The sequence below is a fragment of the Pseudomonas sp. AG1028 genome (genome assembly GCF_007993955.1).
GTDB lineage: Bacteria > Pseudomonadota > Gammaproteobacteria > Pseudomonadales > Pseudomonadaceae > Aquipseudomonas > Aquipseudomonas straminea.
Genome location: NZ_VIVP01000016.1, coordinates 1 through 48,811 on the forward strand (window position 1 = coordinate 1; position 48,811 = coordinate 48,811).

40 protein-coding genes, 1 other RNA gene and 1 pseudogene are annotated in these 48,811 nt (G+C 63.7%); 25 read left to right on the forward strand and 17 right to left on the reverse strand.

Annotation, left to right across the window (positions count from 1 at the left end; genetic code table 11):
- The coding region (locus FB481_RS22330; protein WP_147177907.1) for a TRAP transporter large permease subunit at positions 1-270 on the forward strand (270 nt) is incomplete at its 5' end.
- A 50-nt stretch (positions 271-320) separates the two neighbouring features.
- On the opposite strand, the gene FB481_RS22335 is transcribed toward FB481_RS22330, so the two are convergent.
- A complete protein-coding gene (locus FB481_RS22335; RefSeq protein ID WP_147177909.1) occupies positions 321-1,865 on the reverse strand; it encodes an EAL domain-containing protein in 1,545 nt (514 codons plus the stop codon).
- 213 nt (positions 1,866-2,078) lie between these two features.
- Here FB481_RS22335 and acs point away from each other — a divergent pair, with 213 nt between their 5' ends.
- The 6 genes from acs (at position 2,079) to argR (ending at position 8,519) form a co-directional block, all read left to right on the forward strand.
- On the forward strand, positions 2,079-4,040 hold the full coding sequence (gene acs, locus FB481_RS22340) for an acetate--CoA ligase (protein ID WP_093507631.1): 1,962 nt from the start codon (positions 2,079-2,081) through the stop codon (positions 4,038-4,040).
- A gap of 325 nt (positions 4,041-4,365) precedes the next feature.
- Positions 4,366-5,145, forward strand: coding sequence for an ABC transporter substrate-binding protein (locus FB481_RS22345; RefSeq protein ID WP_013791734.1), 780 nt, complete (start codon positions 4,366-4,368; stop codon positions 5,143-5,145).
- A gap of 147 nt (positions 5,146-5,292) precedes the next feature.
- Positions 5,293-5,982 (forward strand): ABC transporter permease, encoded by a 690-nt coding sequence (locus tag FB481_RS22350; protein WP_147177911.1) that lies wholly within the window; start codon positions 5,293-5,295, stop codon positions 5,980-5,982.
- Between the two features lie 10 nt (positions 5,983-5,992).
- Positions 5,993-6,691, forward strand: coding sequence for an ABC transporter permease (locus FB481_RS22355; protein WP_147177913.1), 699 nt, complete (start codon positions 5,993-5,995; stop codon positions 6,689-6,691).
- Positions 6,692-6,720: 29 nt separating this feature from the next.
- Positions 6,721-7,485, forward strand: coding sequence for an ABC transporter ATP-binding protein (locus tag FB481_RS22360; protein WP_147177915.1), 765 nt, complete (start codon positions 6,721-6,723; stop codon positions 7,483-7,485).
- 53 nt (positions 7,486-7,538) lie between these two features.
- Complete coding sequence (gene argR, locus FB481_RS22365) at positions 7,539-8,519, forward strand: transcriptional regulator ArgR (RefSeq protein ID WP_147177917.1); 981 nt, start codon at positions 7,539-7,541, stop codon at positions 8,517-8,519.
- A gap of 50 nt (positions 8,520-8,569) precedes the next feature.
- Here the strand turns inward: argR and FB481_RS22370 are convergent, their stop codons facing one another.
- From FB481_RS22370 to coxB, 3 genes are read right to left on the reverse strand one after another with little or no spacing between them, the layout of a single operon-like run.
- Positions 8,570-8,923: a hypothetical protein gene (locus tag FB481_RS22370; protein WP_093507643.1), complete on the reverse strand. Its 354-nt coding sequence runs from the start codon at positions 8,921-8,923 to the stop codon at positions 8,570-8,572.
- Positions 8,923-11,478, reverse strand: a complete 2,556-nt coding sequence (gene ctaD / locus FB481_RS22375; RefSeq protein WP_256662792.1) for a cytochrome c oxidase subunit I — start codon at positions 11,476-11,478, stop codon at positions 8,923-8,925. The genes FB481_RS22370 and ctaD overlap by 1 nt, the downstream gene beginning before the upstream one ends.
- Positions 11,475-12,365, reverse strand: coding sequence for a cytochrome c oxidase subunit II (coxB, locus tag FB481_RS22380; protein ID WP_147177919.1), 891 nt, complete (start codon positions 12,363-12,365; stop codon positions 11,475-11,477). The genes ctaD and coxB overlap by 4 nt, the downstream gene beginning before the upstream one ends.
- Positions 12,366-12,497: 132 nt before the next feature.
- On the opposite strand from coxB, the gene FB481_RS22385 reads away from it, so the two are divergent.
- The gene (locus FB481_RS22385) at positions 12,498-12,956 is read left to right on the forward strand and encodes a DUF2231 domain-containing protein (RefSeq protein ID WP_013791726.1); all 459 of its coding nucleotides are present in this window, start codon (positions 12,498-12,500) and stop codon (positions 12,954-12,956) included.
- Positions 12,957-13,000: 44 nt separating this feature from the next.
- On the opposite strand, the gene FB481_RS22390 is transcribed toward FB481_RS22385, so the two are convergent.
- On the reverse strand, positions 13,001-13,414 hold the full coding sequence (locus FB481_RS22390; RefSeq protein WP_147177921.1) for a CopD family protein: 414 nt from the start codon (positions 13,412-13,414) through the stop codon (positions 13,001-13,003).
- 375 nt (positions 13,415-13,789) lie between these two features.
- Between FB481_RS22390 and moaA the strand changes: the two genes are divergently transcribed.
- The 5 genes from moaA to FB481_RS22415 all read left to right on the forward strand — a co-directional run bounded on the left by moaA (position 13,790) and on the right by FB481_RS22415 (position 18,736).
- Complete coding sequence (gene moaA / locus FB481_RS22395; RefSeq protein ID WP_147177923.1) at positions 13,790-14,785, forward strand: GTP 3',8-cyclase MoaA; 996 nt, start codon at positions 13,790-13,792, stop codon at positions 14,783-14,785.
- 197 nt (positions 14,786-14,982) lie between these two features.
- Positions 14,983-15,432 (forward strand): PA2169 family four-helix-bundle protein, encoded by a 450-nt coding sequence (locus tag FB481_RS22400; protein WP_013791723.1) that lies wholly within the window; start codon positions 14,983-14,985, stop codon positions 15,430-15,432.
- Between the two features lie 301 nt (positions 15,433-15,733).
- Positions 15,734-16,879, forward strand: a complete 1,146-nt coding sequence (locus FB481_RS22405; RefSeq protein WP_147177925.1) for an ABC transporter substrate-binding protein — start codon at positions 15,734-15,736, stop codon at positions 16,877-16,879.
- On the forward strand, positions 16,872-17,957 hold the full coding sequence (locus tag FB481_RS22410) for an iron ABC transporter permease (protein WP_218571913.1): 1,086 nt from the start codon (positions 16,872-16,874) through the stop codon (positions 17,955-17,957). The genes FB481_RS22405 and FB481_RS22410 overlap by 8 nt, the downstream gene beginning before the upstream one ends.
- Entirely contained in the window at positions 17,954-18,736 is a 783-nt protein-coding gene (locus tag FB481_RS22415) for an ABC transporter ATP-binding protein (protein WP_147177927.1), read from the forward strand. The genes FB481_RS22410 and FB481_RS22415 overlap by 4 nt, the downstream gene beginning before the upstream one ends.
- A gap of 187 nt (positions 18,737-18,923) precedes the next feature.
- Here the strand turns inward: FB481_RS22415 and guaD are convergent, their stop codons facing one another.
- Complete coding sequence (guaD, locus tag FB481_RS22420; RefSeq protein ID WP_147177929.1) at positions 18,924-20,231, reverse strand: guanine deaminase; 1,308 nt, start codon at positions 20,229-20,231, stop codon at positions 18,924-18,926.
- Between the two features lie 160 nt (positions 20,232-20,391).
- The gene (locus FB481_RS22425) at positions 20,392-21,621 is read right to left on the reverse strand and encodes an MFS transporter (RefSeq protein WP_147177931.1); all 1,230 of its coding nucleotides are present in this window, start codon (positions 21,619-21,621) and stop codon (positions 20,392-20,394) included.
- Positions 21,622-21,872: 251 nt separating this feature from the next.
- Between FB481_RS22425 and smc the strand changes: the two genes are divergently transcribed.
- The 3 genes from smc (at position 21,873) to ligA (ending at position 28,880) form a co-directional block, all read left to right on the forward strand.
- Positions 21,873-25,361 (forward strand): chromosome segregation protein SMC, encoded by a 3,489-nt coding sequence (gene smc / locus FB481_RS22430; RefSeq protein WP_147177933.1) that lies wholly within the window; start codon positions 21,873-21,875, stop codon positions 25,359-25,361.
- A gap of 225 nt (positions 25,362-25,586) precedes the next feature.
- Positions 25,587-26,414 carry a cell division protein ZipA gene (zipA, locus tag FB481_RS22435; RefSeq protein ID WP_147177935.1) on the forward strand — a complete coding sequence of 276 codons (828 nt, stop codon included), beginning with the start codon at positions 25,587-25,589 and terminating at the stop codon, positions 26,412-26,414.
- Between the two features lie 99 nt (positions 26,415-26,513).
- On the forward strand, positions 26,514-28,880 hold the full coding sequence (gene ligA / locus FB481_RS22440) for an NAD-dependent DNA ligase LigA (protein ID WP_147177937.1): 2,367 nt from the start codon (positions 26,514-26,516) through the stop codon (positions 28,878-28,880).
- 174 nt (positions 28,881-29,054) lie between these two features.
- Here ligA and FB481_RS22445 read toward each other — a convergent pair whose 3' ends face one another.
- Both FB481_RS22445 and FB481_RS22450 read right to left on the reverse strand, forming a co-directional pair.
- Positions 29,055-30,767, reverse strand: a complete 1,713-nt coding sequence (locus tag FB481_RS22445; protein WP_147177939.1) for an OPT family oligopeptide transporter — start codon at positions 30,765-30,767, stop codon at positions 29,055-29,057.
- A gap of 123 nt (positions 30,768-30,890) precedes the next feature.
- Entirely contained in the window at positions 30,891-31,169 is a 279-nt protein-coding gene (locus FB481_RS22450; protein ID WP_013791713.1) for an HU family DNA-binding protein, read from the reverse strand.
- A gap of 286 nt (positions 31,170-31,455) precedes the next feature.
- Here FB481_RS22450 and FB481_RS23755 point away from each other — a divergent pair.
- From FB481_RS23755 to ffs, 3 genes and pseudogenes are all read left to right on the forward strand, one after another.
- Positions 31,456-32,232 (forward strand): annotated as a pseudogene (locus tag FB481_RS23755) (MCP four helix bundle domain-containing protein); the annotation flags it as partial.
- Positions 32,233-32,310: 78 nt separating this feature from the next.
- Positions 32,311-33,090, forward strand: a complete 780-nt coding sequence (locus FB481_RS23760) for a methyl-accepting chemotaxis protein (RefSeq protein WP_372239585.1) — start codon at positions 32,311-32,313, stop codon at positions 33,088-33,090.
- 101 nt (positions 33,091-33,191) lie between these two features.
- Positions 33,192-33,288: signal recognition particle sRNA small type (gene ffs, locus FB481_RS22460), an RNA gene on the forward strand.
- A 189-nt stretch (positions 33,289-33,477) separates the two neighbouring features.
- Here the strand turns inward: ffs and FB481_RS22465 are convergent.
- The 5 genes from FB481_RS22465 to FB481_RS22485 form a co-directional block, all read right to left on the reverse strand.
- Positions 33,478-34,683 carry an OprD family porin gene (locus tag FB481_RS22465; RefSeq protein WP_372239586.1) on the reverse strand — a complete coding sequence of 402 codons (1,206 nt, stop codon included), beginning with the start codon at positions 34,681-34,683 and terminating at the stop codon, positions 33,478-33,480.
- A 222-nt stretch (positions 34,684-34,905) separates the two neighbouring features.
- On the reverse strand, positions 34,906-35,907 hold the full coding sequence (locus tag FB481_RS22470; protein ID WP_093507671.1) for a tripartite tricarboxylate transporter substrate binding protein: 1,002 nt from the start codon (positions 35,905-35,907) through the stop codon (positions 34,906-34,908).
- 62 nt (positions 35,908-35,969) lie between these two features.
- Positions 35,970-37,484: a tripartite tricarboxylate transporter permease gene (locus FB481_RS22475; protein WP_147177944.1), complete on the reverse strand. Its 1,515-nt coding sequence runs from the start codon at positions 37,482-37,484 to the stop codon at positions 35,970-35,972.
- 12 nt (positions 37,485-37,496) lie between these two features.
- The gene (locus FB481_RS22480; protein WP_075935114.1) at positions 37,497-37,964 is read right to left on the reverse strand and encodes a tripartite tricarboxylate transporter TctB family protein; all 468 of its coding nucleotides are present in this window, start codon (positions 37,962-37,964) and stop codon (positions 37,497-37,499) included.
- A 45-nt stretch (positions 37,965-38,009) separates the two neighbouring features.
- Complete coding sequence (locus FB481_RS22485; protein ID WP_147177946.1) at positions 38,010-38,195, reverse strand: hypothetical protein; 186 nt, start codon at positions 38,193-38,195, stop codon at positions 38,010-38,012.
- Positions 38,196-38,509: 314 nt separating this feature from the next.
- On the opposite strand from FB481_RS22485, the gene FB481_RS22490 reads away from it, so the two are divergent.
- From FB481_RS22490 to FB481_RS22505, 4 genes are all read left to right on the forward strand, one after another.
- A complete protein-coding gene (locus FB481_RS22490; RefSeq protein WP_147177948.1) occupies positions 38,510-39,283 on the forward strand; it encodes an IclR family transcriptional regulator in 774 nt (257 codons plus the stop codon).
- Positions 39,284-39,404: 121 nt separating this feature from the next.
- Entirely contained in the window at positions 39,405-40,451 is a 1,047-nt protein-coding gene (locus FB481_RS22495) for a Gfo/Idh/MocA family protein (RefSeq protein WP_147177950.1), read from the forward strand.
- Positions 40,452-40,491: 40 nt separating this feature from the next.
- Positions 40,492-41,313, forward strand: coding sequence for a sugar phosphate isomerase/epimerase (locus FB481_RS22500; RefSeq protein WP_147177952.1), 822 nt, complete (start codon positions 40,492-40,494; stop codon positions 41,311-41,313).
- 84 nt (positions 41,314-41,397) lie between these two features.
- On the forward strand, positions 41,398-42,279 hold the full coding sequence (locus tag FB481_RS22505) for a DMT family transporter (protein WP_147177954.1): 882 nt from the start codon (positions 41,398-41,400) through the stop codon (positions 42,277-42,279).
- 64 nt (positions 42,280-42,343) lie between these two features.
- On the opposite strand, the gene FB481_RS22510 is transcribed toward FB481_RS22505, so the two are convergent.
- Positions 42,344-43,720, reverse strand: coding sequence for an MFS transporter (locus FB481_RS22510; RefSeq protein ID WP_093507681.1), 1,377 nt, complete (start codon positions 43,718-43,720; stop codon positions 42,344-42,346).
- 577 nt (positions 43,721-44,297) lie between these two features.
- Between FB481_RS22510 and quiC the strand changes: the two genes are divergently transcribed.
- Together quiC and FB481_RS22520 are read left to right on the forward strand one after the other, a co-directional pair.
- Positions 44,298-46,205, forward strand: a complete 1,908-nt coding sequence (quiC, locus tag FB481_RS22515) for a 3-dehydroshikimate dehydratase QuiC (RefSeq protein WP_147177956.1) — start codon at positions 44,298-44,300, stop codon at positions 46,203-46,205.
- Positions 46,206-46,276: 71 nt separating this feature from the next.
- Entirely contained in the window at positions 46,277-46,960 is a 684-nt protein-coding gene (locus tag FB481_RS22520) for a TetR/AcrR family transcriptional regulator (RefSeq protein WP_177345400.1), read from the forward strand.
- A gap of 53 nt (positions 46,961-47,013) precedes the next feature.
- Here the strand turns inward: FB481_RS22520 and FB481_RS22525 are convergent, their stop codons facing one another.
- Positions 47,014-47,868, reverse strand: coding sequence for a shikimate dehydrogenase (locus FB481_RS22525; protein ID WP_147177958.1), 855 nt, complete (start codon positions 47,866-47,868; stop codon positions 47,014-47,016).
- 7 nt (positions 47,869-47,875) lie between these two features.
- Positions 47,876-48,316, reverse strand: coding sequence for a type II 3-dehydroquinate dehydratase (gene aroQ / locus FB481_RS22530; protein ID WP_147177960.1), 441 nt, complete (start codon positions 48,314-48,316; stop codon positions 47,876-47,878).
- Positions 48,317-48,811 lie beyond the last annotated feature (495 nt).

Here is a 48,811-nt window from a genome sequence, read left to right on the forward strand (position 1 = left end):
CTGGCGCCGATCCTGTTCCCGATCGCCATGCAGCTGGGCATCGATCCGATCCACCTGGGTATCATCATGGTGGTGAACATGGAAATCGGCCTGATCACACCGCCGACCGGGCTCAACCTGTTCGTCACCTCGGCAGTTACCGGCATGCCGCTGACCCGCACGGTGCGCGCCGTATCGCCGTGGTTGCTGGTGATGCTGGCGTTCCTGATCCTGGTGACGTACGTGCCGTTCATTTCCCTGGCGCTGCCGAACTGGCTGGGTATGAACTGATAGTCGCCAGACGCTAGACGAAGCCCGGCCTAGAGCCGGGCTTCCTGGTTCTACACCGTCGGCGGCGTGCGTAGCGTATCGAACAGCGGCGCGGCGGGCATTGGTCGGGCGAAGTGGAAACCCTGCAGAAAGCGCACGCCGCGTTGTCTCAGGTACTGGACCTGCTCGGGGTTTTCCACGCCTTCAGCGACCAGGTCCAGCTGCAGGCGAGTGGCCAGGTCGAGGATGTTGTCCAGCAGATGGCGGGACAGCGAGTGTGAGTCGAGCATGGAAATGAAGCTGCGGTCGATCTTCAGAATGTCGATGCGAAATTCTCGCAGATAGGCCAGGCTCGAATGGCCAGTGCCGAAATCGTCGATGGCGATGCGCACGCCCAGTTCGCGCAGCTCGGTGAACAGCTGCGCAGTGATCGCGGTGGGTGGGATCATCTGCCGTTCGGTCAGCTCGAGCACCAGGGTGATTTGCCCCGGCCCGAAGGCCGCCAGAAACTCGCGGCATTCCTCGGCCAGCTGCAGGTCCTGGCAGTGCGCTGCGGTGATGTTGATGCCGACATGAAACCCCTTCGGCAACTGCTCAGCGCGACCCGCGAAGTCCTCGCGGATATGGCGCATCAGCGCGCGGGTCATTGGTACGATCAGGCCCAAACGCTCGGCCAGGGGGATGAATTGATTCGGCGGCACCAGGCCTTCGCCTGGATGTTGCCAGCGCATCAGGGTTTCGACCCCGTCCCAGGTGCCGGTTTCGGCGTCTATCACCGGCTGGTAATAGGGGATGAATTGGTCCGCCTCCAGAGCACGCTTGAGCGCAGTGCCAGGCGAGCTGGCGCGCAGGCTGAGGCGATAGGTGCCGATGCCTGCCAGTACGCCGAGAATGAGGAACAGCAGCCACTGCGGCTGATAGTGCGCCTGCATGTAGTGCAGGGTAACGCCCGGCGGATAGCCAGCAGTCACCTTGAACGGGTAGCGCGAGGAAGCGACCTCGGTGCTGTAGTCGCTGGTTGCCGGGGTTGGCGCGTTAGTCACATGGCCGTCAGCGGAAATCCAGTTCTGACCCACGGCGATCTGCAAGGAAACCTCTTGGCCATTGATCTGCAGCAGGTTGATCAGGTGCTGGCCGTCGATTCCGATCAGCACGCCATGCTGGTCGTCGGTCTGGCGATAGACCAGCACGGCGCGATCCGGAGTGACCACGTTGCCGGCCATCAGCCTGAGCTGCCCCTTGGCGTAGCTGGCGGTGTCCTCGGTTTTTTCATAGGCGCCGAGCAGTGAGGTGCAGTAGATCAGGCCGTCGGTGACCAGATTGACCGAGCGCGAAAAGGGGCTGATGGTCATCTGGCTGCGGAGTGTCTGGACTACGTTCTCGCAGGGTTGCCCGGCAATCGGCAGCACTACGTCGGCAACTCTAGCGGCATCGTCGAGCATGTGCTCAAGTTGCGTGCGGGTATCGGTAGCGCTCTTTTCGGCACGGTTCTGCAACAGCGTGGCAGCCTGCCAATACATCAGGGGAATACCAAGCAGCAAAGGCAGCGCCGCGACCGCCAGCGAGGTGCTCAGGCGCAGCGTACGTCCGCGCTTGCGCAGGGTGGAGAGGGGCATGGGAGGTAGAAGAATCCAGAGTGGCTTTGCAGAGTCTAGCGGAAGTCGTACAACAAGAATGCTCGCTGCTTCTCGCAATTGTCGCCGTGTGCAATTTCGCCTAGCGTGCTTGTGGCCTGGCTGCCGTTAAGACCATGGTCGAATGGTTGGCGGCGGGCGCGATGGTTACAAAGGTAGATATAGAAGAACAACATCAATAACCGAGGTGATTCAATGAGTGCTGCGTCCCTTTATCCCGTGCGCCCCGAGGTGGCGGCCAATTCGCTGACCGACGAAGCCACCTACAAAGCCATGTACCAGCAGTCCGTGATCAACCCGGATGGCTTCTGGCGCGAACAGGCGCAGCGCCTCGACTGGATCAAACCCTTTACCAAGGTCAAACAGACCTCCTTCGACGATCACCACGTCGACATCAAGTGGTTCGCCGACGGCACGCTCAATGTGTCCTACAACTGCCTGGATCGCCACCTGGCAGAGCGCGGCGACCAGGTCGCGATCATCTGGGAAGGCGACGATCCGTCCGAGCACAAGGAAATCACCTACCGCCAGCTGCACGAGCAGGTGTGCAAGTTCGCCAACGCCCTGCGTGGCCAGGACGTGCATCGCGGCGACGTGGTGACCATCTACATGCCGATGATTCCCGAAGCCGTGGTCGCCATGCTGGCCTGCGCGCGCATCGGCGCCATCCACTCCGTGGTATTCGGCGGCTTCTCGCCGGAAGCCCTGGCCGGGCGCATCATCGATTGCCAGTCCAAGGTGGTGATCACCGCGGACGAAGGCCTGCGCGGCGGCAAGAAGATTCCGCTCAAGGCCAACGTCGACGACGCCCTGACCAACCCCGAGACGCGCAGCATCCAGAAGGTCATCGTGGTGCAGCGCACCGGCTCCGAGATCAAGTGGAACCAGCACCGCGACATCTGGTTCGAGGACCTGATGAAGGTGGCCGGCAGCGTCTGCGCGCCGAAGGAAATGGGCGCCGAGGAAGCGCTGTTCATCCTCTACACCTCCGGCTCCACCGGCAAACCGAAAGGCGTGCTGCACACCACTGGCGGCTACCTGCTGTACGCCGCGTTGACCCATGAGCGGGTGTTCGACTACAAGCCGGGCGATGTCTACTGGTGCACCGCCGACGTGGGCTGGGTCACCGGCCACAGCTACATTGTCTACGGCCCGCTGGCCAACGGCGCGACCACGCTGCTGTTCGAAGGTATCCCCAATTACCCGGACGTGACCCGCGTGTCGAAGGTCATCGACAAGCACAAGGTCAACATCCTCTACACCGCGCCGACCGCCATCCGCGCCATGATGGCCCAGGGCGAAGCGGCCGTGGCCGGTGCCGATGGCTCCAGCCTGCGTCTGCTCGGCTCGGTCGGCGAGCCGATCAACCCGGAAGCCTGGGACTGGTACTACCGCAACGTCGGCAAGGAGCGTTGCCCGATCGTCGACACCTGGTGGCAGACCGAAACCGGCGGCATCCTGATCAGCCCGCTGCCGGGGGCCACGGCGCTCAAGCCGGGCTCGGCGACCCGTCCGTTCTTCGGCGTGGTGCCGGCGCTGGTCGATAACCTGGGTAACATTCTCGAGGGCGCCACCGAAGGCAACCTGGTGATCCTCGATTCCTGGCCGGGCCAGTCGCGCAGCCTGTACGGCGACCATGACCGCTTCGTCGACACCTATTTCAAGACCTTCAAGGGCATGTACTTCACCGGTGACGGCGCGCGCCGCGACGAAGATGGCTACTGGTGGATCACCGGCCGTGTCGATGACGTGCTTAACGTCTCTGGCCACCGCATGGGTACCGCCGAGGTGGAGAGCGCCATGGTCGCCCACCCGAAAGTCGCCGAGGCGGCGGTAGTGGGCGTGCCGCACGATATCAAGGGGCAGGGCATCTACGTCTACGTGACTCTGAACCAGGGCCAGGAGCCGTCCGAGCAATTGCGTCAGGAGCTCAAGGCCTGGGTACGCAAGGAGATCGGCCCGATCGCCACGCCGGACGTGATCCAGTGGGCGCCGGGCCTGCCGAAGACCCGCTCGGGCAAGATCATGCGCCGTATCCTGCGCAAGATCGCCACCTCCGAGTACGACAGCCTGGGTGACATTTCCACCCTGGCCGACCCGGGCGTGGTGCAGCACCTGATCGATACCCACAAGTCGATGCAGAGCGCCTGCGCCTAATCTGAGTTGCGCTACACCCCAGCGCCCCACGTCGGCTTGTCCGAGTGGGGCGTCTGCTTTTCTGCCCCTCGGATTGAACCAGTAAGTGAACTGGCTGGTCAGGATTGTCTGTTTTTTGTTCTGTCAAGATGCGTAGGCGGCCGGTCTCTGGGTTCTGTAATTAGTTGTCGCATCTTGGAAATATCGCCTGCCGCGCTATCGCTAGAATGCCGCACTCCCGTGCGCCGCCCGCAGCCTTGCATTACGCTGGCGACGTCATTTCTCCATGGCCCGGCTTACCCGCCCTGCGGCCAGTGAAACCCCATCCCAGTCAGGAGTTTCCCCAATGAAAAAGATCGCACTGCTCGGCGCGCTGGCACTATCCCTGCTGTCGCCGCTGACCATGGCCCAGGAAGCCAAGGCGCTGCGCATCGGTATCGAAGCGGCTTACCCGCCGTTCGCCTACAAAACTCCGGACGGCAACATCACCGGCTTCGACTACGACATCGGCGTGGCCCTGTGTGAAGAAATGAAGGTCGAGTGCAAGTGGATCGAGCAGGAGTTCGACGGCCTGATCCCAGCCCTGAAAGTACGCAAGTTCGACGCCGTGCTGTCGTCGATGTCGATCACCGAAGAGCGCAAGCGCGCCGTGGACTTCACCGGCAAGTACTACGCCACGCCTGCCAAGCTGGCGATGAAGAGCGGCGCGGTGATGAACGACGTGGCCACCGACCTCAAGGGCAAGAAGATCGGCGTACAACGCTCCTCCGTGTATGACCGCTACGCCACCGACGTCTTCGCGCCGGCCGGTGCCGAGATCGTGCGCTACAGCTCGCAGAACGAAGTGTTCCTGGACCTGAGCGCCGGCCGCCTGGACGGCACCATCGCCGACTCGGTGAATATCGAAGACGGCTTCCTGAAAACCGACGCCGGCAAGGGCTTCGCCTTCGTGGGCCCGGACTTCACCGAAGAGAAGTACTTCGGCGAAGGCCAGGGCATCGCCGTGCGCAAGGGCGACAAGGCGCTGGCTGACAAGATCAGCGCCGCGATCCTGGCGATCCGCGCCAACGGCAAGTACAAGGCCATTCAGGACAAGTACTTCAGCTTCGACGTCTACGGCAAGTAAGACACGACTGCTGAAGCGGGCCTGCGTTGTTCAAGCAGGCTCCAGCGATCGTGATTTCTTGCAGGAGGTGGCACACGCTGACGCTCGGCGTGTGCCACTTTTGCGTTGCATTTCCGGCGCCTGCGGGCGCACGCATGAGGTAAGCGGATGCTCAACGGCTACGGCTCGTCCATTATCGAGGGCGCCTGGCTCACCCTGATTCTGGCCTTGACCTCGATGGCGGTGGCGATCGTGCTCGGCCTGATCGGCGCGGCGTTTCGGTTGTCGCCGGTGCGCTGGCTGGCGGTGCTGGGGGAAACCTATTCGACGGTGATCCGCGGCATTCCCGACCTGGTACTGATCCTGCTGATCTTCTACGGCGGCCAGGACATGGTGAACCGGGTCGCGCCGATGCTCGGCTATGACGACTACATCGACATCAACCCCTTCATCGCCGGCGTGTTCACCATGGGCTTCATCTTCGGGGCCTATCTGTCCGAGACCTTTCGCGGTGCTTTCATGGCCATCCCCAAGGGCCAGGCGGAGGCGGGCGCAGCGTACGGCATGAGCGGCTTTCAGGTGTTCATGCGCATTCTGGTGCCGCAGATGATCCGCTTCGCCATTCCGGGCTTCACCAATAACTGGCTGGTGCTCACCAAGGCCACCGCGCTGATTTCGGTGGTCGGCCTGCAGGACATGATGTTCAAGGCCAAGAGTGCCGCCGACGCCACTCGCGAGCCCTTCACCTTCTACCTGGCGGTGGCCGGTCTGTACCTGCTGATCACCAGCGTCTCGCTGCTGGCCCTGCGTTATCTGGAAAAACGCTACTCGGTCGGCACCAAGGCTGCCGAACTGTGAGGGCCGCACGATGATTTTCGATTACACCGTCATCTGGGACAGCCTGCCGCTGTATTTCGGCGGCGTGCTGGTGACCCTCAAGCTGCTGGCCATCGCGCTGTTCTTCGGCTTGCTGTTGGCCATTCCGCTGGCGCTGATGCGCACCTCGCGTTCGCTCTGGATCAACGGGCCGGCCTGGCTGTACACCTACGTGATTCGCGGCACACCGATGCTGGTGCAGCTGTTTCTGGTCTATTACGGCCTGGCCCAGTTCGAGGCGGTGCGCGAGAGCGTGCTGTGGCCGTACCTGTCCAACGCCACCTTCTGCGCCTGCGTGGCGTTCGCCATCAATACCAGCGCCTACAGCGCCGAGATTCTTGCCGGCAGCCTGAAAGCCACGCCTCATGGCGAGATCGAGGCGGCCAAGGCCATGGGCATGTCGCGGACCAAGTTGTACCGCCGCATCCTCCTGCCGTCGGCGTTGCGCCGCGCACTGCCGCAATACAGCAACGAAGTGATCATGATGCTGCACACCACCAGCCTGGCGTCGATCGTCACCCTGATCGACATCACCGGCGCGGCGCGCACCGTCAGCTCCCAGTACTACCTGCCGTTCGAGGCGTTCATCACCGCCGGCCTGTTCTACCTGTGCCTGACCTTCATCCTGGTGCGCCTGTTCAAGCTGGCCGAGCGTCGCTGGCTGGCCTACCTGGCGCCGCGGCGTTCCTGAGCCCACGGACTTCTGAAAGAGTGAAAAGCATGTACAAGCTCGAAGTGACGGACCTGCACAAGCGCTATGGCAGCCACGAGGTGCTCAAGGGCGTGTCGCTGGCGGCCAAGGCCGGTGACGTGATCAGTATCATCGGCTCCAGTGGTTCGGGCAAGAGCACCTTCCTGCGCTGCATCAACCTGCTCGAGCAGCCCCACGCCGGGCAAATCCTGCTCAATGGCGAGGCGCTCAAGCTGGTGCCCGGCAAGGACGGCGCCCTGCGAGCCGCCGACGACAAGCAGCTGCAGCGCTTGCGCTCGCGGCTGTCCATGGTGTTTCAGCACTTCAACCTGTGGTCGCACATGAACGTGCTGGAAAACGTCATGGAGGCGCCGGTGCACGTGTTGGGCATGGGCAAGGCCGAGGCTCGCGACAAGGCCGAGCACTATTTGCACAAGGTCGGCGTGGCCCATCGCAAGACCGCTTACCCCGCCCATATGAGTGGCGGCGAGCAGCAGCGCGTGGCGATCGCCCGGGCCCTGGCCATGGAGCCGGAGGTGATGCTGTTCGACGAGCCGACGTCGGCGCTGGACCCCGAGCTGGTCGGCGACGTGCTCAAGGTGATGCGCGACCTGGCCGATGAAGGGCGTACCATGGTGGTGGTCACCCACGAGATGGGCTTTGCCCGCGAAGTGTCCAATCAGCTGCTGTTCCTGCATCAGGGTCTGGTGGAGGAGCGTGGCGATCCGCGCGAGGTGCTGGCCAATCCGCAGTCTCAACGGCTGCAACAGTTCCTCAGCGGCAGCCTCAAGTAGTTGGCGTTATCATCCCTGACCTATCACTGCCTTCAGAGCCCAACCTGCCCATCATGACTGCCCCCCGAATCGGCTTCCTGCTTTGGCCCTCCACCAAGCCCCTGACCCTGGCGCTGGCGGAAGAGGCACTGAGCGTCGCCCAGCGCGTCCATCCGGAGGTGGTCTACGAGGTGTCGTTCCTGCAGGCCGAGGAGCCCAGCGAAGGCGCCTGGCGCCTGCCGGGCAGCTCCTGGACGGCAGGCCTGGAAGGCTACCGCAAGCTGTTCCTGCTTGCCGATGAGCCACCGACCGCCGTGGCGCCGGCGCTGGCCACCGCACTCAAGCAGGTAGCGCGCAACGGCTGCTGCATTGGCGCGGTGTCGGCCGGTGTCTATCCGCTGGCGCAACTGGGGCTGCTCGATGGCTATCGGGCTTCCGTGCACTGGCGCTGGCAGGACGACTTCGCCGAGCGCTTCCCCAAGGTGATCGCCACCAGCCACCTGTTCGACTGGGATCGTGACCGCCTCACCGCCTGTGGCGGCATGGCGGTGATGGACATGCTGCTGGCCCTGCTGGCCCGCGACCACGGCGCCGAGCTGGCTGGGGCGGTGTCAGAAGAATTGGTGGTCGAGCGCATCCGTGAAGGTGGCGAGCGCCAGCGCATTCCGCTGCAGAATCGTCTTGGCTCCAGCCACCCCAAGCTGACCCAGGCGGTGCTGCTGATGGAGGCCAACATCGAGGAGCCGCTGACCACCGACGAGATCGCCCAGCACGTGTGCGTGTCGCGTCGCCAGCTGGAACGCATCTTCAAGCAATACCTGAACCGCGTGCCCAGCCAGTACTATCTGGAGCTGCGCCTTAACAAGGCCCGCCAACTGCTGATGCAGACCAGCAAATCGATTATCCAGATCGGCCTGTCCTGCGGTTTTTCCTCGGGGCCGCATTTCTCCAGCGCCTACCGCAACTTCTTCGGCGCCACGCCGCGCGAAGACCGTAATCAGCGGCGCAGCAACAGCCCCTTTGAACTGACCTCGGCGCCTGCCGAGCGCGGGTAATCGGTCGCCCTGACCGTCACCTCGCTGGATGCGGCTTTAATCTCGCGCCGTCAGGCGCAGGGCGGCAGTACCAGGACCGGCAGAGCGATAAACATTACGGCGATGGCCGCGATCAGGTGGCCGGCAGCGGAGACGCTGGCGACGAAGCGTTCGCGTTCGCTGCAGTGTGGCCGCCTGGCAGCAAGCTGGAACAGGCGCGCCAGGCCCAGCAGCACGGCAGCCGTACAGAGCGAAAGCGTGCCCAGGGCCAGGTTCAGCCAGGTCCACGGGCCGTCCTCAATTGGCGGCGGCGCCACCGAGCAGCCGACGCCCTGGCCGCCATACAGGGCCACGAACCACAGGCTCCAGATGCTCAGCCCGCTGGCCATATGGATCGGGTTGTAAAGCGAACGCAGGCTTTGCATCAGGCGCCTCCGAAAGCAGGTGGGAACAGGGCGATGGCGAAGTAGCTGACCCACAGCACGCCGAGGTTGTAGCCCCACAGCTGGGCGACCACCAGCGGCTCGTAGGGCGACTCGCCGCTGACGTAGCCGATGCGTATACGCAATGCCTGCAGCATACTGAGGATGCTGGCGAGCAGGGCATGGCCGAGGCTGTAGGCGAGCATCACGAAGATCACTGCATCATGGGCGCGCACGGTCGGCTCCAGTGATTCGCTGAGCAAGGCGACCAGCAGCAGAGCGCTCTGAATCAGGCCGACCACGGCCAGGCCGACCTGGCAAGTGAACAAGCCGCGGGCATCACCCTGGCGCAGTCGTGCCAACACCCGCCGGTGCCACGGCGTGGCCAGGCTCAGCAGCAGGGCGGCGGCCAGTAGCAGCCAGTGGTTGAGCACGGGAGCATCCGGCACCAGCCAGTTCGGCGCCACCGTCCAAAGGTAGAACCAGCCGAACAGCAGCGACAGGTACAACGCGCCGTTGGACAGCAGCGTCACGCCCATGCCCCAGAGGCCCGGCCCATCGCAGGTACGCGAATGCAGCGGCGGCTCGCCGGGCTGGGTGCGGGCATCCGGCGCGGCCTTGGGGTGGGCGCCGTTTTCCCAGCTCCAGCGCAGCAGCACCACAATGGCGGCGAAGCACGCGACCAGTGCCAGCAGGTAGGTCTTGGTCAGCAGGCTCAGGCACAGCACCGCGATAAAACAGGCGGCAATGAACGGCAGCCAGCTGTTGCCGGGCAGGTGAATGATCTCCCGCACCTTGCCGGTCAGCGGGTCGACGCCCCAGGTCTCGCGGCGGCCGTGGTCGATCACCGTCAGCGCATGTTCGCCACGGGCCATGCTTTCGCCTAGATCTGGGGCGCGCCACAGCGGGTGACGGTCGGTGACCTTGGCCAGGCTGACGAAGTTGTACGGGTTGGGTGGCAGGGCGGTGGCCCATTCCAGAGTGTCGGCCTGCCAGGGGTTGTTGCCCGCGGGTTTGCCATAGCGATAGTGCAGCACCAAGTCGAGCAGCAGGGTGGCGATGCCGATCACCATGATGAAGCTGCCGATCGACGAGATCAGGTTGGGCATGTCCCAGCCCAGGCCGCTCTCGTAGGTGTACACCCGGCGTGGCATGCCCAGAAGGCCGGTCCAGTGCATGATCAGGAAAGTCATATTGAAGCCGATGAACACCAGCCAGAATCCCCACTTGCCCAGACGCTCGGAGGCCATGCGACCGGAGAAGTGCGGCAGCCAGTAGTACAGGCCGGCGATCAGCGGGAACAGCATGCCGCCGATCAGCACGTAATGGAAATGGGCGACCACGAAGTGGGTGTCGTGCACCTGCCAGTCGAACGGCACCAGTGCCAGCATCACCCCGGTCAGCCCGCCGCATACGAAGATGATCAGAAAACCCACCAGCCACAGCATCGGCACGTTGTAGCGCGGTTTGCCGAGCCACAGCGTGGCGATCCACGAGAACACCTGAATCGCCGTGGGAATCGCCACCAGCATGCTTGCCGCCGAGAAGAACGCCTGGGCCAGTTGCGGAATGCCCACGGTGAACATGTGGTGCACCCAAAGGCCGAAGCTGATGAAACCGGTGCTCAGCACGCCCAGTACCACGGCGCGGTAGCCCACCAGTGGGCGGCCGCAGAACACCGGCAACAGGGTGGAGACGATGCCGGCCGCAGGCAGGAAGATGATGTACACCTCGGGGTGGCCGAACAGCCAGAACAGGTGCTGCCACAGCAGTGTGTCGCCGCCACGCGCCACTTCGAAGAACGGCAGGCCGGCGGCGCGTTCCAGTTCCAGCAGGATGCTGCCCAGGATCAGCGGCGGAAAGCCGATGACGATCATCATCGCCATGGTCAGGATGTACCAGGCATAGATCGGCATCCTGTTCAGCGCCATTCCCTCGGCGCGGGTGCGCAGGATCGATACCACCAGCTCGACCCCGGCCGACACCGCGGAAATCTCCACGAAGGTGATGCCCAGCAGCCAAAAGTCGGCGTTGATGCCCGGCGAGTGTGCAGCGCTGGACAGCGGCGTGTACATGAACCAGCCGGCATTGGGCGCCACGCCGAACAGCAGGCTGGAGCAGATGATCAGCCCGCCGAACAGGTAGCACCAGTAGCCCAGCGCCGACAGGCGCGGGAACACCAGGTCCCGAGCACCGAGCATCTTGGGCAGCAGGTACACCGCCAGGCCTTCCATCATCGGCACGGCGAACAGGAACATCATCACCGTGCCGTGCATGGTGAACACCTGGTTGTACATCTCCGGGCCCATGAAGGCGTTGCCCGGCAGCGCCAGTTGGGTACGGATCAACATCGCCAGCAACAGGCCGAAGATGAAGAAGCCGAGGCCCGTGACCATGAAACGCAGGCCCAGGGTGGTGTGGTTGACGATGGTCAGCGCCCGCCAGCCGCGCGGGTTGCCCCATACCTCGTTGAACTGATCGTGCAGGGCATCGGCATCGGCCGTTTCGCGGCACTGTGTTTCGCGGCTATCGCGCTGCTTCTCGTGACTTGCGCTCATGGTTCGAGGCCCTCCAGCCAGGTGGCGATGGCCTGCAGGTGCTCGTCATCGAGGTCGTCGGTCAGCGGCATGCCGGTACCCGGTTTCAGGCGGCCGTGCTCGCCTAGCCAGGTCAGCGTGGCGCCGGGCTCGTTGGGCAGCAGGCCGGCGCCGAGATGACGGCGGCTTGCCAGGTCGGTGAGGTCCGGACCACGGTTGCCGGCACTGACGCCGGCTACCCGGTGGCACATGCCGCAATGGGCGAGAAAGGTGTCGGCGGCAGGGCCTTGTATGGCTTCGACCTGCGGCTCGCGGCGCGCATCGAGCCAGGCTGCGAAGTTCTCTTCGCTGTGCGCCTGTACGTCGAGCACCATGTGGCTGTGCTGGGTGCCGCAGAATTCGGTGCACTGGCCGCGGAAAGTGCCGGGCTTGTCGGCCTGCAGGCGTATGCGGTTCTCGCGGCCGGGAATCATGTCGATCTTGCCGCCCAGGCGTGGCACCCAGAACGAGTGGATCACGTCGGCGCTGCTGACGGTGATGTCGACCGGGCGCCCGGCCGGCAGGTGCAACTGGTTGGCGGTCACCACGCCGCTGTCCGGGTAGCGCACCTCCCACCACCACTGATGGCCGATCACCTCGATCTGCAGCGGTCGTTCACCGAGAAGCGGCAGCTGCATCGTGCGCTGGCCCACCGGAATGCCGAACGCCAGCAGCAGAACGATGGTGATTGACGGCAGTAGGATGCCGCCACCGATCAGCCAGCGTCGTTGAATGCGCCGGGCCTCATCGACCGAATATTCGCGCGGCTTGCGCCAGATGGCGTAGATCCACAGGGCGCTGACCACCACCAGCACCAGGCTGAAAAAGCCGCACATAGCCCACCATAGCAGGGCGATATCACGCGCCACCGGGCCGGCCGGGGCCAGAATTGATTGGTCACCACTGCAGGCCGAGATAATCGGAACTGCTGTGGCGAGTGCGGTCAACTTGATTAGGGTCGGCCACACTCGGCCTTTTCTAGAATCGACAGGGAGGCCGCCATGGCTGAGCAACAAGAATCGATCATCAGTCGCGCCGCCATCGCCGGGCACCCGCTGCACCCGATGATGATCCACTTCCCGGTGGCTGCATTGTTGGGCCTGGTGGCCACCGATTTCGCCTACTTCTGGACCACCGACCCGTTCTGGGTACGCGCCAGTCTGTGGCTGGCCGGTGTCGGCGCGATCGGCGGCTGGATCGCCAGCATCGCCGGGCTGATCGATCTGCTGACCGTCAAGCGCATCCGTCAGAAGATCAGCGCCTGGTGTCACGCCATCATCGCCGTGATGATGCTGTCCCTGGCGTCGCTGAACTGGATGCTGCGCTACCGCCACGGCGAGGAAGGTTTCGAGATCTGGGCGTTCTACCTGTCGCTGTTCACTGCCGGGTTGATCGCCATCGCCGCGTACCTGGGCGGGCGCCTGGTCTATGAGCATGCCGTGGGTGTCGACGTCGAGTAGATCCGGCTGGGGCCCGCCTGCATTCATGGGTGGGTAGCTCCTGGTCAGAAAGGTTTGGCGAGCACCAGCCACAAGGTGGCGGCCATCATCGCGAAGGTGAGGCTGCCCAATGCCGCGCAGGCGATGGTCAGGGCAGGGCGGGGCTGGCGTTCGCACTGCAGGATCAGCAGACCGCACAGCGCGTGACAGATGACCATCACCGCTACGGCGGTGAGCTTGGCCACCAGCCAGATGCCGAAGGTGCCATCGCGCAGGAACAGCGCGCTGCCGCTGCCAATGGCGAGCAGTGCGGCCGGCGTGGCGACCAGGGTGAAAATGGTGCGATTGAGTTCCGGGTGGCCGGGGTGCTCCATGCTGTAGGCCGTGCGGCAGCTCGCGGCGATCAGCGCGGGCAGGTAGAGCAGGGTGCCGCACCAGGCAATCAGCGCGGTGAAGTGCAGCAGTTTGAGCAGTGGCATCGGCGCCCTCCATTGCCAGTCGTCCTGAGGTCTGCCTGTGTGACCCTGGCGCGAGAAACCCGGTTCGACCTTTCCGCCGTGCGTGCCGGGCAGCGATTAGCAGACTCCTCGGTGTGCTGAAGGCCCCGTCATTGCTGGTCTGAGGGCTGGATGATCGATGCAGAAAAAGTGCTGCTATGGGCCTGAAGGCAGGCCCGGTTGTGTCACTGAATGTGTGGGCTTTGTTGTCCGACCCGACAGGGTGTGTGCCCGTTACCGGCGCGGCGCCACGGCGGCGTGGTAAACTTGGCACCACTTTCCGCAGCCAATCGGGCTGCTCACTGTCGCATGGCGACAGCCACTTCCAGCTGGCCACGAGGCCGGGAGATCGGATAGATGCACACGACGCAGTTGGTCGACCCCTTCGGCCGACGCATTACCTACCTGCGACTCTCGGTGACCGATCGCTGCGACTTCCGCTGCACCTACTGCATGAGCGAGGACATGGTGTTCGCGCCGCGCTCGCAGATCCTCAGCCTGGAAGAGCTGTACAACGTCGCCGAAGCGTTCATCGGGCTGGGCGTCAAACGCATCCGCATCACCGGCGGCGAGCCGCTGGTGCGCAAGAATCTATTGAGCCTGTTGCGCCGCCTGGGCGAGCGCCCCGAGCTCGAGGATCTATCGATCACCACCAACGGCTCGCAGCTTTCGCACATGGCCAACGACCTGCGCGCCGCGGGCGTCACCCGGTTGAACGTCAGCCTCGATTCGCTGCAGCGCGAGCGCTTTGCCGCCTTCACCCGGCGCGACATGCTCGACCAGGTGCTGGCCGGTATCGATGCGGCGGCAGCAGCGGGCTTCAAGCGCATCAAGCTCAACAGCGTGGTGCAGACCGGGCGCAACGACGACGAAGTACTGGGCCTGGTCGAATACGCCATGGCCCGCGGCTTGGACATCAGCTTCATCGAAGAGATGCCGCTGGGGAGTGTGGTCAGCCACCAGCGCGAGCAGACCTTCTGCTCCAGCGAAGTGGTGCGCGAACGTATCGAAACGCGTCACGCGCTGGTGCGCAGCAGTCATGTCACCGGTGGGCCGTCACGCTATTGGCAGGTCGGCGGCAGCGACACCCGCGTGGGCTTCATCTCGCCGCACAGCAACAACTTTTGCGGCGACTGCAACCGCGTGCGCGTCACCGCCGAAGGCAAGCTGGTGCTCTGCCTGGGCCACGACAACGCCTTGGATCTGCGCGGCCTGATGCGCGCCCATCCCGGTGACAGCGAGCGCCTGCGCGAGGCGCTGGTCGGTGCGCTGCAGCTCAAACCCGAGCGTCATCACTTCGAAACCGATGAGCAGGTGCAGGTGATTCGCTTCATGAGCATGACCGGCGGCTAAGCCGTTTCGCTTGCCAGCTGTTTTCTGCATCCAGACGAGCGGTTCGCGCCTAGACGGCGCGGGCCTTTGCTCGTTGTCCGCTGATCGGCGCCTGACCGAGTCGTCAGAAATTGCCCTGAACCTCCGCAACAGGGGCTCACTCCACTTAAGGGAGCGGCCCACATGGGCTTTTTTCTGAAGCGACGAGGAGATTCAAAGTGGATAACAAAGACGTTATATCGGTACTGAATGACCTGATCGAAACCAGCAAAGATGGCGAGAAAGGCTTCAGCGAGTGTGCCGAGGACGTGAAAGAGCCGCGTCTCAAGAGCTTCTTCACCCAACGTTCGCAGGACTGCGCCAGTGCCGCCGCCGAGCTGCAGCAACTGGTCCGCGGCCTGGGCGGCGACCCGGAAACCAGCTCCAGCGTTTCCGGCGCGCTACACCGTGGCTGGGTGGACCTCAAGTCGCTGCTGACCGGCAAGAGCGAAGAGGCCATCCTCAACGAGTGCGAGCGTGGCGAAGACGTAGCGCTGAAGGCCTACCGCGATGCGCTGCAGAAAGACCTGCCGGCCAACGTGCGCGTGGTGCTCGAGAAGCAGATGCAGGGCGTGCAGCGTAACCACGATCAGGTCAAGGCATTGCGCGACTCCGCGCGCGCCAGCTGATCAGCGTTGCCAATGAAAAAGGATGCCTGCGGGCATCCTTTTTTGTGCCCGGCATTCGATGGAGCGGCGCCTGAACAGTCAACGCAGGCCTGATTGAACCAGCCTTTGAAAGCGTCCGACGCACAGCTAGAGCGCGCGGGCTCACTCCGACGTATCTAAAAAAACGATCATCAGCGGCAGAACCTTGCATCGATAATGGTTCTTAATGACGTTGCGTTATACCTTTGTTACCCTGTGTTTCAGTTTTTTTCGCGACTCTCTGTCTTCCGTTCTACTCCGCAGTAAAAGGTTTGCTCCCTCGATGACTATCCCTGCGTTCGTGTTACGTCTCACGGCCCTCGTGTGCCTGGTGTGCAGCGCCGCCGCGCACGCCACCGATTATCCGCTCACCGTTACCGACCTGGCGGGCCGCCAGGTGACCATCGAGCACGAGCCCAAGCGCGTCGTCCTGCAGGACGGCCGCGACCTGTTCAGCCTGGCGCTGCTCGACCGCGACGACCCGTTCGCGCGCATTTCGGTGTGGAACAACATCATCAAACGCTCGGATCCCAACACTTGGGCGCTGTTCGAGAAGCAGTGGCCGAAGAGCGCCAACAAGGCCACCGACATGCAGTTCGGTGACGATGGCGACATGAATCTGGAAGCGGTGGTGGCCGGCAAGCCCGATCTGCTGGTGTTCCAGCTGCGCGCGCGCAAGTCGTTGGAAGGTGCCGGTGTCGAACGCAAGCTGGCGGCCCTGAAGATTCCGGCGATCTACGTCGACACCGACCTGGATCCGGTGCCCCACAGCCAGAAAAGCATCGAGTTGCTCGGCAAGGTGCTGAACCGCGAAGCGCGCGCCACCGAATACCTGGACTTCTACAAGGCGCGCCTGGCCAAGGTCGACAAGCTGGTGGCCGAGCAGGGCAAGCGCCCGCTGGTGTTCGTCGAGGCCAAGGCCGGGCAGGGCGGCTCCAGCGCCTGCTGCTTCACCCACGGCGAGGTTTACTGGGGCAAGCTGGTGCAGGCCGCCGGCGGCGACAACCTCGGCAGCCAGATCCTGCCGGGCGTGACCGGTGACGTGACCCTGGAGACGGTGATCAGCAAGAAGCCGGATGTCTACGTGATGAGCGGCACCCAGTTCAAGGACAGCACCTCGATCTCGCCGCCGTTCGGCTTCGGCCCGACCGTACAGCAGCCGGCCATCGACAAGGCCATGGCCCAACTGCTCAAGCGTCCGGGCATGGCGCAGCTGCAGGCGACCCGGCAGAACCGCGTGTACGGCGTGTACCACCACTTCTATGCTAGCGCCTGGAACATTCTGGCGGTCGAGTACCTGGCCCAGGCGTTTTACCCGCAGGCCGCTGTCGGGCTCGACCCTGCCGCCAGCACCCGCACCTTGCTGGGCATGACCGGCCTGGGCAACGTGCCGGCTATCCTGTTCAGCCAGGCGCCGCACGTTGAGTGAGTCGGTCGTGGGCGCCGCGCCCGGCGCCGGCGACTATCAGCAGCGCTACGCCCGCGCGGTCTGGCAGCGCAGCCTGCTGCTGGTCGGCCTGCTGGTAGTGGCGCTACTGGCGTTCATCGCCGATCTGGTGGTGGGCTCCGGCACCCTTAGCTTCGCCGATGCGGTGCAGGGGCTCTTCAAGCCCGACCAGGTGGATGATTCGACGCGGGTAATCCTCTGGGAACTGCGCATGCCCATGACCCTGATGGCGGTGCTGGCCGGCACCTGTCTGGCGCTGGCCGGGTTGATCATGCAGACGGTGCTCGACAATCCGCTGGCCGAGCCCTTCACCCTCGGTATTTCCTCGGCGGCGGGCTTCGGCGCGGCGCTGGCGCTGACCTTCAATCTGTCGCTGGCCCAGTGGCTGCCCGGCTTCGGTGCGGAGATGCTGGTCACCGCCAATGCGTTTCTGTTCTCGCTGCTCACCGTCGGTGTGATCCTGTTGCTGACCCGCGGGCAGATCGGCCTGCAGGCCATCACCCTGCTGGGGATCGCCGTGCATTTCGTGTTCAGCTCGCTGCTCGGCCTGGTGCAGTACGTGTCCAGCGTCGACCAGCTACAGAGCATCGTGTTCTGGCTGATGGGCTCGCTGCTCCACGTCACCTGGACCAAGGTCGGGCTATGCGCGGTGATCGCCCTGGTGGCGGTGCCGTTGGTGCTGATGCAGGCCTGGGCGCTGACCGCGCTGCGCAGTTTTGGCGACCAGGCTGTGGTATTCGGCATTCGCGTCAAGCGGGTGCGCACCAGCATGCTGGTACTGGCCGCGCTGCTCGCGGGTGCAGTGACCTCTGTGGTCGGCATCATCGGCTTCGTCGGTCTGGTGGCGCCCCATGTGGCGCGCCTGCTGGTTGGTGAGGATCAGCGCTTCACCATCGGCGTGACCCTGGCCTGCGGCGTCATCTTCGTCACCCTGGCGTCGCTGGCCAGCAAGCTGATCGTGCCGGGCGCCGTGCTGCCCATCGGCATGGTCACCTCGCTGATCGGCCTGCCGTTCTTTATCGTCTTGATCCTGCGCGACCGGAGGTTGACGTCCCGATGAGTTTCGTCAGCCAGAATTACGGCGTGTCCATCAACGGCCGGCCGATCATTCGTGACTTCGCCGTGCGCGCCGAGGCAGGCCGCACCCTGGCGCTGCTCGGTGCCAACGGCGCGGGCAAATCGACCTTCATGAAGGGGCTGTGCGGGCTGCTGCGTGCCGAGGGCTCGGCGACCATCGATGGTACCCAACTGCTCGGCCTGGAGCCGGCGTTGCGGGCGCGGCTGATCGGCTACGTGGCCCAGGACATGGCCCACCTCGATGTGCGCTTGTCTACCTACGAGCTGCTGTTGCTGGCGCAGCACGGTGGCGCGCGGGGCTGGTCGACCCAGCGCGATAGCCAGCGGCGCGCCAGTGAAGTGCTCGACCTGCTGGGGCTGCAGCGCTTTGCCGAAAAGCAGCCGGGGCAGCTGTCCGGCGGTGAGCGGCAGATGATTTCCCTCGCCCTGGCGCTGGTGCGCAGCCCACGCCTGCTGCTGCTCGACGAGCCGACCTCGGCGCTGGACCTGGCCAACCAGTTGCACATGCTCAAGGCGGTCAGCGCCTACACACGCCGCGAAAAGATCGTCACCCTGGCGATCTTCCACGACATGAACCTGGCCAGTCGTTATGCCGACGATGCGCTGATGATCAGCCAGGGCCATGTACACGGCTGCGGTACTACGGAAGAAATGCTCACTCCTGAGCATCTGGCCGCGGTGTATGGCGTCGATTGCCGGACCTTGAGCGTGGACGGTGGCGCCTATACCGCGATCTATCCGGTGTCGGTGATCGGCACCTAACCCGGGTATCGCTGCGCTCAACCCGGGCTACAGGCTGTAGCTGACTAACACCTGTGGGAGCGGGCCATGCCCGCGAAGCTGTCGCGGGCATGGCCCGCTCCCGCAATCTGTTCTCACCTCCTCAAATCCCATGTAATCCGCTTAGGCAGGCCTAGATATAAGGCTGGAGTGTTACCGCTACCGGCTTTCAGCCATTGCGCCGATGAACGCTGTTCCCCGCCGCAAAGGTCTCCCGGATCACCCGATCATCGCCCAGGGTGATTATCGCGAACAGCCGCTCGGCCAGGTTGCTACTCTGCTGTAAGCGATAGTTGATCAGCGGTGTGGCCTGGTAGTCGAGTACCACGAAGTCCGCGTCCTTGCCCGCCTCGAAGTTGCCGATGCGCTCGTCCAGATACAGCGCTCGGGCGCTGCCCAGGGTCGCCAGGTACAGCGACTTGAACGGATCGAGCTTCTGGCCCTGCAGCTGCATGATCTTGTAGGCCTCACTGAGCGAGCGCAGTTGCGAGAAGCTGGTGCCGGCGCCGATGTCGGTGCCCAGGCCGACGCGTACCTTGTGCTGCTCCATGCGCTTGAGGTCGAACAGGCCGCTGCCGAGAAACAGGTTGGAGGTCGGGCAGAAGGCCACCGCCGACCCGGTCTCGGCCAGGCGCTGGCATTCGGCGTCGCACAGGTGCACGGCGTGGGCGAACACCGAGCGTGGGCCGGTGAGCTGGTGCTTGTCGTAGACGTCCAGGTAGCCGCCATTGTCAGGGAACAGCTCCTTGACCCACTCGACCTCCTGGCGGTTTTCCGACAGGTGCGTGTGCAGGTACAGGTCCGGGTATTCGCCCAGCAGGCGCCCGGCCATGGCCAGTTGCTCCGGCGTGCTGGTCGGCGCGAAACGCGGCGTCACCGCATAGTGCAGGCGGCCCTTGCCGTGCCAGCGCTCGATCAGTTCACGGCTGTCGGCGTAGCCGGATTCCACCGTATCGGTCAGCGCCTCGGGGGCGTTACGGTCCATCAGCACCTTGCCGGCGATCATGCGCAGGTCCAGTGTGCTGGCCACCTCGAAGAGGGCGTCCACCGACTGCTTGTGCACGCTGCCGAACACCAGCGCGGTGGTGGTGCCATTGCGCAGCAGTTCCTTGACGAACACCTCGGCCACTTGGTGGGCGTGGGCCTGGTCGGCGAAACGCATCTCGGTCGGAAAGGTGTAGGTATTCAACCAGTCGAGCAGTTGCTCGCCGTAGGCGCCGATCATGCCGGTCTGCGGGAAATGGATATGGGTGTCGATGAAGCCCGGGGTGATCAGCGCGTTGTCGTAGTGGGTCAGGGCAACGCCCGCCAGGCGCGGCAGCAGCTCGCTAGCTGGGCCCACGTCGCGCACCTTGCCGTCTTCGACCAGCAGAATGCCGTCCTCGAAATAGGTGTAGGACGCCTCGATACCGACTTCGGCCGGGTCGGCCAGGCTGTGCAGGATGGCGCCGCGGTAGGCGTGGGGGACGTTGGACATGGGGCCTCGATTCAATTCCGATGGAGCAGGGTGGGCTTCGCGGATGGCGATGCCCACTGGGCGAGCGCCCTGATAATGGGCGCTCGCCGCTGTGAGCCGGGATTCTGCGCGACAAGCGTGGCGTCGACAACTACGCCTGCGACGAATGTTGACCTGATGGTCAGGGGGTGGGGCGAGGCGCCGCGCCGTCGGGCTCGGCCGTCGTCGCGTCGGCCTTCAGGGTTTCCGGCATGCCCAACAGTAGAAGAACCGCGCAGCCGGCCACCGCTGCCAGCACCAGAAACGCACTGTCGTAGCCATTGGCCTCGGCGACATAACCGGCCAGGCCGTTGCTCAGCGCTGCGCCGATGCCGAACACCAGGCTCACGCTGGCCAGGCTGACGTTGAAATGGCCGCTGCCGTGTGTCAGGTCGCGCACCATCAGCGGAATCAGTGCGCCGAACAGGCCGGCGCCGATGCCGTCGAGCAATTGCACGGATACCAGCCAAACCGGATCGTCGCTCAGCGTATAGAGTACGCCGCGAATCGGCAGGATCAGAAAACCCGCCAGCAGCAGCGGCTTGCGCCCCCAGCGATCGGCGCGGGCGCCGACCAGCATGGCCGCCGGTATCATCACCAGCTGGGCTGCGACGATACAGGCCGAGATCAGTGTGGTCGCCAGCTCCGGATTGGCCAGCGCGAGCTTCTGGCCCACCAGCGGCAGCATCGCGGCGTTGGCCAGGTGAAACAGCGCACAGCACAGCGCCAATAGCACCAGCGGCGGTTGGGTGAGCAGCTCGCGCAGCGGCGTCATGGCGGCGCCGACGTCGCGGCCACGGGCCAGGTCGGCATCGACGGCGCGCGCCGGAATGCTCAGCACCGACAGCAGGCTCAATATCGCCATGACGGTCATCAGGTAGAACACCGCCACAGGTCCCCACAGGTAGGCGAACAAACCCGCAAGCAGCGCGGCGGTGGCGTTACCGGCGTGGTTGAAGGATTCGTTGCGGGCGATGCGCCGGGTGAAGGCCTTTGGCCCGACGATGCCCAGGGTGATGCCAGCCAGCGCTGGGGCGAACACCGAAGACGCCATGCCGGCGGCGATCTGGCTGACCGCTACCCAGGCGAATTGCGCCTGCCACAGGGTGACCAGGCAGGCGAGGGTGACCAGAATGGAGGCGGCTGCGACCAGCAGGCGCTTGTCGCGCACCCAGTCGACCAGGGCGCCAGCCGGAATCTGCGCCGCCAGGCCGGCCAGCCCACCGAGGGCCATGACCAGGCCGATATCGCCGGGCTGCCACTTGTGCACCGAGAGCAGATAGATGGCGAGATAAGGCCCGAGCCCGTCGCGTACATCAGCCAGAAAGAAATTCAGGCGATCCAGCTTCGCTGCGCATGGGTACGTCTGCATGGGAACCTCGGGCGGCAAGAAAACGCGCCAGGCAATTGCGCTGGCCTGGCGATTGGATGCCAGCGAAGCGGCGGCGTTCCCTGTACATATGCGCGGGGCTTGCTGGAGCCTTGGCTGTGCTAAACTCCCGCCCCTTCTGGCCATTGGCCAGGCCTCACGCTCTCCAAGCATCGCGCCTCAAGGACCTATATGACGCTGTGCGCCGCTGACCTCCCTGCCAATCCGGTTGCCGTCTCGGCGAGTGCCTGCCCGTGCGCCTGAAATCCATCAAGCTGGCAGGCTTCAAGTCCTTCGTCGATCCCACCACGGTGAACTTCCCCAGCAACATGGCGGCGGTGGTCGGGCCTAACGGCTGCGGCAAGTCCAACATCATTGACGCCGTGCGCTGGGTGATGGGCGAAAGCTCGGCGAAGAACCTGCGTGGCGAGTCGATGACCGACGTCATCTTCAACGGCTCCAACACCCGCAAACCGGTGACCCAGGCCAGCATCGAGCTGATCTTCGACAACAGCGACAACACCCTGACCGGTGAGTACGCAGCCTTTGCGGAAATCTCCATTCGCCGCCGGGTGACCCGCGACAGCCAGAACACCTATTTCCTCAACGGCGTGAAATGCCGTCGTCGCGACATCACCGACATCTTTCTCGGCACCGGCCTGGGCCCGCGCAGTTACTCGATCATCGAGCAGGGCATGATCAGCAAGCTGATCGAGGCCAAACCCGAGGAGCTGCGCAACTTCATCGAAGAGGCGGCGGGCATTTCCAAGTACAAGGAACGCCGCCGCGAGACCGAGAGCCGTATCCGCCGCACCCAGGAAAACCTGGCGCGCCTGACTGACCTGCGTGAAGAGCTGGAGCGCCAGCTCGAGCGCCTGCACCGTCAGGCCCAGGCGGCCGAGAAGTATCAGGAATACAAGGCCGAGGAGCGTCAGCTCAAGGCGCAGCTGACCGCGCTGCGCTGGCAGACGCTGAACGAGCAGGTCGGCCAGCGCGAGGCGGTGATCGGCAATCAGGAAGTTTCCTTCGAGGCGCTGGTGGCCGAGCAGCGCAACGCCGACGCCAGCATCGAACGGCTGCGCGATGGCCACCATGATCTGTCCGAGCGTTTCAACCTGGTACAGGGGCGCTTCTATTCGGTGGGCGGCGATATCGCCCGGGTCGAGCAGAGCATCCAGCATGGCCAGCAACGCCTGCGCCAGCTGCAGGACGACCTGCGCGAAGCCGAGCGCGCGCGTCTGGAAACCGAATCGCACCTGGGCCATGACCGCACCTTGCTGGCGACCCTCGGCGAAGAACTGGCCATGCTCGAACCGGAGCAGGAAATCACCGCGGCGGCTGCCGAGGAATCCGCCGCCGCCCTGGAGGAATCCGAGACCGGCATGCACAGCTGGCAGGAGCAGTGGGACGCCTTCAACCAGCGCAGCGCCGAGCCGCGTCGCCAGGCCGAAGTGCAGCAGTCGCGCATCCAGCAACTGGAGCAGAGCCTGGAGCGCCTCAGTGAACGCCAACGGCGCCTGGGCGATGAGCTGCAGCAGTTGGCGGCCGACCCGGAAGATGCGGCGATCATCGAGCTGGGCGAGGAGATTGCGGTCGGCGAGCTGGATCTGGAGCAATTGCAGGAACAGGAAGCCGAGCAGGCCGAACGCTTGCAGCAATTGCGTGACGAACTGCAACACACCGGTCAGGCCCAGCAGCAGGCCCAGGGCGAGCTGCAACGCCTCGATGGTCGCCTCGCGTCGCTGGAAGCCTTGCAGCAGGCCGCGCTGGATCCGGGCAAGGGCACGGCGCAATGGTTGCGCGACAACGGCCTCGATCAGCGCCCGCGCCTGGCCGAAGGCCTGCGGGTGGAAGCCGGCTGGGAGCTGGCGGTGGAAACCGTACTCGGTGCCGACCTGCAGGCCGTGCTGCAGGATGATTTCGGCGGGCTGGATTTCGCCGCCCTTGAGCAGGGCGAATTGCGCCTGGTGTCGGCGGCCGGCGATAGCCAGCGCATCCCCGGCAGCCTGCTGGACAAGGTCGAGTCACCCGTGGACCTGGCGCCCTGGCTGGGCCGCGTGCGCCCTGTCGAAAACCTCGATCAGGCCCTGGCAGAACGCGCCACGCTGGCATCCGGCGAAAGCCTGGTCAGCCGCGATGGCTATTGGGTTGGCCGGCACTTCCTGCGGGTGCGGCGTGCCAGCGAGGCGCAGAGCGGCGTCCTGGCCCGGGCTCAGGAGCTGGAGACGCTGGGCCTGGAGCGGGACGAGCGCGAGGCCGCGCTGGCGCTGCTGGAGGAAAGCCTGCAGGCCCTGCGCGAGCGCCAGCGTCAGGAAGAAGAATTGCGCGAGCAGCAGCGCCGCCAGTTGCAGGATCAGGCGCGCCGCCTGGGCGAGCTGAAGGCGCGGCTGTCAGCCGGTCAGGCCAAGGCCGAGCAGTTGTTGCTGCGGCGTCGGCGCATCGAGGCCGAGCAGCAGGAGCTGGCCGAGCAGCGGGCCATGGAAACCGAACAGTTGGGTGAGGCACGCCTGTACCTGCAGGACGCCCTCGACAGCATGGCCCTGGATACCGAGCAGCGCGAAAGCCTGCTGGCCAGCCGCGATGCCTTGCGCGAGCGGCTTGATCGTGTCCGCCAGGAGGCCCGTCAGCACAAGGATCACGCCCACCAGTTGGCCGTACGCCTGGGCTCGCTGCGTGCTCAGCACGATTCCACTCGTCAGGCCCTGGAACGCCTCGAGCTGCAATCCGAGCGCCTCACGGAAAAGCGCGAGCAGCTCGACCTGAACCTGGAAGAGGGTGCTGCACCGCTGGAAGAGTTGCGCCTGAAACTCGAGGAGCTGCTGGAGCGGCGCATGGGCGTCGAAGAGGAACTGCGCCTGGCGCGCCTCGCGCTGGAAGATGCCGATCGCGAACTGCGTGATGCCGAGAAGCGCCGCACCCAGGCCGAACAGCAATCGCAAATGCTGCGTGGCCAGCTGGAGCAGCAGCGCCTGGAATGGCAGTCGCTGAACGTGCGCCGCAAGGCCTTGCAGGACCAGTTGCTGGAAGAGGGCTTTGATCTGCACGGCGTGCTCGCCACCTTGCCCGAGGACGCCAGCGAGGCGGCCTGGGAACAGGCCTTGGAACAGATGGCCGGGCGCATCCAGCGGCTCGGCGCGATCAACCTAGCGGCCATCGAGGAGTACCAGCAGCAATCCGAGCGCAAGCGCTACCTGGATGCCCAGAATGCCGACCTGGTCGAAGCACTGGATACCCTGGAAAACGTCATCCGCAAGATCGACCGGGAAACCCGCAATCGTTTCAAGGAAACCTTCGACCAGATCAACGCCGGCCTGCAGGCGCTTTTCCCGAAAGTTTTCGGCGGTGGCAGCGCATATTTGGAACTCACCGGCGAAGATCTACTCGATACCGGGGTGACCATCATGGCGCGTCCACCGGGCAAGAAGAACAGCACCATCCATTTGCTGTCCGGCGGCGAGAAGGCATTGACGGCGCTGGCGCTGGTTTTTTCGATCTTCCAGCTCAATCCGGCACCGTTCTGCATGCTCGACGAAGTGGACGCTCCGCTGGACGATGCCAACGTCGGGCGTTACGCGCGGCTGGTCAAGGAGATGTCGGAAACCGTGCAGTTCATCTACATCACCCACAACAAGATCGCCATGGAAATGGCCGACCAGTTGATGGGCGTGACGATGCACGAACCCGGTTGTTCGCGTCTGGTTGCGGTGGATGTCGAAGAGGCTTTGGCGATGGTGGACAGCTAAGAAGGCCAAACAGGTTTTTTGTCGCGTAAAAACCGGCCGCAGTGGCGGTTTTACAGCGTTTTGCCGGTGTAAAGTTGCCTTTCGTCGTGCTAGCTTAACGCCCACTTTTGTTGCACGTGGGAAAACGCCATTCAGAACATGGAGTTGGCGCCACGTTTCAAGGTCATCATTACGGGCCAGGACGCCTTTTTTCATCAATTTTTGCTTTAGGGGTCAGGACATTTCATGGAATTCGGTCTACGCGAGTGGCTGATCATCATCGGTATCATCGTCATCGCCGGCATCCTCTTCGATGGCTGGCGGCGGATGCGCGGTGGCAAGGGCAAGCTCAAGTTCCGGCTCGACCGCAACCTGTCCAATCTTCCCGATGAAGAAGGCGATCCCGACGTGCTCAGCCCGCCCCGGGTGGTCGAGCGCAACCATGAACCCTCGCTGGACGAAGACGATCTGCCGTCGATGAGCGCCCGTGACGTCAACAGCCGCCGTCGCGGCGAGCCGCGCCAGGGCGACCTGGATCTGACCGCCGATGAGCCGGTGCCGACGCTGCTCAGCCCGGTGGACGATGAAGATGACGCGCGCACCAGCGTCTCCGCCAAGCAGAGCGACAAGGATCTGCCGCCGGTCGAGGAAGTGCTGGTGATCAACGTCATCGCCCGCGACGAGCAAGGCTTCAAGGGCCCGGCGCTGCTGCAAAACATCCTGGAAAGCGGCCTGCGTTTCGGTGAGATGGACATCTTCCATCGCCACGAGAGCATGGCCGGCAACGGCGAGGTGCTGTTCTCCATGGCCAACGCCCTGAAACCTGGCACTTTCGACCTGGACGACATCGAAGGCTTCAGCACTCGTGCGGTGAGTTTCTTCCTCGGCCTGCCAGGCCCGCGCCATCCCAAGCAGGCCTTCGACGTGATGGTCGCTGCAGCGCGCAAGCTGGCCCATGAACTCAATGGCGAGCTCAAGGACGATCAGCGCAGCGTGCTGACCGCGCAAACCATCGAACATTACCGTCAGCGCATCGTCGAATACGAACGCCGCCTGTTGACGCAAAAACGCTGAAAGAAAGCGGCACCGACAAGCCTCAAGCTACAAGTCCAGCGCTTGGCTTGAGGTTTTTCGTTTCTGTGCCCTGGCCGTGGCCCGCCGAGAATGACCCGCATGAAAGATTCCGCCCAACGTATCCTCGAACTGCGTAACGAACTGGACGCGCACAACTACCGCTACTACGTGCTCGACGAGCCGAGCGTGCCCGACGCCGAGTACGATCGCCTGTTCCGCGAACTGCAGACCCTCGAAGCCGAGCACCCGGAACTGGTGACGCCCGATTCGCCGACCCAGCGCGTCGGCGGTGAAGCGCTCAGCGCCTTTGGCGAAGTACGCCACGAAGTGCCCATGCTCAGCCTTGGCAACGCCTTCGAAGAAGACGACCTGAGGGCCTTTGATCGCAGCGTGCAGAACGGTCTCGGTGTGCAGGGCGGCGATCTGTTCGGCGGCGGTGCCGAGGTCGAATACAGTTGCGAGCCCAAGCTCGACGGCCTGGCAGTGAGCCTGCTGTACCGTGACGGCAAGCTGATACGCGGCGCCACCCGCGGTGACGGCACCACCGGCGAAGACATCAGCGTCAACGTGCGCACCATTCGCAACGTGCCGCTCAAGCTGCAGGGCAGTGGCTGGCCGGATGTGCTGGAAGTGCGCGGTGAGGTGTTCATGTCCCGCGCCGGTTTCGAACGTCTCAACGCTGCTCAGGCCGAGATCGGCGGCAAGACCTTCGCCAACCCGCGCAACGCCGCGGCCGGCAGCCTGCGCCAGCTGGACTCGAAAATCACCGCCAGCCGCCCGCTGGAGTTCTGCTGCTACGGCCTCGGCCAACACAGCGCCGAGCCGGCGCCGACCCAGGTCGGCATGCTGCAGCGCCTGAAAACCTGGGGCATTCCCATCAGCCCCGAACTGAAGCTGGCCAAGGGTGTGGAAGACTGCCTCGCCTATTACCGCTATATCGGCGAGCGACGCATGGGCCTGCCCTATGACATCGATGGCGTGGTGTTCAAGGTCAACAACATCGAAGACCAGCAGCAGCTGGGCTTTCGCGCCCGTACGCCGCACTGGGCCGTCGCCCACAAGTTTCCCGCCATGGAAGAGCTCACCGAGCTGCTCGACGTGGAGTTCCAGGTCGGCCGTACCGGCGCTGTTACGCCGGTGGCACGGCTCAAGCCGGTGAAAGTGGCGGGTGTGACGGTATCCAACGCCACGTTGCACAACATGGACGAGGTGGCGCGCCTCGGGGTGATGATCGGCGACACGGTGATCATCCGCCGCGCGGGTGATGTGATTCCCCAGGTGATGCAGGTGGTTACCGAACGTCGCCCCGAGAACGCGCGCCCGGTGGCGGTGCCGGAGCAGTGCCCGGTGTGCGGCTCGGCGGTGGAGCGCACCCAACTGATCAAACGCAGCAAGGGCCGCGAAACCGTCAGCGAAGGTGCCGTGTATCGTTGCGTCGGCCGCCTGGCCTGCGCCGCCCAGCTCAAGCAGGCGATCATCCATTTCGTGTCGCGACGCGCCATGGACATCGAGGGTCTCGGCGAGAAGAGCGTCGAGCAGTTGGTGGACGAGGGCCTGGTCGGCTCACCAGCCGACCTTTACACCCTGGAGTTCGAACAGATCGTCGGCCTCGCAGGCTTTGCCGAAGTATCCAGCCGCAAGCTGCTCGACGCCATCACCGACAGCAAGCGCCCGAGCCTGGCGCGCTTCATCTACGCCCTCGGCATTCCCGATGTCGGTGAAGAGACCGCCAAGGTGCTGGCGCGCTCCCTCGGTTCGCTGGAGCGCGTCACCCAGGCATTGCCGGAAGTGCTGACCTATCTGCCGGACATCGGCCTGGAAGTGGCCCACGAGATCCACAGCTTCTTCGAGGATGCGCACAACCAGACGGTGATCAGGCACTTGCTCGAGCGTGGCCTCGAGCTGCAGGACCAGGGCGAGCTGGCGGCTGAATTCGCTGCCAGCACCACGCTCGGCGGGTTGCTCGACAAGTTGAACATTCCGTTCGTGGCGGCCACTGGTGCGAAGAACCTGGCCGAGCGCTTCAAGACGCTGCAGGCGGTGATCACCGCCGACTGGCTCGACCTCAGCGCCATGAAGGGCCTCAACGAAAAAGCCAAGCAGTCGGTGCGCGAGTTCTTCGCCAAGGCCGAGAACGCCGATCGCGCGCGGGCCATCGAGGCGCAACTGCGTGATTTCGGCATGCACTGGGAGAGCGAGAAGAAGGTCGTCGAAGGCCTGCCGCTGGCTGGCCAGACCTGGGTGCTGACCGGCAGCCTGGAAGTGATGAGCCGCGATGTCGCCAAGGACAAGCTGGAAAGCCTGGGCGCTAAGGTGGCCGGCTCGGTATCGGCGAAAACCACCTGCGTGGTCGCCGGCCCCGGCGCCGGCTCGAAGCTGGCCAAGGCCACCGAGCTGAACATTCCGGTGCTTGATGAGCAGACGTTTATCGCCAAGCTGGGCGATTACGGGATCGCTGCCGAATGACGGTTTAACGCCTCCAGAAACCGCGACCTCGCGCCGAGGTCGACGCTCCTGCGCAGCGCATAGCCCGGGTCGAGCGCAGCGACACCCAGGGTTTTCTGGGTTTCGCTGCGCTCAACGCCAGGCTACGAGGCCTGCGTGGCTACAACCCATCAGCAGTGGCTCATCAATGCGTTCTCAACCACCCGCCAACATCATCCAGAACGACGTGCCGACCCCGACGATGCTTTCGCCGGCCACCAGCCCAGCCGCGGCGGCGATGGTGAAACGCTCGCCGAGGCTGCGCCAGCGCGACTGAAATACCCAGGCGAGCAGGGCGCCGATCGCCATCATCAGCGAGATCGACGCCGGGATGATGAACGCCAGGCCAAAGGCCGCCGAGCTCGGCAGCAGCCGGGCGAAGGTCGACTGCACCGGCAGGCTCGCTTCCAACACGCCAAACACCACGCCGCCCAGGGCGCCGGCCAGCATGGCCCAGCGAATGCTCACGTCGAGAGAATCGAGGCCATAACCCAGCACTTCGGCGACCGCCTTCCAGGTGGCGACGGCGGGCGCCGGCCATTGTTGGGTGATCAGCATGCTTTGTGGGTCGGGGATCAGGATCTGGTAGACCAGCACGCCGACGATGCTGCCGACCAGAATGCCCAGGCACTGGGCGATCAACTGGTTGTAAGGCTTGGCGCCGATGGCGTGGCCGACCCGGAAGTCATTGAGCAGGTCGGTGCACTGGCCGGCGGCGCCGCCGGCGGTATTGGCGGCCATCAGGTTGACGCTGACCTGCCCCGGTGCGATCACCCCGAACGTCAGTTGCGACAGCTGCCCGGTGGCGCCAATTGGCGGAATGCCGGTCGCCCCGACCACCCGCGCGGCCATGCAGGCGAGCGCCACCGCCAGCGGCACGCTGAGTAGCGCCATCAGCGGGTCGATGTCGAACAGCAGCACCTGCAGCGTCAGCACCAGCAAGGACGCCAGAACCAGCATCAGCAGCGGCAATTTGGCAGGGCTCTGCCGGGGCGTATCGCCAGCGGCGCTGGCGATACGCCGGCTCGCCACGAAGCGCACCGCCAGGGCGGTCAGGGTGGCGCAGACCAGCAGGGTCACGCCGGGCCATAGCAGCCACTCTACCAGCGGAGCGAACTGCGGGCCGCTGGCATCATCGGCGAGCGCGACCAGGCCACTGCTCAGCAACCACGGAGCCAGGCCGCCCCAGGCGATCAAGGCACCAAGCAGCAACGACAGGCCTACTCGGATGCCGATGATGCCGCCAAAGCCGATCAGCAGCGGCGACGGGTCGAGGTTGAAGGTCAGCCGTTCCAGTTGCGCACTGGGCGACCAGCGCGGCAGGTTGTATAGGAAGGTATCTGCCCATTTCACCAGCCCGCCGAGCAGCGCCGCGGCGCCGAGCACGCAGAGACGTTGCAGCGCATCGCGGCCATGGTTGTAGACCTGCTGCATGGTTTCCAGGGTGGCGACCGCCTCGGGAAAGCGCAGGCGGGTGTCCTCGACCATGCTGCGACGCAGGTACCAGGCCACCCAGATACCCAGAAAGCTCACCGAGAACACCCAGGCCACCAATGGCAGCGTCGGCAGCTGTTGCCCGGTCAGCAGGGTGTAAGCTGGTATGGGCGCCACCAGGCCGCCGGAGATGATCGAAGCGGCCGCCGAGGCGGTGGTCTGATTGATGTTGCTTTCGCGCATGCTCCAGGCGGTGCCCAGACGCCAGCGCACCAGGCTTTGCCAGATGCCGTAGCTGACCAGCAGGGCGATGATCGACATGTTGAACGACCAGCCGATTTTCAGCCCGGAATAAATGTTAGACGGCGTCAGCAGGGCGCCGAGCAATACACCGGAAAACAGGGCGCGGAAGGTGAGTTCGCGATCGGCGAGCATGGCGAGCCTGCATCTGACGAGTGTCGTCGTTTGAGGCGTCAGGCTGGCGGGGGTTCAGTCTTAAAGGAGGGCGTTCTTTGCGGGGAAGAGCAGCGGGACGCCTTGTGACGCCCCGCTGATGGATCAGTTGACCGCGTCGGTCAGTGCCTTGGCCGGTACGAACTTCACGACCTTCTTGGCAGCGATTTCGATGGCTTTGCCAGTCTGCGGGTTGCGACCGGTGCGCGCCGGGCGCTCGCTTACCTTCAGTTTGCCGATGCCCGGCAGGGTGATTTCACCACCATTTTCCAACGCATCGCTGACGATCTCGCTCAGCTGATCGAGTGCCGCGCGGACGGTGGTCTTCGGCGTGTCGATAGCTTCTGCGATGTCACCGATCAGTTGGTCTTTGGTAATGGCCATGTGATTGCTCCTTGGGGATGAAAAGTCTGGCGCTGGATACGCCGCTACTCATAGTTGATCGATCAGAGCTGCACTGCCCGATCGGTCAGGCTTCATTGTGACCTACCTGCTGCCGGTTAATTCCGCCGTACTGCTCAAATCCGTGCGCTTGCGAGCGTTTCTCATGTTTTTCCAAGGGTGTTAAGTTCGCGTAAAGATACTGGCGGTTTGCCTTTCTGTTCCTTTAAATGGGGCTATTCTCCTGAAAACAGTCGCCAGAGCCATTCCGGTTCTGCTGGGGGAAGCCATGTTGCGCTTATTCGCCGATCTTGGGTTTCGTTCGAAGATTGCCCTGCCGATCATCTTCCTCGCACTGTTGCTGGTGCTGATGGGCAGCCTGGCTATGTGGGGCATCAGCCAGGTGGTTGGCGCCAGCAATCGACTCACTCACCAATTTCTGCCAGGCGTGAGTCTGCTGCTCAACGCCGACCGCGACCTCTATCAGGCGCTAGTCGCCGAGCGCAGCCTGCTCAGCGATGGTGCTCGAGAACATGTAGCGGATCTGCGCCAGTCCCAGGCAGAAAACGTTCAGCAGGCCGCTGACCGCGTCCGTGCCTATGGGCAGATGGCGCCGGGCGACGAGGCCATGCGCCTGGTGGGCGACTTCGAACGTGCATTCGCAACCTGGCAGCGCAGTGCCGCTCAAGTCATGCAACTGATCAACACGGATCCGGCCGCCGCCGCCCGCTTGAGCTTCGGCGACAGCGAGGCGCAATTCGATGCCATGCGCGAGGTGATCAACAAGCTTGGCGAGTTGGAGGATCAGGCTGCCAAGGATGTCGGTACAGCGGCTATTGCCCACGGCGAACGCCTTGGCTGGCAGCTCGGTGTGGCAGTGGGCAGCGGGTTGCTGGTCTGCTTGCTGCTGATCATCGCCTTCCCCACGCTGGTCACGCGGCCGCTACACCGCTTGCTCGACCGCATTGACCAACTGGCCGATGGCGATGGCGACCTACGCGTACGCCTTGAAGTATCGTCACGCGACGAGCTCGGCCGCCTCAGTGCCAGCTTCAATCGTTTCCTCGACAAGCTGCACCCGATGATCAGCGATGTAGGTCGGGTCACCGGCGAGGTCGCCAGTGCGGCGAAAGGCCTGGCGGTGATGGCCGCCACCAATGACCGGCTGATCAACAGCGAGCATGCGGCGGTCGATCAGGTCAGTACCGCAGCCACTGAAATGAGTGCAGCGGTGCATGAGGTCGCGCGTAGTGCCCAAGGCGCAGCCGATAGCGTACGTCACGCCGAAACCCAGTCCCGTGAAGGCGCGCGGGTGGTCGGGGCGACCATTCAGACCATTCGTCATCTGGCTGGTGAAGTGGAGAGTGCTTCGCAGAGCATTCAGGCGCTGGAGCAGGAAGCCGGTCGCATTGGTGAGGTATTGGCGGTGATCCGCGGCATTGCCGAGCAGACCAATCTATTGGCCCTCAACGCCGCAATCGAGGCCGCGCGAGCGGGCGAACAGGGGCGCGGCTTCGCTGTGGTGGCCGACGAGGTGCGGGCTCTGGCAGCGCGCACCCAACAGTCGACAACCGACATTCAGGACATGATCCAGCGCCTGCAAGGCGGTGTGCAGAATGCCGTCAAAGCCACCCACTCGGGCAGTTTGAAGGCCCGGGAAAGTGTCGAGCAGGCAGCGGGTGTGGATCAGGCTCTAAGCGATACCAGTGATTCGCTGCAACGCATCAACGATATGACGGCCCAAATCGCCACCGCCTGTGAGCAGCAAAGCAGTGTCACCGAGGAGATCGCCCGTAATATCACCGATATTCGTGAACTCTCCAACGAGGCAGCGAACACCTCGCAGCAGAGCACCCAAGCCAGTCAGCGCCTGTCCGAGCTGTCCGGGGACCTCGCGCGACTGGTCGGCCGCTTCCGCGTCTGAGGCCGCACATATACGCTAAGTGCTTGAAGCAGTTGTAAGTTCGGCACAAGCCGGTACAATGGCGCCGGCTCACTGCATGGTGAGCCGCTTTATGGTGGTCCTGCCGGTCCCCCCGCAACGATTACCCGTGAACCTGGTCAGATCCGGAAGGAAGCAGCCACAGCGGGAACATTGTGTGCCGGGGTGTGGCTGGCAGGATCGCCTCCATCTCCCAGGCCCGTTCGGGTCACTCGATTTTCGAAATACAGCTTCGGCGCTCGGTACCTACCGCAGCGGCGTTTTCTGCTGTCCGTCGTTTTTGTTCCGGCGAGTGTTCTTTCCCGTTGGCCATGAAAAAGCCCGTCGCAGGGACGGGCAAAGGGTGACACTGGAGAAGGGTACGCTGGCTTACAGGATCGACAGCGGGTAGTTGAAGATCAGGCGGTTCTCGTCGAACTCGTTGTTGCTGAAGTCGCGGCGGATGCTCGCGTTACGCCAGCGCACGCTCAGGTTCTTGAAGGCGCCGTCCTGGATCACGTAGGCCAGCTCGGTCTCACGGCCCCATTCCTTGCCATCGTCGGTTGCAGCGGTATGCACGTTGCTGCCGCTGATGTAGCGGTTCATCAGGGTCAGGCCCGGGATACCGACACCGGCGAAGTTGAAGTCATGCCGTACCTGCCAGGATTTTTCCTTGGCATTGTCGTAGGACGAGTTGTAGCTGTCGTTAGCCAGGGTGCCGCCACTGGTGCCGTTGACGCGCATCCAGCCGGTGTCGCCGGTAACCTTCTGCAGGCCGACGTAGAAGGTGTTGCTGCCGTACTTGGCGGAGAACAGGCCCGAGTAGGTCTTGTTGTCCAGTTTGCCGGCGCGCGCGGAGCCGTCGTCTTCACCCTGGAAATAGCCGAGGTTTGCGCCCAGGGTCCAGTCGCCGATGGGCTGGCTGTGGGTCAGTTGCAGGTACTGCTGCTCGTAGACGTCCTTCAGTTCGGCGCCCCACAGGCCGATCATGGTGCGGTCGCCGTTGAACTTGTACTCGCCGCCGACGAAGTTGAAACGGTTGGAGTCATTGGCTGCGCTGTTGCCGTTCAGGAACATGTTTTCCATGCTGGCGTTGTTGCGTTCGCTGTTCTGGCGGAACTGGCCGCCGTACAGCGTCAGGCCGGCGATTTCGTTGGAGGTGACCTGGGCACCTTCGAACGTTTGCGGCAGCGAGCGACCATCGTCGGCACGCAGGATCGGCAGCACCGGCATCCATTCGCCGACCTTCAGTTCGGTCTTGGAGATCTTGGCCTTGGCAGCCAGCGCCAGGCGACCATAATCGTCAGCCGGGCGGCCGTCGTCATGCCGGGGTAGCAGGCCGGTGCCGTAGGTGCCGCGACCGCCGTCGAGCTTGAGCGAAAGCATGCCCAGCGCATCGACCCCGAAGCCGACCACGCCCGGCGTGTAACCGGAGCGGGCATCGAGAATGAAGCTCTGCGTCCATTCCTCGGCTTTGCTCTGCGGCGCCGCCGCGCTCGGGCCCTCGGGATTGGTGAAGTTGCGGTTGATATAGAAGTTGCGCAGGTTCAGCGACACCTTGGCGTCGTCGACGAAGCCCTCGGCGTGGGCGCCCATCGGCAGGGCGAGAGCAACGCCGAGGGCCAGCAGCGAGGGGGCGAGCAAACAGCGGCTGCGAACTGCGGTTTCGATCGGTTTCATGACGATTTTCCTTTTCTCAGGACGCACGAGTCCTGCCGCCTGGGCGGAAGCGTTTTTCTGTCATCGATTGATGGAGTTGGCCCGACTGGGCGCTCCGCTACAGCACAGGCTGGGCAGTTTGCCTGCCCAGCCCGGTTATCAGGGTTGCTCGATACCAACGCTGTCCGGTGAGATCTCGATGGCCTTGGCCTTGTACATCGACCAGGCGGTGACCGACTGCCAGCGCTTGAGGAATTGCTCGGCTTCGGCGCCATTGAGGTTCAGGCTCTGGGCGCCGTAGTTCTTCAGGAAGCCCTGGAACTCTTCATTGGCCACGGCCTTGGAGTAGGCCTCGACCAGCTTCTGCTTGATGTCGTCCGGGGTGTCCTTGTGCACGAACGCGCCCCAGAACGGGCCCCATGGTAGGTATTCGCCGATGTCCGGAAGGGCCTTGGTGATCGGTTCGACGCCCGGCAGCTCCGGCACTTCCTCGGCGGCCAGCACGGCCAGCGCCTTGAGCTTGCCGGAGCGCACCAGTTCCTGGGCGGCTGCCAGGCTCAGCGGCATGAAGTCGATGTGCTTGCCCATCAGCGCGGTGATGCCCGGGCCGTCGCCGCCAAAGGTTACTTCACGCACCTTCAGCTCGCCGACGGCGTTGACCATGGCGTGGACGGTGCTCGGCAGGCCGCCAGCGCCGGTGGAGCCCATGCGCAAGGTGTCCGGCTTTTCCTTGGCGGCGGCCAGCAGCTCGGCCATGGAGTTGAACGGGCTGTCGGCGTTGGTGGCGATCACCACAACGTTCTGGCCAATGATGTTGACCGGGTAGAAATCGCTGTAGTCGAACTTGGCCAGGCCGAGCACCGGATACAGCTGCGGGTTTTCGGCGCCGAGCAGCAGGGTGTAGCCGTTGGGTTTCTGCTGCATCACGTAGCTGCTGCCGATCACGGCGGTGCCGCCGGGGCGGTTGTTGAGGATCAGCTTGGTGCCCAGTTCCTTCTCGACGTAGGGCGCCAGGCTGCGCATCACGTTATCGGTGGCACCGCCGGCACCCCAGGGAATTACTGCCTGGATGCTGCGTTCCGGGTATTCGGCATGGGCGGGCAGGGCGAGCGTCAGTGCACTAAGGGAAAATGCGACGCCGGTAAGTAGTTGCTTGAGCATGTTGGAGACTCTCCATTGGTTGTTTTTATATATCCGTTTCCGGGCATGCGTGACGCGGTGTATCAAGGTTGAACCGAAGCGGCCTTGCGCTTGCGTTTGAGCCAGCCGAACAGCGGCGTGTTGCTCAGTAGCACCAGCACCAGGGCGCTGGTGAGAATCAGCGACAGCGGGCTGCTGACCAGCTCGCCGAGCAGCTCGACCGGGTTGTCGCCGACCGAGGCCATGGCCTGGCGGTAGGAGCTGTCCATCAGCGGGCCGAGGATTACGCCAAGGATGATCGGCCCCATCTGAAAGCCGAACGCTTTGAGGAAATAGCCGAGCAGGCCGAAACCAAGCATCCAGTACACCTCGGTCATGCTGCTGTTCAGCGAGTAGGAGCCGACGGTGCAGAGCACCAGGATCAGCGGAATCAGCACGGCCTTGGGCAGCTCGACGACCTTGGCGAACAGCTTGATACCCATCAGCCCGAAGATCAGCAGGAAGATGTTGGCCAGCGCCAGATTGCCGACGGTGAACCAGAAGATGTGCGGGTTCTCGACCATCAGCATCGGGCCGGGGTTGAGGCCGTGGATGACCAGCGCGCCGATGATCACCGCGGTGACCGCGTCGCCCGGCATGCCGAGCGTCAGCATCGGCACGTAGGCGCTGCCGACGGCAGCGCTGTTGGCGGTTTCTGGTGCCACCAGGCCTTCGTAGGCGCCTTCACCGAACGGGCTGGTCGGGTTCTTGACCGTGCGCTTGGCATGGTCGTAGGCGAGCAGAGCGGCGATCTCGCCACCGACGCCAGGCAGCACGCCGACCAGCACGCCGATGATCGAGGTACGCAGCGACAGCGGCAGGAACTTGAGCACCATCGCCACCGACGGAATGATCTTGTCGACCTTCTGCTTGACCGCCTGGGTACTGAGGTTGTGCAGCTGGAAGAGCGCTTCGGCGACGCCGAACAGGCCGATCATCACCACCACGTAGTGAATGCCGCCCATCAGCTCCATCTGGCCCATGGTGAAGCGCCCTTCGGCGGTGACCGGGTCCATGCCGACCATGCCGATGATCGCGCCCAGGGCGACAGCGAAGATGCCCTTTGCCAGGCTGCCCTCGGCAAGGCTGCCGACCAGCATCAGGCCGATGGCGGCGATCAGGAAGTAGTCGCGGGGCGCGAACTGCAGCGCCAAGTCGCCGAGTATCGGTGCCGCCAAAGCCAGTACCCCTGTACCGACCAGCCCGCCGATCACCGACATCACCGTGCTCAGGCCGATGGCGCGACCGGCCTCGCCACGCTTGGCCAGCGGGTAACCGTCGAACGAGGTGGCCACCGAAGAAGGGCCGCCGGGGATGTTCAGCAGGATGGCGCTGCGCGCGCCACCGTATACGCCGCCGATGAAGATGCCGACGATCAGCGCCAGGGCGTCGTTGACGTCCCAGGAGAAGGTGAACGAGACGAGGATGGACACCGCCATCGTCACCGAGAGGCCGGGAATGGCACCGATGTAGATGCCGGCGAAGGTGCCGAGCGCCGTCAGCATCAGCAGGTTGGGGTCCATCCAGGCCATCAGCAGGTAGGAAAAGGTATCGCTCATGGAAGTCTCGTCTCAGGGCAGGTAGACGCTGAACGCCAGGGTGAACAGGAGGTAGATGGCCAGCACCGAGATGCCGCTGGCCACCAGGGCTGAAAGCACCTTGCCGCGCCGCAGGTAGACGATGGAGAGCATCAGGAAGGCGAAGGTGCTGACGTAGAAGCTCGCCCATTGAATGACGGCCAGGTAGGCCACCGAGAGCAGGGTGAAGACTACGATGTGGCGTGGGAAGTGCTCGTGGCTGAAACGCTTGGCCGAGGCCGCCCAGCTCTCGCCGTGAGTCGGCTTGCCGCGTAATTCCCAGAGCACTCGCACGGCGGCGATCAGCAGCACGGCACCGGCCCCCAGGGGGAAGGCGCCGGGCGAACTGATCGAGGAGAACCCGGAAATCAGATAGGCCTGATAGAGAACGAACAGGCTGAAGACCACCAGCAGGATGCAGAAGGTGCGCTCACCCACCGGTACTTTTTTCGATGTACTCATGACTCACTCCAAGATGCAGCCGTGCTGCCCGCGTTGGAAAACCGCTCAGGCGCGTGTGCCGGGTTGGCGAATCGGCGCGTGGGTAGAGCGCTGGGGCGTCTGGAAAGTGAGCATGTCGAGGGCCGCCGGCGCGAAGGACGAGGCGGCATCGCTGTGCGTATTGGCCAGGGAGCGAATGGCGCTCAGGCTGATCTGCCGGGCGCGGGTGAACACAGTGTTGAGCTGTGGCATGGCGTGACCTTCTTATATTTATAGGTAAGGCATTTTTTCGTGAGTGGCGCTGGCAAAACCTGCATGTCTCACGCAAGTGCTGGGAATACTGTGTGGTGATGCGGGCTATTTCAATTCACCAAATCGGTTCCTGTTCGATAACCGAACAAGAACGAACCAGTTAGTACAAATAGCCGGTCTGGATTATGGCCTCATGTTCGGGCGCAGCCAACCCGCAGCGATCCCGACGGTGGCTGCGATGATTTCAGAATGTGGCGGTTCCGCCGGCACCGCTGGGTCTTTAGAATCGCGGCAAATTATTCGAGGGCATGACCATGGCTGGCAGCCAGATAGAACGGGCACTGAATCTTCTGGAGAGCCTGGCGGGTTCCGGTGATGTGCCGATGCAGACGCTGGCCGAGCAGCTGCAGATTCCCAAAAGCGCCACGCATCGCATGCTCGCCGAGCTGGTGCGCCTGGGTTACGTGCGCCAGGACGCCGATACCAGCCGCTATCGGCTCTCGACCAAGCTGGTCGCCCTGGGTTTTCGCTACCTGTCGGCCAGCGGCGCCGACATCGTGCAGCCGATCCTCGATCGCCTGGCCCGGCAAAGTGGCGAACTGGTGCGCCTGGGGGTGATCGAAGGCGAGCGACAGACCTGGATCGCCAAATCCCAGGGCGCGCGCTCGGGCCTGCGCTATGACCCCGACATGGGCCGTGACGCGCCGCTGCGCTACACCGCCTCCGGCCATGCCTGGCTGGCCAACCTGGCGGACGCCGACGCACTGGCGCTGGTGGCGCGCCAGCACATTCCCGACGACAGCGAGTTCGGCCCCAACGCGCCCCATGACGATGAGGCGTTGCTCGCTTATCTGCAGCGTGCCCGCGAGCGCGGCTATGCGACCGTGATGGAAACTTCCTCCCTGGGTACCTGCGCGCTGGCTGCGGTGGTCAGCCACCCGCAGCGAGGTGGCGTGATTGGCGTGCTGAGCATCGCCGGCCCCAGCGCGCGCATGCCCGGCGAACGCATGGAACAGCTTGCACCCTTGCTGCTGGAAGCGGCTGCCGAGCTGTCGTCAGCGAGCCAGGCTTCCGACCTGTTCGTGTGAGTGGCCGATAACGTTCGATTAACGGCCGAGCGCTCCATCCGGAGTTGATTAAATGTGGAACTGAGTTCTAGATTGTTGTCGAGCGCGCTGCGCCTATAACAATCAGAAAAGGACTCATGTCTTGAACCCTTTGCGAATCGCCCTGATCGGCGCCGGCATCATGGGCCGGCAACACCTCAGCTATCTGCGCGAGCTGCCGCACGCCACTCTTTGCGCGATCGTCGATCCTACCGAGCAGGCCCGGCAGCTGGCCGCCGACCACGGGGTACCGTGTTTCGATGAACTACAGGGCCTGCTCGACAGCCACTTGGCCCAGGCGGTGATCATCGCCAATCCCAATGCGGCCCATGTGCCCACTGCGTTGCGCTGTATCGAGGCCGGCCTGCCGGCATTGCTCGAAAAGCCGGTCGGTGTCAACCTGCAGGAAGTGCGCGAACTGGTGGCTGCCGTGCAGCGCAGCGGCGTGCCGGTGCTCGTGGGTCACCACCGCCGCCACAATCCGCTGATCGGCAAGGCGCGGGAGTTGATGCTGCAGGGCGTCCTGGGGCGACTCACCACGGTGACGGCGCTCTGGCAACTGCAGAAGCCGGACAGCTATTACGACGTGCCTTGGCGGCGCGAGCCCGGCGCGGGGATGCTGCTGACCAACCTGATCCATGATCTGGATCTGCTGCGCTACCTGTGTGGCGAGGTGGACCAGGTTCAGGCCCTCACCAGCAACGCCGTGCGCGGCTTCGCCAACGAGGACGGCGCGGCGATCATCCTGCGCTTCGCCAATGGTGCGCTGGGTAGCCTGACCGGCTCAGACGCGGCGGCGGCTCCCTGGAGCTGGGAGCTCAGCGCCGGGGAAAACCCGGTGTATCCACGGCAGCCCGATCAGCCGTGCTACCTGCTGGCCGGCACCGCAGGTTCGCTGAGCATCCCGCAGCTGCGTTACTGGTCGTACGCTTCGCCAGGCGCTGGCTGGCACGAGCCCTTGCAGAGCGCGGAGCAATCGTACGAGGCTGCTCCCGCATTGCTGTTGCAGCTCAGGCACTTCATCGAGGTTGCGCGGGGTGAAGCACTGCCGCTGGTCAGTGCAGCCGATGCCGGGCGCACCCTGGCGCTGTATGACGCCATCTGCCGCGCCGCCGAGCAGGGCTGCGCCACCGTACCCGAATCCGTCTGAGCCAACGTCCATTCATGGGCCTCGGCCCGGAGAGAGATCGATGCACACCCACGAACGTCCGATGTCCCTGGCCAGCCTGACCGTCCTCGAGCTCGCGCCCCCGCAGATGGTCGAGGTGGCAGCCCGAACGGGCTACAGCCACGTCGGCCTGCGGCTGATTCCCGCCACCGAGGAGGAACATCACTTCGCGCTGGTGGCCGACGCGGATCTGCGCCGGCAGACGCTCAGGCGGCTGCGCGACACCGGCATCGGCGTACTCGACGTCGAGATCCTGCGGCTCAAACCCCATACACGCTGCAGCGATTTCGAGACGGTGCTGGAGGTTGGCGCCGAGTTCGGTGCGCGTGAGGTGCTGGTCGCCGGCAACGACCCGGATGAAGCGCGGCTGACCGACAATTTCAGCGAATTGTGCGACCGCGCCAGGGCGTACGGTTTGCGGCCCCATCTGGAATTCATGCCCTGGACCAACGTTGCCGATCTCTCGCAGGCAGTGCGTATCGTGCGCCAGGCCGGCCGCGACAACGGCGGCGTGCTGGTCGACGCCTTTCATTTCAATCGCTCGGGGTCACGCCTCGACGAGTTGCAGCAGGTGGAACCATCATGGCTGGGTTATGCCCAACTGTGCGACGTGGCCGGGCCGCGGCCGCACGACATGGCGGAGATTCTGCGCCAGGCGCGTAACGAGCGGCGCTTTCCCGGTGACGGTGATTGTGACTTGTCGGGGCTGTTGCGCTGTCTACCGGCCAATGTTCCGTTGAGTCTGGAAATCCCCACCCGGCAGGTGGAGGATCCGACGCAGCGGGCGCAGATGGCCATCGACAAGGCTCTGGCGCTGTTGAAACGTCTCGACCTTTCGGCATAGCCCATACTGAAATCCGCAATGGCGGCAGACCGCACATATAGTTAGTTTGCTACCGATAATGACGTCTGGATCACGAGAATTCCCATGAGCACCCCGAGTTCGCTGTCAGGCGTCAATCATCCCTTGAAGGGCATCGCCCTGGTGGTGCTGGCGACCTTTCTGTTCGCCAGCCACGACGCGCTGTCCAAGTACCTTTCCGGCATCTATCCGGTGATCATGGTGGTGTGGGCGCGCTATGTGGTGCACACGCTGCTGATGGCCGGCATCTTCCTGCCGCACTCGGGGTTGCGCGTGCTGCGCAGCAAACGGCCGGGGTTGCAGGCGCTGCGGGCGATCTGCCTGCTGGGCTGCAGCCTGTTCTTCACCACCGGCCTCTTGTACATCCCACTGGCCGAGGCAACGGCGGTCAACTTCCTGGCGCCGCTGCTGGTTACCGCGTTGTCGGTGCCGCTGCTCAAGGAGCGTGTCAGCCGGGGGCAATGGGCCGCGGTGCTGGTGGGCTTCGTGGGCGTACTGATCATCGTGCACCCGGGTGGCGACCTGTTCACCCCGGCCGTACTGCTGCCGCTCTGTTCGGCCAGCTGCTTCGCGGCATACCAGATACTCACGCGTCTGCTCAGCCAGTACGACACGCCGACCACCAGCAACTTCTTCACCGGCCTGCTCAATACCTTGCTGATGAGCTGCCTGGTGCCGTTCTTCTGGCAACTGCCGCAGTGGCATCACTTGCCGCTGATGCTGGCGCTCGGTGCGTGCGGCATGTTCGCTCACCTGCTGCTGACCAAGGCCTTCCGCCACGCCGCGCCGGCGCTGCTGGCGCCGTTCGGTTACTGCCAGATCGTCTTCGCCGGCCTGCTGGGGCTGATCATCTTTGGTCACGACCCCGAGGCGAGTGCCAAGGTGGGTATCGCCATCATCTGTCTTAGCGGGCTGGCGGCGGCTTATCAGCAACGCAGAAAGCGCTGAAATTTCAGCTCCCGGAAATACAAGAAGGCCCGTTAAGGGCCTTCTCTTTTTTACGTCTGCCTGGTTAGTGGCTGGCTTCGTTCACGCTGTTCTGGCGAGCGGCGTCGTACTCGGCCTTGTCCATCGGCTTGGCGCCGGGTTTACCCAGTTCGCTCATCGGAACGCGGTAGGTTTCCGGTGCGATGAAGGCGGCGAGGGCGCACAGGCAGGTGATGCCGAATGCCAGGCCGCCGATCAGCCATGGAATGTTGTCCGAGCCGGGCGGTGCGACCAGGGCGAACAGCGCAGGCAGCATGGCGGTGAGCATGGTGCCGATGTTCTGGGCGATGGCCATGGCCGACACGCGGTAGCGGGTCTGGAACAGCTCAGGGTAGAAGCTCGGGAACACCGCGTTGTAGCCCTGGTAGACCACGCCCCACATCAGCAGCGACATGATGAACGCCAGCGGCACGTTGCTGATGCTGATCGCATACAGATAACCGAACGCCAGCAGGCCAGAGCCCAGCGCGCCGGTGATCATGGTCGGGCGGCGGCCGATCTTGTCGGAGAGGTTGCCCACGAAGGGAATCACCAGCACCGCGACTATGTTGCCCACCACCGGAATCCACAGATAGACGCTCTTGTCGAAGCCGATCCCGTAGGCCGGTTGCACGGCATAAGCGCCACCGAAGATGGTCGCCACCACCGGAATCACGTTCATCAGCGCCATCACCATGACCAGGAACATGGTCCGCCAGCTGGTGCTGAATGCTTCGGAGATCGGCGACTTGGCGATCTTCTGCTTGTTCTCTTCGTTGACGAAGGCCGGCGTTTCGTGAACCTCGCGACGGATGATGAAACCCGCCAGCAGTACGAAGGCACTGAGCAGGAACGGGATCCGCCAGCCCCAGTCGTTGAACGCCTCGCTCGGCATGAAGTAGGCGAGCGGCAGGAACACCGCAGCGGCGAGCACCTGGCCGGCCTGCACGCCTTGCAGCGTGAAGCTGGCGTAGAAGCCTCTTCGTCCGAAGGGCGCATGCTCGAGAATCATCGAGCTGGCGCCGGAGATCTCACCGGCTACCGCGAAGCCCTGGATCAGGCGCAGCACGACCAGCATGGCCGGAGCCAGCAGACCGATATCGTGGTAGGTCGGCAGCAGGCCGACGGCCATTGTGGAGATGCCCATCAGGAACATGCATAGCAGCAGCACGTTCTTGCGACCACGGGTGTCGCCCCAATGGCCGAGCACGAATGCACCTACCGGGCGCGCCAGGTAGCCGACGCCGTAGGTTGCCAGCGAGGCGACGATGGCCATCTTCGGATCGGTGTTGGGAAAGAAGATCTGCGGGAAGATCAGCGCCGCGGCCTGGGCGTAGATGAAGAAATCGTAGTACTCCAGCGCTGAACCGACCCAGCCGCTGGCAGTGGCTTTCTTGGCTTGTGAAGTTGAGGGCTTAGCCATCATGGTCTCCGTTGTTATTAGAGCGCCGAGCGAAGCGGCAACTGGGTGCGGCTTGGCCACAGCGTGTGGGGACCGGCCTTGTGGATGGCACCGGTCGACCCGCTTTCAGGATTATCGAGCGGAGTGTCGCGAGTCAGGGTTGGACGTGCGCAGACGCAGTTGGCCGGGTGGGTGCCAAAAAGCGTGCGAATGGTATGCGGGTATGCAGGGGCTGGGAAGTGAGCATGGGCGTACTCTTATTGAAATTGTTATGGATGGAGCCGGGTTGTTTGCTGGTCGCGGCGGAAGGGTTTCCGTCACTGCAGTGGGAAACATGGTGTTGCAAGTCGTGAAATAGCGTCAATTCGATAAACGGCCTAGTGTTCGATAATCGCACGAAATACTAACTAGTTCGTACACTTTGAATTGCCGCTTCCCGCGAGCGCACGAATAATCGCTGCAGGCCTCAAGAAATGGCATAAGGGGATTGAACGGCCTGGTAAACCCCAGGCTCGAACGCCTCGTCGGCTACGCTTCTGGTGCCGGGCCCAGGTCATTACACGATCCGTAGAGATCGTTATCTACAAGGAGCTGAAGTATGCATCGCTCGATCGCCACCGTCTCGCTGAGCGGCACCCTGCCCGAGAAACTCGAAGCCATCGCCGCTGCCGGCTTCGACGGCGTGGAAATCTTCGAGAACGACCTGCTGTACTACGCGGGCAGCCCGCGCGACGTGCGCAAGATGTGCGCCGATCTGGGCATCGCCATCACCCTGTTTCAGCCGTTTCGTGATTTCGAAGGCTGCCGCCGCGACCGGCTGCAACGCAACCTGGACCGTGCGGAGCGCAAGTTCGACCTGATGCAGGAGCTTGGCACCGATCTGGTGCTGGTATGCAGCAACGTGGCTGCCGACTCGCTCGGTGATGAAGAGATTCTCGTCGACGACCTGCGTCTGCTGGGCGAGCGCGCCGGCGCACGGGGCCTGCGTATCGGTTACGAGGCACTGGCCTGGGGCCGCCACGTCAATACTTACCAGCAGGTCTGGAACCTGGTTCGCCAGGCCGATCATGCCGCGGTCGGGGTGATTCTCGACAGCTTCCACACCTTGTCGCTCAAGGGTGACCCGGCAGCCATCGCCGAGATCCCTGGCGACAAGATCTTTTTCGTGCAGATGGCCGATGCGCCGATTCTGGCCATGGACGTGCTGGAATGGAGCCGCCACTTCCGTTGCTTCCCGGGGCAGGGCGAGTTCGACCTGCCAGGCTTTCTGGCGCCGATCATCCGCACCGGCTACACCGGCCCGCTGTCGCTGGAAATCTTCAACGATGGCTTCCGCGCCGCGCCGCCACGCGCCAATGCGGTCGACGGGCTGCGCTCACTTCTTTATCTGGAAGAGAAGACCCGGCAACTGCTGGCGACCGATGCCAAGGCGACGAACCTCGATCTGCTGTTCGACACACCGCCAGCCAGTCGCTATCACGGCGTCGAGTTCCTCGAGTTCGCCGTCGACGAGGCCGCCGGCGCCAAGCTGTCGGGCTGGTTGCAGCGCCTGGGTTTCGCCAAGGCAGGCGAGCATCGCTCCAAGGACGTCAGCCTGCTGCGTCAGGGCGACATCAACATCGTGCTCAATGCCGAACCCTATTCGTTCGCCCACGGTTTCTTCGAGGCCCACGGCCCGTCGTTGTGCGCCACCGCACTGAAGGTCAAGGACGGTACGACGGCATTGCAGCGCGCCCTCGATTACCGTGGCCACCCCTATCGCGGCCTGGTCGGGCCGAACGAGCGCGAGATTCCGGCGATGCGCGCGCCCGATGGCAGCCTCATCTACCTGGTCGACCAGGCCGAAGCAGGGCAGACCATCTACGACAGCGACTTCAAGCTGGACCCCGCTGCGGCTCCGACCGGTAGCCTGCAGCGTATCGACCACATGGCGCTGGCGCTGCCGGCGGACAGCCTCGACAGCTGGGTGCTGTTCTACAAGAGCCTGCTGGACTTCGAGGCCGACGACGAAGTGGTGCTGCCCGATCCCTATGGCCTGGTGAAGAGTCGGGCGCTGCGCAGCCGCTGCAGCTCGGTGCGCCTGCCACTGAACATTTCGGAGAACCGCAATACCGCCATCGCCCATGCGCTGTCCAGCTACCGGGGTTCCGGCGTGCATCACATCGCGTTTTCCTGCGAGGACATCTTCAAGGAAGTCGAGCGGGCCAAGGAGGCGGGTGTGCCGCTTTTGGACATCCCGCTCAACTACTATGACGACCTCGCCGCGCGCTTCGATTTCGACGACGAGTTCCTCAGCGAACTGGCCTATTACAACGTGCTCTACGACCGCGATGCCCAGGGCGGTGAGCTGTTCCACGTATACACCGAGGCGTTCGAGGAGCGCTTCTTCTTCGAGATCATTCAGCGCAAGAATGGCTACGTCGGCTATGGTGCCGCCAACGTTGCGGTGCGTCTGGCTGCCATGGCCAAGGCGCGCAGTGGTGTGACGCGGCAGGCGAAGCTGTAAGCTGTACTCAGGCGGATGCGGGCCAGAGGTCGCATCCGCTTTTCGTTTGCAGTGATAACAAGAACGCCATGATGAGTGATTCCATGACCGCTACCCTCGAGCCTGCGAGCCACGAGCAGGCCGCAGCGCCGCGCAAGCCACGCAAGAACAATCCGGAGAAAACCCGGGAGAATATCCTACAGGCCGCCATCACCGAATTCGTCCGCCAGGGGCTCTCGGGTGCCCGGGTCGATGCCATCGCCGAGCGCACGGCAACGTCCAAGCGCATGATCTATTACTACTTCGGCAGCAAGGAGCAGCTTTATCTCGAAGTGCTCTCGAAGTTGTACGGCGATATCCGCAGTACCGAGCGCCGTCTGCACCTCGACGAGCTGCCAGCACCCGACGCCATTCGCCGCCTGGTGGAGTTCACCTTCGACCACCATGATCGCAACTCGGATTTCGTGCGCATCGTCAGCATCGAGAACATTCATTACGGCGAGTACGTCAAGCAGTCACCGGAAATCCGCCGGATGAGCAACGTGGTGCTGCTGACGCTGGGCGAAACCCTCAAGCGTGGCGAGAAGGAAGGGCTGTTTCGCGAGGGGCTCGATACCCTGGACGTACACATGCTGATCAGTTCATTCTGCTTCTACCGCGTCTCGAACCGGCATACCTTCGGGGAGATCTTCCAGATCGACCTGCCGGACGAGCAGGTCAAGCAACGCCACAAGACGATGATCTGCGAAGCGGTACTGCGCTATATCACGCGCTGAGCGTATCAGCCAGCGAGCTTGGGCCGACTCATCGCCGAGTCGGCCCGGTGGCATCAACCGTTCATGCTATGGAAATGATCGAGCATGCGCTGGGCATCGGCCTGGGCATCGCTGAACAGCTCGAATGCCTTCACGGCTTGAAAGACCGCCATGTTGCCGCCGTCCAGGGTTCGGCAACCGATGGCACGTGCTTCGCGCAGCAGTTCGGTTTCCAACGGGAAGTAGACGATCTCCGCAACCCATAGCTCTTGGCGCAGCAGCGTCTTGGGTACCGGCATGCCGGGCAGTTTGGCCATGCCCATCGGTGTGGTGTTGACCAGACCGTCGGCGGCGGCCATCGCTGAGCTCAGGTCGCCGCCGGCCTGGGCATGTGGCGAGCCGAAGTGCTCGTTGAGGTTGCTTGCCAGGGCCTGGGCGCGTTCTGGCTCGACGTCGAAGATGCTCAACTGTTCGACTCCCTCGCTCAACAGGGCATGAGCGACCGCGGCGCCGGCACCTCCAGCGCCCATTTGCACCACGCGCCGGCGAGCGACGTCGCCCAGGCCACGTTTGAACCCTTCGGAAAAACCAAGGCAGTCGGTGTTGTGGCCGATGCGTTTGCCACCCTTGAACACGACCGTGTTGACCGCGCCGATGCCCCTTGCTTCGTCGGAGAGTTCATCGAGCAGCGGAATGATCGCCTGTTTGCAGGGAAAGGTGATGTTGAGCCCGGTAAAGCTCATGCGCTCGGCGGCGCTGAGCAGATCGGGGAGGGCGCTGATGCCGAGCTTCAACTGGTCCAGGTCGATCAGCCTATATAGGTAGCGAATCCCCTGGGCATCGCCTTCATGCTCGTGCATGGCTGGGGTACGGGACGCTTGGATGCCGGCACCGATGAGGCCGGCGAGAATGCTTTTGCTGGAAGTCATGACGGCCTTATTCCTTGACCAGGTGGCTGAAGTGCTGGAGTGCAGCGCGATAGCCGCCGCTGCCCAAACCACAGATCACGCCAAGCGCGACAGGGGAAACGAAGGAGTGATGGCGGAAGGTCTCCCGCTTGTGAACGTTGGAGAGGTGCACTTCTATGACCGGTAGCTCGCAGGCAACCAGCGCATCGCGAATGGCGACGGACGTATGCGTCCAGGCCGCCGGGTTGATCACGATGCCCGCGCAGCGGCCGCGTGCCTTGTGAATCCAGTCGATCAGCTCGGCTTCATGGTTGGTCTGGCGGAATTCGGTGGTCAGGCCAAGGGCTTCAGCGGTGTTCGCGCAAAACCTGGAGATATCGGCCAGGGTTTCGTGGCCGTAGGTGGCCGGCTCACGGGTGCCGAGCATATTCAGGTTCGGGCCGTTGAGGATCAGAATGATGGGAGCCATGGTGCTTCCTGTTGTTATTGTGGAATCAGCCTGAGGCGGCTTCAGTAAAAATGTACTAACTGGTTAATTAGGTCAATCCAGCTATCTATATAAAGCAGCCAAAGCGTTCGATTATCGCGCTACGGCCGATTTCGCAAGAAAGTGAAATAACCCCTTGACCTGAGTTTCGAGGGGCCTATAATGCGCACCACTTCCGGTGCAGCCTGATCTAAAAACTCTTTGTAGATCAACGAGTTAGACGAAAATAAGGGTTGCACGGACGGCGAATTCGAGTAGAATGCGCCGGCATCGACAGGGCGGTTTGAGTGGTTCTGTTGATGGTTCGGTCAGGTTGATCGAAGGCGGTAAAAGAGGGTGTTGACAGCGGTTTCTAAAGCTGTAGAATGCGCCTCCCGCTGGAGAGAAGATGGTCTGGTCGGGCGCTGCAAGGTGTTGAGAAGAAAGAAAAAATTCTTCAAAAACAGCTTGACAGCAAATGAGGGTGCTGTAAGATGC

Bases quoted from the DNA above. Each gene is read 5' to 3' on its own strand.
- FB481_RS22390 (WP_147177921.1), bottom strand. From the start codon at position 13,414: ATGCCACTGCTCAAACTGCTGCACTTCACCGCGCTGATTGCCTGGTGC.
- FB481_RS22480 (WP_075935114.1), bottom strand. From the start codon at position 37,964: ATGAGTACATCGAAAAAAGTACCGGTGGGTGAGCGCACCTTCTGCATC.
- FB481_RS22405 (WP_147177925.1), top strand. From the start codon at position 15,734: ATGACTATCCCTGCGTTCGTGTTACGTCTCACGGCCCTCGTGTGCCTG.
- guaD (WP_147177929.1), bottom strand. From the start codon at position 20,231: ATGTCCAACGTCCCCCACGCCTACCGCGGCGCCATCCTGCACAGCCTG.
- FB481_RS22350 (WP_147177911.1), top strand. From the start codon at position 5,293: ATGCTCAACGGCTACGGCTCGTCCATTATCGAGGGCGCCTGGCTCACC.
- aroQ (WP_147177960.1), bottom strand. From the start codon at position 48,316: ATGGCTCCCATCATTCTGATCCTCAACGGCCCGAACCTGAATATGCTC.
- FB481_RS22465 (WP_372239586.1), bottom strand. From the start codon at position 34,683: ATGGGCGCCCACGCCGAGGGCTTCGTCGACGACGCCAAGGTGTCGCTG.
- FB481_RS22525 (WP_147177958.1), bottom strand. From the start codon at position 47,868: ATGACTTCCAGCAAAAGCATTCTCGCCGGCCTCATCGGTGCCGGCATC.
- acs (WP_093507631.1), top strand. From the start codon at position 2,079: ATGAGTGCTGCGTCCCTTTATCCCGTGCGCCCCGAGGTGGCGGCCAAT.
- FB481_RS22445 (WP_147177939.1), bottom strand. From the start codon at position 30,767: ATGCTCGCCGATCGCGAACTCACCTTCCGCGCCCTGTTTTCCGGTGTA.
- FB481_RS22450 (WP_013791713.1), bottom strand. From the start codon at position 31,169: ATGGCCATTACCAAAGACCAACTGATCGGTGACATCGCAGAAGCTATC.
- FB481_RS22370 (WP_093507643.1), bottom strand. From the start codon at position 8,923: ATGCAAAGCCTGCGTTCGCTTTACAACCCGATCCATATGGCCAGCGGG.
- FB481_RS22355 (WP_147177913.1), top strand. From the start codon at position 5,993: ATGATTTTCGATTACACCGTCATCTGGGACAGCCTGCCGCTGTATTTC.
- quiC (WP_147177956.1), top strand. From the start codon at position 44,298: ATGCATCGCTCGATCGCCACCGTCTCGCTGAGCGGCACCCTGCCCGAG.
- FB481_RS22490 (WP_147177948.1), top strand. From the start codon at position 38,510: ATGGCTGGCAGCCAGATAGAACGGGCACTGAATCTTCTGGAGAGCCTG.
- FB481_RS22505 (WP_147177954.1), top strand. From the start codon at position 41,398: ATGAGCACCCCGAGTTCGCTGTCAGGCGTCAATCATCCCTTGAAGGGC.
- FB481_RS22385 (WP_013791726.1), top strand. From the start codon at position 12,498: ATGGCTGAGCAACAAGAATCGATCATCAGTCGCGCCGCCATCGCCGGG.
- ctaD (WP_256662792.1), bottom strand. From the start codon at position 11,478: ATGAGCGCAAGTCACGAGAAGCAGCGCGATAGCCGCGAAACACAGTGC.
- FB481_RS22500 (WP_147177952.1), top strand. From the start codon at position 40,492: ATGCACACCCACGAACGTCCGATGTCCCTGGCCAGCCTGACCGTCCTC.
- FB481_RS22470 (WP_093507671.1), bottom strand. From the start codon at position 35,907: ATGCTCAAGCAACTACTTACCGGCGTCGCATTTTCCCTTAGTGCACTG.
- FB481_RS22415 (WP_147177927.1), top strand. From the start codon at position 17,954: ATGAGTTTCGTCAGCCAGAATTACGGCGTGTCCATCAACGGCCGGCCG.
- zipA (WP_147177935.1), top strand. From the start codon at position 25,587: ATGGAATTCGGTCTACGCGAGTGGCTGATCATCATCGGTATCATCGTC.
- FB481_RS22335 (WP_147177909.1), bottom strand. From the start codon at position 1,865: ATGCCCCTCTCCACCCTGCGCAAGCGCGGACGTACGCTGCGCCTGAGC.
- FB481_RS23760 (WP_372239585.1), top strand. From the start codon at position 32,311: ATGGCCGCCACCAATGACCGGCTGATCAACAGCGAGCATGCGGCGGTC.
- argR (WP_147177917.1), top strand. From the start codon at position 7,539: ATGACTGCCCCCCGAATCGGCTTCCTGCTTTGGCCCTCCACCAAGCCC.
- FB481_RS22475 (WP_147177944.1), bottom strand. From the start codon at position 37,484: ATGAGCGATACCTTTTCCTACCTGCTGATGGCCTGGATGGACCCCAAC.
- FB481_RS22520 (WP_177345400.1), top strand. From the start codon at position 46,277: ATGAGTGATTCCATGACCGCTACCCTCGAGCCTGCGAGCCACGAGCAG.
- moaA (WP_147177923.1), top strand. From the start codon at position 13,790: ATGCACACGACGCAGTTGGTCGACCCCTTCGGCCGACGCATTACCTAC.
- FB481_RS22510 (WP_093507681.1), bottom strand. From the start codon at position 43,720: ATGGCTAAGCCCTCAACTTCACAAGCCAAGAAAGCCACTGCCAGCGGC.
- FB481_RS22485 (WP_147177946.1), bottom strand. From the start codon at position 38,195: ATGCCACAGCTCAACACTGTGTTCACCCGCGCCCGGCAGATCAGCCTG.
- ligA (WP_147177937.1), top strand. From the start codon at position 26,514: ATGAAAGATTCCGCCCAACGTATCCTCGAACTGCGTAACGAACTGGAC.
- FB481_RS22425 (WP_147177931.1), bottom strand. From the start codon at position 21,621: ATGCAGACGTACCCATGCGCAGCGAAGCTGGATCGCCTGAATTTCTTT.
- FB481_RS22345 (WP_013791734.1), top strand. From the start codon at position 4,366: ATGAAAAAGATCGCACTGCTCGGCGCGCTGGCACTATCCCTGCTGTCG.
- FB481_RS22360 (WP_147177915.1), top strand. From the start codon at position 6,721: ATGTACAAGCTCGAAGTGACGGACCTGCACAAGCGCTATGGCAGCCAC.